This window comes from Nonomuraea sp. NPDC005650, assembly GCF_040605375.1.
Lineage (GTDB): Bacteria > Actinomycetota > Actinomycetes > Streptosporangiales > Streptosporangiaceae > Nonomuraea.
Window position 1 is genome coordinate 1 of record NZ_JBEXCR010000065.1, and the last position, 57,671, is coordinate 57,671.

The following is a 57,671-nucleotide window of genomic DNA, read 5'->3' on the forward strand; positions in this document are numbered from 1 at the left end:
CCGGCCGCCCGTCACCGGAGACGCAGGGGCCGCCCGGGTCCGACCAGGTGTCGGCGGCCACGGGGTCGGTCGGGATCGAGTTGTACTCGATGACGAGGCTCGGGTTGTTCTTGAACTTCTTCCAGGCGTACACGTCGGTCTCGCTGGTGGCCCGCAGGCCGATCGTGACGTTGGGCCACTTCTTGGCGGCGGCGTCCACGACCTGCGAGGTGACGTCGAACTCGACGCCGCCGGGCAGGCAGGACGAGCCCCAGCCCTTGGCCACGTTCACCGTGGACAGCAGCTTGACCCACGCGGGCTGCTTGTTCCAGGTCGTGGCCTTGCTGATGGTGTTGGTGGACCACGCCTCGACCTTGCGGGCGCTGCAGGAGTACGACCACGTCTCGTACGTGCGCAGGGTCGCCTTGATGATCTGCTTGCCGTGGATGGTCGAGCCGGTGTTCATCTGGAAGAACGAGCGGTTCTTCTGCGACTCGACGTGGCCGACCCGGGCGACGTCGCTGGAGTTGAGGTAGTTGGAGTTGGGCCAGTTGCTCCAGACCGCCGTCCAGGCGTTGCGGGCGGCCGAGAAGTACGGGTCGAGATAGACGGGGAAGTGGGTGTTCGGGTCCGTCATCATTTTTCTGTCGGGCTTGAGCCGCAGTTGCCTGCCCGCCAGCTCCACGCCCATCGTCGCCTCGCGCGCCTCCGGGGAACGGCCCTCCTTGAGCGCCTGCGGGCTCGTGATGCCCTTGGAGTCCCACATCTTCGGGGTGGGTGCGGTGAAGATCGTGCCCTCGTTCTTGTCGACGGCCTCGATGTTGCCCGCCTTGTCCGACTCGACCGACAGGCCGGAGGCCGACAGCGGGAACGTCAGCTCCGTCATGCTCTCCGCGGCGGCCCGTGACTTGACCACCAGGATGTGGGAGAAGCCGTCCACGTCCGCGGTGACCTGCAGGTCCACGCCCGGCATGACCTCGGCGTAGGTGGCGGTGTCGCCCTTGAGCGTGGGCTTGGGGAGCGTGCCCTGCCAGCCCAGCTCCAGGGACTTGGCGCCGCGCGACAGCTTGGCCAGCGGGGCGTTGCCGCCGCCGGAGAACCTCAGCCCGATCGCCGTCGCGGCCGGGCTGACCGAGCCGTCGGGGTTGAGGCGGAGCGTGGTGTCGACGGGGACCCAGCCGCCCCCCTGCCGGACGCGCACCGGGCGGACGTTCAGCTCCATCGAGAGCGTTCCGTCCGGTTTGGCGAAGACCTGGCGGGTCTCCGTACGCATCGACTCGATCTCCACCGGCCGGCCGGCGCTCCGAGCGGCCGCGACCGCGGACTCCTCGGCCTTCGCCGGTCCCTGTTCGGCCTTCGGCGGCTCCGGCACCTCGTCGGCCCGGGCGGCGAGCGCCGGAGAGACCGATAAGACCAGCGCCGCCGTAAGCAGCCCACGCACTACCCGCATACGTCCTCACCCACGGTGGGCAGGGGTTACGCGCGGGAAGGAGCACCCGCCCGGCGTCTCCACGATCTTCGGTTGACGATCGGATTCTCACCCGCCCCCGAACGGAGAGTCCAGGGTTTTGTTCATTCTGCGCAGAGATTTCTTCAAGGACCGAATCTGCGTGGAGACTTCGTCGCAGCCCGGCTCAGCGGTGCAGGGCGGTCTCCTGCTTCATGTGCGACAGCTTCTCGGGGTTGCGTACGGCGTAGAGGCCGGTGACGAGGCCGCCGTCGATGCGCAGCGCCACGACGGTGTCGATCTCGCCGTCCATCCGGACGATCAGCGCCGGGTAGCCGTTGACCTGGGCCGGCTCCAGCGACGCCGTGGGGGAGATCCTGCTCATGACGGGCGCCACGTTGCCGATCCCCACGACGGGCGCCAGCGCGGCCTGCCTGATCCCGCCGCCGTCGGTCAGCAGGACGACGTCGGGTGCGAGGATGTCGAGCAGGCGCTGCAGATCGCCCGTCGCGACCGCCCGCTGGAACGCCTCGAACGCGTCTCGGGTCTCGGCCGGGGAAACGACCTCGCGCGGCCGGCGCGCGGCGACGTGCGCCCGCGCCCGGTGGGCGATCTGGCGGACCGCGGCCGGGCTCTTGCCGACGGCGTCGGCGATCTCGTCGTAGTCCAGGTCGAACACCTCGCGCAGCACGAACACCGCCCGCTCGGTCGGCCCGAGCGTCTCCAGCACCAGCAGCATCGCCATCGAGACGCTGTCGGCCAGCTCGACGTCCTCGGCGACGTCGGGCGCGGTGAGCAGGGGTTCGGGCAGCCAGGGGCCGACGTAGGACTCCCTGCGCCGGCCGAGCGTGCGCAGCCGGCCCAGCGCCTGCCGGGTGGTGATCCGGACCAGGTAGGCGCGCTGGTCCCGTACGGCGTCGAAGTCGACGCCCGCCCACCGCAGCCAGGTCTCCTGCAGGACGTCCTCGGCGTCGGCGGCCGAGCCGAGCATCTCGTAGGCGACGGTGAACAGCAGGTTGCGGTGCGTGAGGAACGCCTCGGTGGCCGGGTCCGGGGTCATCTCCCCGTCGCGATCTCCGGGCGCGGGGTGTGACGTACCGGCCATGGATGGCTCCTGTTCCCTCTCGACTGTGTCACCCACCAGACGCCGGGCACCGCCGTTTTGTGACACCGAGGCGGTGGCCGTTCCTCGCCGTCCGCAGCCCACGACCTGCCTGCCTGTGGCGCACGTCACGTACGCCGAGCTGTCACAAGACCCGGGGCACCGGCATCTCTTGTTCGTCCGGTACGCGACCTCACCAGTGTGGACGACGCGATGGAAGCACGCCCGCACCAGGTCGCGGCCCGGCGCGAGTCCACTGTGGAAGGAACGTCATGAGCTCAACGCTTGAAACCCTTCGCCGTGACTTCGGCGGCGACATCATCGAACCGGGCGGGGCCGACTACGAATCGGCCAGCCGCTCGGTGCTGGTCACGGGCAGCCCGGCCTACGTCCTGCGGCCCGAGAACGTCGAGGACGTGCGAGCGGGGGTCGGATTCGCCGCCCGCACCGGGCTGCCGCTGTCCGTGCGAGGCGGCGGCCACGGCTTCGCGGGCTTCGGCACCAACGACGACGGCGTCGTGATCGACCTCGGCAGGCTCGCGGCCGTGGAGATCATCGACAAGGAACGCCACCTCGTACGGATCGGCGGCGGCGCCACCTGGGGCCAGGTCGCGGCCGCCCTGGCCCCGCACGGCCTGGCGATCTCCTCGGGCGACACCAAGAGCGTCGGCGTCGGCGGGCTGACGTTGACCGGCGGCATCGGCTGGAAGGTCAGGAAGTACGGCCTGGCCCTGGACAACGTGGTCGCGGCGGAGCTGGTCACCGCCGGGGGAGAGGTCGTGCGCGCGAGCGCGGAGGAGAACCCGGAGCTGTTCTGGGCGATCCGCGGCGGTGGCGGCAATTTCGGCGTCGTGACCGCCTTCGAGTTCGCGGCGCACCCGACGACGGACGTCTTCCACGGCACGATCGCCTTCCCGGCGGCGGAGGCGGCCACCGTACTCCAGGGCTGGGCGGACCACCTCCGCGCCGCCCCCGAGGAGCTCACCTCCATCGTGGACTTTGCCAATCCCTTCGCCGGCGGGCCGGAAGCGCCGGTCGAGGTGCACGTCACCTTCGACGGCGACGACCCGGAGCTCGCGGCACGGGCGCTCGACCCGATCCGCCGGCTCGGCACGGTGATCCGCGACGACGTCGCGCTGAGACCCTACGCGGACACGCTCGTGGACGGCGCGACGGCGCCGCCCGGCATCCGGCTGTTCACCCGGAGCGCGTTCGTCGACAAGGAGTCGGTGTCCGCGGTCCTTCGGATCCTCGCCGAGGTCGGGGCGTCGGAGCGGTCGCCGTTCATCGCCGTCCGCAGCGTCGGCGGCGCGGTGTCGCGAGTCCCGGACGACGCCACCGCCTACGCGCACCGCCGGGCGGAGCTGATGTTCGTGACGACCGTCGCGGGTCCGGAGCCGGTCGTCGAGGCCGCTCGTCCCGCTCTGGAAGCGATCTGGAGGAGGCTCGCGCCCCACGTCAGCGGCGCGTACGCGAACTTCCTCGCCTCCGCCACCGAGCAGGACGTCGCCGCGGTCTATCCGGCGGCGACCTACGGGCGGCTCGCGGCGGTCAAGCGTCGGTACGACCCCGGCAACCTGTTCGCCCGCAACCACAACGTCCAGCCATAGAAGGTACGGAGAGACATCATGGGCAAGATCTGGTTCGTCACCGGCTCGTCCCGCGGCCTGGGCCGCCACTTCGTCGAGGCCGCGCTGTCCCGCGGCGACAGGGTGGCGGCCACCGCCAGGAACGCCGCACACCTCTCCGAGCTGGTCGTCGCGCACGGCGACGCGGTGATCCCGCTCGAGCTGGACGTGACCGACAAGGCCGCCGTCTTCGAGAGCGTGAAGCGGGCCAAGGAGCACTTCGGCCGCCTCGACGTCATCGTGAACAACGCGGGCTACGGCCTGCTCGGCGCCGTCGAGGAGCTGACCGAGCGGGAACTGCGCGACCAGCTGGAGACCAACCTGTTCGGCGCGTTGTGGGTCGTCCAGGCCGCGCTGCCCCATCTCCGCGAGCAGGGCGGAGGGCACATCGTCCAGATCTCCTCGGTCGGCGGCGTCACCGCGATGCCGCTCGGCGGCGGATACCACGCCTCCAAGTGGGCTCTCGAAGGCCTGAGCGAGTCCCTCGCCCAGGAGGTCGCCGGATTCGGCATCAAGGTGACCCTGGTCGAGCCGGGTTCCTACGCCACCGAGGGGGCCGCCGGTGCCGTCCACGCCGAGGCCCACCCGCTCTACCTGGGCGCCCGCGAGAGCTTCGCCGAGTTCGCGAAGACGCTCGACGCCGGCGACCCGGCCGCCGCGGGTCAGGCCCTTCTCAAGATCGTCGACTCCGGCGACCCGCCGCTGCGGGTGTTCCTGGGCATCCACGGCGGCCCGATGGTCCAGCAGGTCTACGCCGACCGGCTCAAGACCTGGGCCGACTGGCAGGACCTCGCGGTGCAGGCCCACGGCCACACCCCGAAGGGTTGACGGCGGCCCCTGCCTTGCCTGCCGGGTGCCCGGTCCGGCAGCATGATCGCCGGACCGAGGAGGTGCGGGTGACATGGCGCTGTCGCGTGGACGCGTCTTCGTGGCGCTGCCGGCCGCTCTGCTCCTGACCACCGGCCTGGTGCTGACCGCGTTGTACTTCACTTTCGCGCCCGACGTGTGGTACGTCGACCCGGCCGTGCTCCCGGAGCTACGCGCCATCGGCCGGGTCGTCGGCGAGGACGCCGAGACGGCTCATCAGTGGGAGAACTCCTATGTCGAGTTCAAGTACCTCGTCCTCCACCTCGACGGCGGCGTGAAGGACGAGATACTCGCCGAGGCCGAGCAGCGGCTGAGCCGGAGTGGCTGGCACGTGTCTAACAGGGTGCCGCACAAGATCTCGCTGGAGTCGGCCGGCTGGCCGGAGGCCATCCTCACGGTGGAGCGGCTCGAAGAGGCGGGAGCCTTGAGCGACGAGCTGCGGGAGGCGGTGGCGGCCGCCGAGCTGCCGGTGGACGAGATGGTGTACGTGACCGTCCAGGGGTGAGCGCCGACATGAAAGCGCCTGCCCTCTTCCCGGGAAGGGGGCAGGCGCTTCACTTCGCCGGGGTTACCCCCACTGGCCGACCTGGTAGTCCCCGGCGGGCTGCTGGGTGATGACGTTCAGGCGGTTGTAGGAGTTGATGACCGCGATGAGGGCCACCAGGGCGGCGAGCTGGTCCTCGTCGTAGTGCTTGGCGGCGTTCGCCCAGGCCTCGTCGGTGACGCCGCCGGCGGCGTCGGCGATGCGGGTGCCCTGTTCGGTCAGTTCCAGGGCGGCGCGCTCGGCCTCGGTGAACACCGTGGCCTCCCGCCAGGCCGCCACCAGGTTCAGGCGCACCGAGGTCTCGCCGGCGTGCGCGGCCTCCTTGGTGTGCCCGTCGATGCAGACGGCGCAGCCGTTGATCTGGCTGGCGCGGATCTTCACCAGTTCCTGCGTCGCGGCCGGCAGCGTCGAGTCGTGCACGACCTTGCCGGCCGAGCCGAGGTACTTCATGAACTTGGCCGCGACGGAGTTGCCGAAGTAGTTCAGGCGGGCTTCCATGGTGATCTCCTTGCCGGATTCGCTGTTACGTCCCACTGACGGAACAGCTCGGCGAGAAGTGACAGCCGACGACTGTGATGTGCGTCTCTAGTCCCCGGAGTCCGCGCGCGAGCCGTACGCCGGGCCGAACACGACCAGCAGCGTCAGGTCCTCGGTGATGTCCACGAAGCGGTGTTCCTCACCTGCCGGGACGAAGATCACGGCGCCGGGGCCGACCTCCGCCTCGCCGCTCGCCGCCACCATCCGGGCCCGCCCCGAGGTCACCACGTAGATCTCGTCCTCGGTGTGCGGGCTCTGGGTGTCGGCCCCGCCCGCCGGGATGCAGTACGTCCCGACGGACAGGTCCGGCACCTTGAGCTGCTCGACCCAGTCGCCGGCAGCCCCGGCTGCAGGCTGTGCCCACTCGCCCGCGCCCTTGATGATCTGCAAAGACGCGCCTCTTACGGGTGGAGGAACACGGGCATCGAGAAGAAGACGATCATGGCGATCGCCACGCAGATCAGGAACCCGACGACCTCCCAGGCCCAGTCGAAGTGCCGATCCCTACGGCGGCGGGGCTTCTCGGGGCGAGCCTGGTACTCCGGGCGCTTCTTGGACACCGGCCGGGCCCGGACCGGGCGGGGGGCCAGGAGCGAGGGCTCCGGAGCGAGTGAGGCGAAGGTGGTCCGGGTCTCCTCCTCGGGCGGAGCCGGGCCCTTCTTGGCCGGGCCGGCGGGCTTGGGCAGGGTGGGAGGCTTCGGGGGCGCCTTGTCGTACAGGGGCAGGCGGTAGACCGGTTCAGCGGGCCGCATTGGCTCGGCCGGTTCGGGGTTGCGCTTGGCCGGCTTGGTGCGCCTGGAGGACTTGGGGCGCGGGCGGAAGAGGGGCGCCGGCTCGTTCGTCCGCGGGGGTTCCGGGAGCGGGCGGGCGGGGCCCTTGTGCACCAGCACGTCGACGTGCGGGTCTCTGGGGGCCAGGATGTCGCCGTCGTCGTCGTCCCCGAACGGTCTGGGAACGTCTCTCGGCAGGATGATGTCGCCGGTGGCGAAGGGTTCGGCGGTGTCCCTGGGTAAGATCACGTCGCCGGTGGCGAAGGGCTCGAAACCGCTCGACGGTTCGTCGGGCGGGTCCACGAAGAATGGATGGGTGTGAGGCGGCACTGGGGTCCTCCCTGCGAAGGGTGGAGCTGTTTGTGGCGTGCCGGGCGGGTAGGGCCGGGCACCGTCCACCGCCGCCGGGGGGTCTCCTAGGGAAGCCGCCGGGTTCGGGACGTCCCTGCGGGGACGGTTGGAGGCCAGCGGGTCCCTGAGGGACGGGGTGGGTCCCAGAGGGTCGTGCATCCGCTGGGCGGAAGCCAGCGGGTCCCTGAGGGATGAGCGCGGGGTCGAGGCCGGGCCGTCTCCGAAGGGGGAGCGCGGCGTGGCGCGGGTCGGGCCGTCTCCGAAGAAGGAGCCCGGAGTCGAGGCCGGGGCGTCTCCGAAGGGCACGTGCGAGGTCGGGACTCCGCCCCGGCGTGGGGTGGACTCCGGGGACTTGTTGAGCTTGGGCATCGGGGCCGTGGTGGCGCCGTGCGCGGGCACCTGCGACGGCGACGGCGGTGTCAGCAGCTCGGCCGGGAAGATGCCCGTGCTGGTCGCCGGGTCCTCGTCCGCCAGGGGCTGGGGCCACATCGGCGGGCTGGGCCAGCGGGGCTTGACGAAAAGGGGGCCGGGCGTGGCGGAGCGGGAGCCCGCGAACTGGATGCGGAGCGCGCCCGGCGGCTCCGACCAGGGGAGGCGGCTGATGATGTCGGCGAGCGGAGCCACGCTCAGCGCGCCGTACACGTCCGCCACCGGCTTGGGCACGCGGACCCCGGTCGAGGAGAGCGCCGTCACCAGCGCGTGGCGGAAGTGGTTGCCCGCCCCCACCGCGAGTTCCTCGGCGGTGTCCGGGGCGACGTCCAGCACCCACGCCAGCTCCGATTTGCTCAGCCCGCAGACCGCGCACAGCACCAGCACCTCGCGCTGGTGTGGCCGCAGCTCGCGGAAAGTGCGCTCGACGAGGGCGGAGGCCGGGTCGATCAGTGGATCGATGGATGGGGGTGTGAAGACGATGTCCCGCCGGTGGATCTCGCGTCGGGCGAACGCGTAGAGAGCGGCGCGAGGCGCCTCGGCGGCGGAGGGGACGCCGGCGACACTGGAGAACAGGGTCACCAGGACGTCGGACGCAGAGCCTAGATCGCCGAGCTGGTCAGCGCAGTACGCGAACAGCCCAGCGGCATGGCGGTCGTAGAGCTCTGCGATCAACTCGGCGCGACGGCGCTGATCGGTGAGCGGCTGAGACACGGGGCCGGATCCTCTTGCTGTGAGCGGACGCTGAGGGTGAGGGGTGCGGGGCTGGAGTTCCTGAGTTCGGTACGGGGTGCTCGTCAGGACTTTGTGTAGGTATAGGGCAGAAGTTCGTGGAGGTAATCATGCCAACACCCGATGGTCCGGCGCACTAGCACTTCCATATTTGGGGTAAATATCCAGCTCAACTGAAGCGTTTCAGCTGGATCCCAGGACGACATGGTGGTCCGGATCGCCGTAGTCTGTCCTGCGATAGATCATGCGGCGGTCGTGGCACGGGGGCTGCGACCCCTGCCACAGAAGCCTGAAGCGAGAGTTCGCGCGTGATCACATTCGACGCTGTCACAAAACGCTACCCAGACGGAACGGTCGCCGTGGACCGTCTCGACCTCGAGGCGCCCACGGGTGAGATCACCGTGCTCGTCGGTCCCTCGGGCTGCGGGAAAACCACATCCCTCCGGATGATCAACCGGATGATCGACGCCTCCGACGGCCAGATCCTCCTCGACGGCGTGCCGGTGCAGGGCATCGACCCGCCGACGCTGAGGCGCGGCATCGGGTACGTCATCCAGCAGGCCGGTCTGTTCCCGCATCGCAAGATCGTGGACAATATCGCCACCGTCCCGTACCTGCTCGGCTGGGACAAGAAGAAGGCCCGCGCCAGGGCCATGGAGCTGCTCGAACGGGTCGGCCTCGACCCGGCGATGGCCGGTCGCTACCCCTTCCAGCTCTCGGGCGGGCAGCAGCAGCGCGTGGGGGTGGCCAGGGCGCTGGCCGCCGACCCGCCCGTGCTGCTCATGGACGAGCCGTTCAGCGCCGTCGACCCCATCGTGCGAACGAGCCTGCAGGACGAGCTGCTCAGGCTCCAGTCCGAGCTGAACAAGACCATCGTGTTCGTCACCCACGACATCGACGAGGCCATCAAGCTGGGCGACCGCGTGGCGGTGCTGCGCGTGGGCGGCAAGCTGGCGCAGCTCGCCGATCCCAAGACGCTGCTGTCCGCGCCGGTCGACGACTTCGTGAAGGAGTTCCTCGGGCACGACCGGGGGATCAGGCGGCTGCAGTTCATCTCGACGGGCGGGCTGCGGCTGCGTACCGACCTGGCCGACGCCGGGGACGAGCCGTGGCGGCTGGTCGTGGACGAGGACGGCAGGCCCACCGGGTGGGTCTCCCGGGAGCGGCCCGACGAGCTGGAGCCGTACGGGACGTTCGTGCACGGGCGCGACTCCATGCGCACGGCCCTCGACGCGGCGCTGCTGTCGCCGTCCGGCTGCGCGGTGGGGGTGGACGAGCAGGGCAAGGTCGTCGGCGTGGCCACCAGGGAGACGCTCGACCAGGCGCTCGCGGAGGCCGCAGATGGGTGACGGCCCTCCTTCCATATGGGAATGGATCGGGCGTAACTGGGACACCGGCCGGGTCGACAGCATCAAGAACCTGCTCCTCGACCACCTGACCATGTCCCTTGTGCCGATCCTGGTCGCGCTGGTCGTCGCGCTGCCGCTGGGGCTGGCCTGCGTGCGTTGGCGCTGGCTCTACCAGCCGACCAGCGGCTTCATGAACGTCGTCTACGCGCTCCCCTCGCTGCCGGTCTTCATGCTGCTGATCTCGGTGACCGGGCTGTCGCAGACCACGGTGATCATCCCGCTGACCTTCTACGGCATGGCCGTGCTGATCCCGGCCGTCGTGGACGGGCTCGGCTCGGTGCCCGACCACGTGCGGCAGTCGGCGGTCGCGATGGGGTTCACACCGCTGCGCAGGCTGCTCGCGGTCGAGCTGCCGATCGCCGTCCCCGTGGTGCTGGCGGGGCTGCGGGTGGTCGCGGTCTCCAGCATCAGCCTGGTCAGCGTGGGTGCGCTGATCGGGCAGGGCGGGCTCGGCGGGCTGTTCACGCGGGCCTACCAGAACCCGTTCATGCCGCCGGTGATCGTCGGCATCGTGCTGATCGTGGCGCTGGCGCTGGTCGCGGACGGGCTGCTGGTGCTGGCGCAGCGGCTGCTCACTCCATGGGTACGGGCCCGAAGGGGGCAGGCATCGTGAGCTGGCTCACCGCTTTCTTCGGCTGGCTGGTCGAGTTCTTCGGCAGCGGCGCCAACTGGTCGGGCCCCGACGGCATCCCCATGCGCCTGCTGGAACACCTTGAGTTCTCGGCCTTGGCCCTGGTCCTGGCCGTGTTGGTCGCCGTCCCGCTGGGGCTGCTGATCGGCCACACGGGCCGGGGCGGGGTGGTGGTCGTCGTCACCGCGAACCTGTCCAGGGCGCTGCCCACGCTGGGCCTGCTGGTGATGTTCGTGCTGCTGCTGGGCACGGCCTCGATCTGGCCGGTGATCATCCCGCTGGTGCTGCTGTCGGTGCCGCCGATCCTGGTGAACACCTTCGAGGGCATCAAGGGCGTCGACCCCGAGCTGCGCGACGCCGCGTACGGGATGGGGCTGCGCGGCGGGCAGGTGCTCGGGCGGGTGCTCGTCCCGGTAGCGCTGCCGCTGATCCTGCTGGGATGCCGGCTGTCGGCGATCCAGGTCGTGGCCACCACCACCGTCGCCGCGTACACCGGGCTCGGCGGTCTGGGGCGGTTCGTGATCGACGGTTTCGCGACGAAGGATTACGCGAGCGTCGTCGGTGGTTCAGTACTGATTGTGCTGTTTGCCCTGGTGGTCCAGATATTGTTCACGCTCGCCCAGAGAGTGACGGTCTCCCCGGGGGTGAGCCGGCGGCAGAAGGTTCGATAGTCTCCTGTATTACCTCCCGCTTAGAAGGGAAAAGCAAGATGGGACGCAAGTACGGCATCGCCGGGGTGTTCGTTTCGGCGATGCTCGCGCTGGCCGCCTGTGGCGGTGGCGGCGGTGGCAACACTGGAGGCAACCCGCTCGACACCACGAGCGCGGCACCCAGCGGTTCGGCTTCGAGCGGGGGCGGGGGCAAGGCCGTCATCGGATCCTTCGACTTCGACGAGAGCGTGCTGCTCGGGTCGATCTACGCCCAGGCGCTGGAGGCCAAGGGCGTGCAGGTGGAGGAGAAGCCGCGCATCGGCAGCCGTGAGGTCGTGTTCGGCCAGGTCAAGAGTGGTGGCCTGACCGTCGTGCCCGAGTACAACGGAAACCTGCTGGCCTTCGTCGACCTCAAGAACACGGCCGCGACCACCGACGAGGTCAACGCCGCGCTGAAGGAGAAGCTCCCCGCCGAGCTCGAGGTGCTCGACTCCTCCCCGGCCGAGGACAAGGACAGCCTGTCCATCTCCAAGGACACCCAGACCAAGCAGTCGCTGAACAGCATCGAGGACCTGGCCAAGGTCTCCAAGACCTTCATCGTCGGCGGCCCGCCCGAGTTCAAGAAGCGGTGGGAGGCGCGGTTCAAGGAGGTCTACGGGGTCGAGTTCAAGCAGTGGAAGCCCACGGGCCCGACCACCGCTGACGCGATCAAGGACGGCACCATCCAGGTCGGCAACGTGTTCACCACCGACCCCAAGATGACGGCCAACAACCTGGTGCCGCTGCAGGACCCCAAGAACATCTTCCCCGCCCAGAACGTGACGCCGCTCCTCAACAAGGCGGCCGCCACCGACACGATCAAGACCACGCTGAACGAGGTCTCGGCGAAGCTCACCACGGAGTCCCTCCTGGGCATGATGCAGAAGATCTCCGTCAACAAGGACGAACCCGCCACCGTGGCCAAGGAATGGCTGACCGCCAACAGCCTCGGCTGACGCCGCTTTCCGGTGCGGGCCTCCGTCGTCCGGGGGCCCGCACCGCTAGGTTCGTGTCGTGAGCGAGTTCACGGAGGCGATGGCGCAGCTCGCGGCCGGGGTGGCCGTGGTGACCGTCCGCGATGGGCGCGACGACCTGGGCACCACGGTGTCGGCGCTGATGTCCGTCTCGCTGGAGCCCCCACTGGTCCTGGTGAGCCTGGCCGGCAGCGGTTACCTCAACGAGGTCCTGCTCCGGCAGGACCGCTGGGCGGCCTCGCTCCTCTCCTCCGGCCAGGCGGCCATCGCCAGCCGCTTCGCCACCGCCGGCCGGCCCAGCGCCCGGCTGCTGCTGGCGGGCACGCCGCATCACCGGGGAACGCACTCGGACGCGCTGGTGGTGGAGGGCGGGGTGGCCGCCCTGGAGGCCGAGACCACCAAAGTGGTCCCGGCCGGGGATCACACCCTCTTCATCGCCTCGGTCCTCGCGGTCCCCTACGTCGAGGTCTCCCTCCAGCCCCTGGTACGGCTCCGCTCCCGCTACCGCCCGGTCGGAACGTGACGCCGGTGGTCAGCGGATCACGTACCACGTCGGGAGGAGCAGCGGTCCGGCGGCGGGGAGGCCGAGCTCGGCGGACAGCCGGGCGAGGGGGCCCCACGCGTCCAGGCGCATGCGGGCCAGGGCGGCGGACTTGTCCTCGCTCGACTCCGGCCCGCGCAGCCGCTCCAGCGGGTTGAGCCGGGGGTAGGCGCGAACGGGGGCGTCGCCGGAGAGGCCGGCCCGCTTCCTGGCCAGGGCCAGTGCGTCCTCCAGGCCGCCCAGCTCGTCCACGAGGCCGCTGGCGTGCGCGTCGGCGCCGGTCCATACGCGACCGCGGGCCAGCTCGTGCGCGCGCTCGCGGGTCAGGTCGCGGCTCGCGGCTACCTTGCCCACGAAGTCATCGTAAATACGGTCGAGCCAGGCGTTCACCCGCTCCCATTGCTCGGGTGAGAAGCCGCGGGAAGTGGAGAACATTCCGGCGTTGGGCCCGGACGCCACCATCTCCGAATTTATGCCGAATTTTTCGAGCATTTCCGAGATGACCGGCTTGCCGCCGTACACGCCGATCGAGCCCGTCAGCGTGCCGGGCTGGGCCACGATCACGTCGGCGGCCATCGCGACGAAGTAGCCGCCGGACGCGGCCAGGTCGCCCATCGAGACGATCACCGGCTTGACCTTGCGCGTGAGGGTCACCTCGCGCCACACCGTGTCGGAGGCCACGTACGAGCCGCCGGGGCTGTCCACCCGGAACACGACGGCCTTGACGTGCTCGTCCCGCCGGGCCGCGCGGAAGGCGGCGCTGATCGTGTCGGAGCCCATCGCCCCACCCCCGCCGAGCGGGCTGCGCCCGCTGCGGCCGGTCCTGATCATGCCGGTGCCGTGGATGAGCGCGATCCCGTCCGCCGTCGGCTGCGGCAGCTTCTTCACGGCCGCGCTCCTGGCGTACCTGGACACGTACAGGAGGTGCGAGTCGTCGCCCGCCGCCTGCTTGACCTGGTCGTACACCTCGTCCCGGTACGCCAGCCCGTCGACCAGCCCGGCCTCGAGCGCCTCGGAGGCGGTGAACGGGCCGCGGTCGATCAGCTCCCGCACCTTGCCCGGGTCGAGCCGCCGCCCGTCGGCGATGCCCGCGCTGAGGCTCTCGGTGACCGAGTCGACGATGCGGCCCATGGACTCGCGGTGGGGGTCGGTCATGTGGTCCTGGGTGAAGATGTTCACGGCGGTCTTGTACTCGTGCCGCTGCCCGGCCTCGTAGCCGACGCCCAGCTTCGTCAGCGCCCCCTTGACGAAGCGCTGCTCCAGCGCCACCCCGGTCAGCCCGACGTCGCCGCTCGGCTGCAGGTAGACGCGCTCGAACGCGGTGGCCAGGTAGTACGGCACCGTGCCGCCGCCGAACTCCCCGAACGTCTCCGCGAACGCGACGGTCAGCTTGCCCGACGCCCTGAACTGGATCACCGCCTGGCGCAGCTCCTGCACCATGGCCAGGCCCAGCGGGTTACCCCCGATCTTCACGACCAGCGCTTTGACCCTGGCGTCCTGCCTGGCCCGCTTGAGCCCGGACAGGACGTCGGAAAGGCGCGGCTTGCGCATGGACAGCACCGCGGCGAGCGGGTCCGCCGGTGGGCCCTCGGTGAGACCCTCTGTGAGATCGAGCTCCAGCACCAGCGGGGCCGTGCGCCGCTGACGAAGCTTTTCGACGGTTTCGAAGATCGCCTTTCCTGCCTCCATGAAGACACCCTAAGCGACCGAATCCAAAATGCGTTTGGGGATCTGCAGCTTGAGTGTCCACCCCTTGGCCGCATAGTTCTTCTATGAGTTCGGTCACCAAACCCGCCCACGTCTTCGGCCGTGATCGTGAGTGGGCGGGCCTGGTCAGGTTCGCCACATCGCCCAGCCCCGACATACGGCTCGGCATCGTGAGCGGCAGACGGCGCCTGGGTAAGACCTACCTGCTCGACGCCCTGATCCGAGAGCTCGGCGGGTTCTTCTTCGCCGCCGCGGACGAGACCGAGACCGCGGCGCTGGCCCGGTTCGGCCGGGCCCTGGCGGCACACGCCGCTGGCGGGCAGTACGCGTTCGGTAACCGGAACGAGGCGCTGAAACGGCTGTTCTCCGTCATCCCGGAGGGGCTCATCGTGATCGACGAGTTCCCTTATCTCAGCAGGGACTCGCCTTCCCTTCCCGCGCTCATCCAACACGCCCTCGATCCCAGAGGACTCGCGAGACAGGGGAAGACGCGTCTGCTGCTGTGCGGTTCGGCGCTCGGGGTGATGGGTCGCATCCTGGCGGGCAACGCGCCTCTGTACGGCCGGGCGAGCCTTGACCTCGTGCTGCGGCCACTGGACTACCAGGCATCTGCCAGGTTCTGGGGTATCGACGATCCACGCCTCGCGGTCTTGGTCCACTCCATCGTGGGGGGCACCCCGGCGTATCGTCGGGAGTTCGTGGCCGGGGACGTACCCGAGTCGGTGGCGGACTTCGACGCCTGGGTGGCGCGCACTGTGCTCAATCCGGAGATCCCGCTGTACCGCGAGGCCCGCTACCTGCTGACCGAGGAGACGGACATCCGCGACACGGCCATCTACCACGCGGTGCTGGGGGCCATCGCGTCAGGGAACGCCACGCGTGGCGGCATCGCGAACCACATTGGCCGCAAATCCACTGACATCGGGCACCCGCTTTCGGTCTTGGAGGACTCGCAGCTGATCGCCCGTGAAGAGGACGCGTTCAGGAAAGGGAGGTCCCTTTACCGGATCTGCGAGCCGCTGATCGTTTTCTACGAGGCGGTGATGCGTCGCGAGTGGACCCGGCTGGAGCGCGGACGGCCCGAGGCCGCCTGGAGCAATTCGCGTGCCACTTTCCTGTCGCAGGTGGTCGGGCCGCACTTCGAAGCCCTCTGCAGGGAGTGGGCGATGTTCGCCGAAGAGGAGGTGTTCGGCGAACTGCCCGGCAGGGTGGCCGCGGGGGTGGTGGCCGATCCGCGCAACCGGACGCAGATCCAGGTTGACGTGGCGGTTCTCGCTCAGGAGGAGCCCGGGCGTCCACAGCGGATCCTGTCCTTGGGCGAGGCCAAATGGGACAAGGTGCTGACCGCTGGACACGTGGACCGGCTGCGGCGGGCTCGGGACCTGCTGTCGGTGAAGGGGTACGACACCAGGGACACGGTGCTGACCTGCTACAGCGGGGCCGGGTTCCATGAGGACATCCCCGAGGGCGTCCGTCTGGTCGGCCTCAAGGAGCTCTACTCATAGCTGAGTGCGGTGTGCCTACCCGGGGTCCGGTGTGTTCGGGGTGACCAGGCCGGTTTCGTAGGCGAGTACGACCGCCTGGACCCGGTCGCGGAGCTCCAGCTTGGACAGGATGCGCGCGACGTGCGTCTTGACCGTCGTCGGGCTCAGCACCAGGCGGTCGGCGAGCTCGGCGTTGCTCATGCCGGTCGCGAGCAGGCGCAGGACCTCCAGCTCGCGCGGGGTCAGTTGCGACAGGTCGCCGTGGACGCCCTGGACGCCGCCGTGCGCGGTCTCGTCGCGGCGGGCGAAGCGTTCGATCAGCCGGCGGGTGATCGTCGGCGCGAGCAGCGCGTCCCCTGTGCGCACCAGGCGCACCGCGGCCACCAGGTGCTCGGGGGAGACGTCCTTGAGCAGGAAGCCGCTCGCCCCGGCGGAGAGCGCCGCGTAGACGTAGTGGTCGAGATCGTACGTGGTCAGGATGAGGACGCGGGTCACGCCCGTGCCGCCGGACAGGATCTGCCGGGTGGCCTCGATGCCGTCCAGCCGCGGCATCCGTACGTCCATGAGCACGAGATCGGGCCGGGTCCGCCGGACGACCGCGACCGCCTCGACGCCGTCGGCGGCCTCGGCGACCACCTCGATCCCGTCGGCGGCCAGGATCATCCCGAACCCGCTGCGCACCAGCGCCTGATCGTCGGCGATGACCACGCGCGGCGCCTCGTTCACGCCGTCCATCGTAGGCGCGCTCTCGTCAGGAAGCCTCCGCCGCTGCGCGGCCCCGCCTCCAGGGTCCCGTCGTAGAGCGCCAGCCGTTCGCGCAACCCGATCAGCCCCCGGCCCTGGCCGGCCCCCGCACGCGGCGCGGGGGCGCCCCCGCTGTCGGCGACCTGGATGTCCAGCCAGTCGCCGGTGTGGCTGATCGCCACCGACACGGCGGCGCCGCCCGCGTGCTTGATCGTGTTGGTGAGTGCTTCCTGAACGACGCGGTAGACCGCCAGGCCCGCTCCGGGCGGCACCGGACCCTCCGGCGTGCTGATCTCGGCGCTGACCGGGACCCCGGCCGCGCGCACGCGCTCGATGAGCGAGTCGAGCTGGTCGAGCCCCGGCTGCGGTTCGAGAACGTCGGAGCCGGTGCCCGAGGCGGCCAGCAGCCCCATGACGTGGCGGAGCTCGGCCATGGCGGCCCTGCCGCTGGTCTCCACCGCGAGCATGGCCTGCTTGGCCCGGTCCGGCGCCGTGTCCATCACCTTGCGCGCCGCTCCCGCCTGGATCACCATCACGTTCACGTTGTGGGTGACGACGTCGTGCAGCTCGCCGGCGATGCGCGAGCGCTCCACCTGTATGGCCTGGCGGAGCTTTTCGTCGCGTTCGGCGAGCTGTTGCCGCCAGAACCGGACGAAGCTCGCCATGACCCCCGCGCTGAGCAGCACCACGAAAGGCCCGAGCCAGCTCGGCAACCCCGCGACGGCGTCCTTGAAGGCCGCACCTGCCAGAACGCTGGCCAGAACCAGGCCGCCCAGCGCCACCAGCCGGTTGCGGCTGTAGGCGACCGCTCCATAGGCGGCGATGGCGCAGCTCGCCACGGTGACCCAGGTCGCCTCGTCGTCGGTGGCCAGGGCGGCGAGCAGCACGACCCAGAAGGCGGTCAGCGGATACATCCGCCGTACGGCCAGCGGCAGCGTCGTCAGCGCCACCACGAAGAGCAGACCGGGATCGACCGTGCCACCGTCGGCGGGCAGGTTGCGGGGCAGGACGGGCGGCTGCGGGGGAGTGGGCAGGTCGGGCAGAGGTGGGGGAACGGGCAGGTCGGGCAAGGACGGGGGAGCGGGCACGACAGGCCGGGGGGAGGGCGGCAGCCGCAGGAGGTCGACGCTGTGGACGGTGTCCATGGAGGCCGCCGCCACCACCGCCAGCGCGGTCAGGACGGCCGCGAGGAGGAGGTCGGCCAGGAGCGCGTGACGTGAGGGCCTGCGCTCCGCGAGGAGCATGTCCTGCCATCGCCTTTTGATCAGTGACACCTGCATATTGTCCTGTTCGTGGCGTATTGGCGGCATCGGCGGAGCGGAGTACATCTCAAGGATGACGCCGCCGCCGATGTCGTCGTCGCGGCCGACGCGCGCGGAGATCGCCGGACCCTAGCGTCAAAGCCCATGACTCACCGAATAGGGCGCCTTGCCCTCGCCGCACTTCTCGCCCTGCCGGTCGCCGCCGCGTGCGCCGCGTCCGCCTCGGCCGCCGCCCCGGGCCAGGGGAACCCCGCGCGTGGCTCCACTCCCCAGACCGTCGCCGCGCGGGAGGCCGCTCTCCACATCCCCGAGCCGACGGGCAAGCTGCCGGTCGGCGTGACCTCCCTCCACCTCAAGGACACCTCTCGCCCCGATCCCTGGGTGCCCAGCGTGAAGGCGCGGGAGCTCATGGTCTCGCTCTGGTATCCGGCGGCGAAGGCCGGTGGGGCGCGGGCGGCGTACATGACGGTCAAGGAGTCCGAGCTCACGTTGAAGGAGGCGGGCGTCTCCGGCGTACCGGGCGACCTGCTCAGCAAGACGCGGATCGACGCCGTCAAGGACGCCAAGCCGGCGGCCAAGGGCCGGCTGCCCCTGGTGATCCTCTCCCCGGGCTTCACCAAGCCCCGCTACTCGCTCACCGGCCTGGCCGAGGACCTGGTCAGCCGGGGCTACGCGGTGGCCGTCATCGGGCACACGTACGAGAACGTCGCCACGAGCTTCCCCGATGGGAGGGTCGCCGAGTGCGCCGCGTGCGAGGTGCCGCATGACGCGGCGTTCTGGACCAAGGTCGGGCAGGTCCGGGCGGTCGACGTCACCTTCGTCCTCGACTCGCTGCTGGCCAGATATCCCAAGTTGATCGACCGATCCAAGATCGCCATGGGCGGCCACTCCGTGGGCGGCGCGGCCTCCGCACCCGCCCTGCTGAAGGACTCCCGGCTGCGCGCCGGGATGAACATCGACGGCACCATGGACGTCTCGGTCCCCAGCGGCGGGCTGGCCAAGCCGTTCCTGCTGCTCGGCACCGAGGTGAGGCACAGCCCGGGCAAGGACTCCTCCTGGGACCAGACCTGGACGAACCTCACCGGCTGGAAGCGGTGGTTCGTCGTGACGGGCACCGAGCACGCCTCCTTTACCGACATCTCCGTGCTTTCCGAGCAACTCGGCATCGACGACGGCGCAGACCTGCCCGCCACCCGATCCCTGGAGATCACGCGCGCGATCGTCGCGGCCTTCTACGACCAGCACCTGCGGGGGAAGGCGCAGCCTCTCCTGAACGACCCGGGGTCGCGCTTCACGGAGGTCAAGCGGGTGGGCGGCACGAGCTAGAGCTGTCCCTGTCGCGGTCGCATCAGATGGAGGTCCTCGCCCCACGCGTCCAGCACCGCACCGTGCCCGGCGCTGCGGGCCGCCGCCTCGACCTGGGCGAAGAGACGCCGTTGGAGAGGTACGTCGCCCGTTCCCGAGATGCGGTTCACGGCGTCGGCGGCGTCGAGGCGGGCGGCGAGCAAGTGTCCGTCCCGGTCGTTCTTGGCGGAGCGGTAGAGGGAGTTGGCATAGGCGTCGAGCCACTGACCGCAGTCCCGGGACGCCTCATCGGCGTCGAGCCGCGCCTTGGCTGCCAGGATCCGGGCGATGCCTCCGTCGAGCCGGTCGAGCACGACTCTGGCGCGGGCGAGGGCGTAACGCTCGAAGCCGGGCATTCCCGCGGCCCGGAACTCGGCGAGGGTGATGATGGCGAGGTCGAGTTCGGGGGTGCGGTGGCCGGTGAACCGCGTGAGGTCCGTTGCCGTGTCGTCGGCGAGGATGACGTACAGATCGTGGTCGGAATGCTCGGTGAGCATCTCGTCGTGGGCGTGGGAGCCCTTGAGGACGAGCCCGGCGACGGCGGTCGGGGTCGACGCTTCGGCCGGGCAAGGAGCCAGGCGATCACGCTGATCGCCTGGCCCCGATGATGATCGTAGAGCTCGTCCTCAGTGCCTGGCCTGCCGGAGGTCGTTCTGGCCGGCGGCGCTGAGCCGGGTGGCCGGGTGGCTCACAGGCCGTGGCCGCAGGTCCCGTAGAAGCCGCCGTCCCAGCTGAAGCAGTGCTCCCAGACGATCGGGACGCCCTCCTCGGTGTAGGCGACCCACCGCGACGCGGCGTCGGCCGGGGCGGCGGTGACGGTGCTGATCGCGGCGGCACTCAGGACCCCGGCCATGGCGATCGCAACCCGCCTGGCAATTCCGGAAAATCGTGACATATCTATCTCCCCTCGTTCGGTCAGGACAAGATCGAGTCCAGCAGGGGCGTCCTGTGACTGGCTTGGATCGTCTTGCAGGCGAGTTGGAACGCCTCGGGGGCGATTCGCGTGGCGTCGGCCCCGGGGGCTCACTCCGGATCCGGCAGGTCCATCGACGCGAGCCTGGCCGGGTCGGTCACGACCGAGAGGCCGGTGATCCGGCCGTCGACGACGGTGAACGCGATGACCGAGAACGGGCTGCCGTCCGGGCGCCACGACACGAACCCCGGAAGGCCGTTGACGTACACCGCCTGCCCCCGTGTGGCGGCGGAGGCGGACCACCGCGCGCCGGCGGCGATCTTGGTGGCGCCGAGGATGACGATCTCGCCCTGCGGGGTGTCGACGGTCAGCCGCACCTCGGGGTCGAGCACGCGCAGCAACCCCTCGAAGTCGCCGCTGCGGGCCGCCGTCAGGAAGGCCTGGACCACCTCTCGCTGCCCCCGCCCCACGGCCGCCGGCCGGTCGGTCGCCTGCACCTTCCTGCGGGCGCGGCTGGCGAGCATCTTGGTGGCGTCGGCGGACTTGCCGAGGATCCGGCCGATCTCCTCGAACGGCACCGCGAACAGGTCGTGCAGCACGAACGCCAGCCGTTCGCTCGGCCCGAGCGACTCCAGGACGACGAGGAGCGCGAGCCCGACCGAGTCGGCGAGCGCCACGTCGTCCTCCGGCGCGGGGCCGTCGTCGACCGTCACGACGAACTCGGGCAGCTGTGCGTCGTAGGACGCCTCGGGGTGGGTCTGGCGGGATCGCAGGACGTCGAGGCTGATCCGGCCGACCACCGTGGTCAGCCAGCCGGAGAGGTTGTGGATGGTCGCGGTGTCCTGACGGGACAGCCGCAGCCAGGCCTCCTGGACCGCGTCCTCGGCATCGGCATGCGATCCGAGCATGCGGTAGGCGACCGCGCGCAGCCGGTCGCGCTGGGCCTCGAACGCCTCGGCCACCGGGTCCCTCGGGCTGGTCTCGGACATGTTGTTACCTTCCTCGGAGCTGCTCCGTCATGGGGATGACGGGCCCGGACGGGCTCAGGTAACCGATGAAGGAGCAAGACTGATGGAAGCACGTATGCAGAGCCCGGCGAACCCCGACGTGTTCACCGCGATCCAGCACCTCTACAAGGCCATGCAGGCCGGTGGCGTCGACCCGGCCGTGCTGGAGCTCGTCCACCTGCGCGCCAGCCAGATCAACGGCTGCAGCCCGTGCGTCTTCGCCGGGGTCGCGTCGGCCAAGAAGCGCGGAGAGACCGACGAACGGCTGCACAACGTGGTCACGTGGCGCGAGACGCCCTTCTTCAGCGAGCAGGAGCGGGCGGCGCTCGCGCTGGCCGAGGCCGCCACGCGGATCCAGGACGGCGCGCCGGGGGTCACCGACGAGATCTGGGACGCCGCCGCGGCCCAGTTCGACGAGAAGCAACTGTCCTCGATCATCCTGAACATCGCGCTGACGAACTTCTTCAACCGGATCAACCGTACGATCCGGGAGCAGGCCGGCAAGACCTGGTGAGCCCGCCTGGCGTGCAAGTTACGGCCGGTTCGAGATCTGGCCGGTCGTGACCTGGGCCATGAAGCGTCTCAGCGCGCGCGGACTCCGGATCACGTGCAGTTCCGCGTCACCGGCGTAGTGGGCGATCGCCGTGAGGAGCAGCGGCCGGCTCCGGCGGCGGTAGGCCCACACCCACAACCAGAAGTCGGCGCGTTCCCGGGAGCGGCGGATCGCGCGCCAGGCGCAGCGCCAGAACGAGAAGTCCAGCAGGATGACGGTGTCCGCCGCTCGGAGCCGGACGTCCAGGACGTCGTACGGGCCGAGGTCGCCGTCCATGATCCAGGCCTCGGCCCGGACGAGGTCACCCTGGACGGCCGCCCACCGATCGGGAGGCGTCGCTTCGAGGTCTGGCCCCCAGAAGTGCTTGTCCAGCTCGATGACGGGGGATCCGGTGATCGCGCCCAGCCGGGCCGCCAGGGTCGATTTTCCCGAACCGCCACGCCCCAGGATCACGACTCGTCTCATGGCTGTCATGGTTCCAGACCGGTTTTCGGGACGTGGGGGCGTCATGCCACGGGGGCCGTGCCGTCGGGACCGGTCCCGGCGGCACGATGGAAGATTGCGTGAACATGACGCGAGACCACGGGCCCACGCCGTCCGGCCAGGATCACGAACCGCCTCCGCCTGACGCCCCACCGCCAGACCAACAGTCCGGTACGGCAGAACAGGACACCGCCGCGACCTGGACACCTCCATCGGCTCGACCGCGAACCGTGACGATCGCCTCGACGTTGTGGATCTGCTTCGGGTCGGTGCTGGGCATCGTCATGGTCTACTCCGCCCTGGGTCCGCGACAGCCCATGGAGAGCGTGGACCTGTTCCCCGTGGCCGTGTGGATCGGGGTCGCGGTGGCCTTCATCGTCCTCGCGAAGTTCATGCGGGAAGGGAGTGATGGCGCCCGAGTCGCGCTGACCGTACTGGGGTCCATGTTTCTGCTGACCTTGTGGCCCGTCCTGTTCGTCATCCCGGCGATCGTGCTGCAGTTCCGGCCGACCAGCAGCGCGTGGTTCCAGGCCGTCAAGATGACCGCGCCCGGGTTGGACCGTCGGATGCCGTAGGCGTCGACCGCGCCGCTACGGTGCTCCCGTGGCTGACATTCACGAACTCATGGTCGCGATGGACCTGCGTGGCGACCTGTCCGAGACCGAACTCGCCGAGTTGCGCTGGCACGTGGGCCTCGGCTCGCGGCCCGAGCACATCACCGAGAAGACGATCGTCGTCAACGAGGTCCTCGACCTGCTGGACGACGAGCAGCAGCCGGTGCGGAACGAGAACGGCGACTGGGTGATCAAGGAGTTCCCGCAACCGGCGTGGGACGACGGCGCGCCGTACGCGGCCTCGAAGCTGCCCGGCGCCGGCGGCTCGATCCTGGTGCGCGCGGATGACCACCACGACGAACGCTGGGCGCTGACCTGCCGCTGGGAGATCCACCCCGACGGGCATGCCGAGGTGGCCAGGCTGATGGACTGGCTGGCCGCCCGGCTCCACAAGGACGAGTCCTTTTTCGGTTACCAGCGCTGGTACGAGGACGATGGGCCGGAGTTGCTGGGCGTCCGGGACGGGACGGTGGTGGCGCGTCGCGACGGCGGGTTCGTGCCGCCGTTCTGGGCCGAAGCCGACGAGGACTGACCGATCGATCGCCAATGGACGGCCCGAGAGGCGTCCCGGTCAGGGGCGAAGGCGTGGGCAGACGGGGGCGCGTCAATCCATGAAGGTAACGCGAACGATCAGCACAAGGCGCAGATGCTCCGCGACAATGAAGTTGAGGAATCCACGGCCGCCGAACAGATCAAGCGTTCGAAGACCTCCCCATGCAGTGGGCCTCTGCCGGCGCGGGTCGCGTCCCTTCCGAGGACTGCGAGTTGGTCGGCAAGCCGCTCAACCTCAAGGATGACGGTCGGCGGGAGCCCAGCAATGACATGTTCAGTGTCGGGGTTGTACTCCCACGTCCAGGCGTCACTCACCGACGGCCTCTCGGCGCGCGGATGCCGTGATCTCGCTGATTTCGGCCAAGGCCGACTCCAGCTTGGCTCTGTCGGTAGCAGCGGCGACTTCTGCTCCAATGCCTGCAGCCGGGCCGCCCAGGCAGGGTGGCGCTGGATCGCCACGAACTCGCCCCACTGCTGCAGGAAATTCTGCAGAGGTGCCACGGTGCTCTGCCGCGCCGCCTGCTCTGTCGCCTGGTCGAGGTGGTCAACAAACTGGCCGAGGTAGGCCGGAGCAATCTGAGCAACTGCCGCCCGAAGGGCGGCGGTGGTCAATGGCGGGCGGGGGATCAGTGCCTCGCCGTCTTGATGCGGGGTGGACATAGTTGACCTCCAAGCTGTACGCGTCCACGCTACCTATACCTCTGAAGCCATACCACCCTAGAAGCGCAGGTCGAAGGCTCTGGTGTAGGTGGCTGGCGTTCTTCACGTTGTCGGCGGCGAGATGTCGGGATCGCGTAATCGTCAGGGTAGATCTCTGCCGGATGATGAGCCCGGCCTTCCAGTTCGACTCAGGCGTCAAGACGTGCCGCTGGACGATTGGCACACCGAGTCATGAATACCGTTCCTTCAGGCCCAGAGGGCCTTCGCCTCCCACCTAAAAGTGGGAGCACTGGCCCGCATCGCCGTAGATGCGGCTCCTCCCAACCAGTTGTTGCGCCCGAAGCCAATGGACGGCCCGAAAGGCATCCCGGTCCGGGGTGGGCTCCAGCGGGATATCCACCCAGTGGGGCAACGGGTGGGGGAGCCTGGCCCACCTGCCCGTTGCCCGGATGGGTTTCTAGTAGCGGGTGTTCAGGGCCGCGTACACGTTGATGCGGGGCGTCGTGACCTCGGCTTCCGCGCTCGTGTACGTGATCGGCTTGCCCGTGCGCTTCAGGGCGTCCACCATGCTGTCCACCCCGGCCCGCGGCCGCTTCTGGTGGAGGAGGGCCAGGGCGCCGGCCACGTGCGGTGATGCCATGGAGGTGCCGTTCAGCGTCGCGTACGTGTTGCCCGCGATCGCCGCCTTGATGGACACGCCGGGCGCGAACACGTCCACGAGCGTGCCCCGGTTCGAGAAGGCGGCCACCGCGTCCTGCTTGTCCGTGGCGCCGACCGAGACCGTGTTCGAGACGCACGCGGGCCACGACACCGCCGAGTCGAAGCCGTTGTTGCCGGAGGCGACCACCGTGGCGGTGCCTTTGGCGAGGAGCTTGTCGACCTCGGCCTTGAAGTCGGCCCCGTCGCCCGTGTCGCAGGACTCGGTGTACTGGCCGCCGCCCAGGCTCAGGTTGACGGAGGCGATGTTGTACTGGTCCGCCAGCAGGTCCGCGTACGCCATGCCGGTCAGGATCGACGAGTCGTACGCGAGGATGCAGACGGGACGGCCCGCGCAGTACGGGGAGTCGTCGAAGCGGCTGAACACCTGCACCGGCACGATCCTGGCCCTGGGGGCGACGCCGTCGGCCGGGAAGTCGGCGGTGGCCTGGCCGGCGGCGATGCCGGCGACGTGCGTGCCGTGGTAGCACAGGCCGTACTGCGGCTGCGGAGCCCCCGTCATGCAGGCGGCCGTCTCCGCGTCGGCGGCGCCGTCGCCGATCTGGAACGGGCTGCCGTTCGGGCACAGCGGCGTGGAGTTGTCGGCCGGGTCGGCGGCCGAGAAGCAGGCCTGGGCGACGATGCGGTCGCCGAAGGCGGGATGGTCGTCGTCGATGCCGCTGTCGATGATCGCGACGGCCGTGCCCTTGCCCGTGACGCCTCGGCGGTGCGCCCGGTCCGCGCCGATCAGCGGGATGCTCTCGACGAGCGAGGGCTCGTTGAGCCTGTCCTTGCGGATCGAGACGACGTCGGACTGCTCGGCGATCTTCTCCAGCTCCGCCCGGGTGCCCCGGTAGACGAAGAAGTCCAGCTTGCCGGCCACCTCGGAGGGCGGCTCCGCGGCGACGTTCCGTCTGTCCCGCTCGACCTCCTCCGCGTTGGACTGCACGGACCTCATCTGTGCGGGCTGCCGTACGCGGACGATGGTGCGGTACTCGCCGGTCGCGGCGATCGCGGGGTCGATCTTGGACTCGGGGTCGGCCAGGGCGGGTGTGGCGACCAGCGTGGCCGAGGTGGCGGCTAACACGATGGTGCCGGCCAGCAGAGACAGGAGTCTCAACTGTTCCTCCGGGGGGTTGAGGGGTCGAGGGGAGTTGAGGGGTGTTTGTTGTTAAGAGTAACGATTGTTGTAAGAAAGCAGAGAAAAGGGCCGGATCCCGCCGATCCGGCCCTTGTGGCCGGCACCCCGCCGTCCGGCCCTCGCGGCCGGACCCCGCCGGTCCGGCCCTCCCCACGCCGATCAGGCGCGGGCGCCCGCGGTTGCGCGCTCGGCGTCGATCCGCATCGTGGTCACAGAGGTTCCCGCCGCGTCGTACCGGATGGCCTTGCCCGTCTCCTGCAGCCGCTGCAGGCTCTGCGCGACCGTGAAGGCCGGGTACGCCTGCTTCATCAGCGCGAACATCCCCGCCACGTGCGGCGCGGCCATCGAGGTCCCGCTCTTCTCCCCGTACGTGTTGTCCGGCACGGAGGACTTGATGTTCACCCCCGGCGCGAACAGGTCGAGCAACGCCCCCCGGTTGGTGAAGGCGGCCACCGCGTCGGAGTCGTCGGTGGCGCCCACCGCGACGGCGGTGGAGATGCAGGCGGGGGAGGCTACGCCGTTCGCGAAGCCGTTGTTGCCCGCCGCCACCACGGGGGCCACGCCCAGGCCCACCAGCGTGTCGAACTCGGGCTTGACCGCGGCGACGGACGCGTCCGTGTCGCAGGCCTGGGCGTACGGGCCGCCCCCGCCGAGGCTCATGTTCACCGACGCGATGTTGTGCGTCTTCGCCACCCGCGCGACGTATTCGAGCGCCAGCTTCTGGTCGGAGGTGTAGCTGAGGAAGCACGGCGGGGAGGTGCCGCCGACCAGGCAGGTCATCGGGCTGTCCACGCGGCTGAAGACCTGGATCGGCAGGATGCCGGCCTCGGGGGCGACGCCGTTGGACGGCGCCCCCGTGGCCAGCCGGCCGGCTGCGATGCCGGCCACGTGCGTGCCGTGGGTGCAGACGTTCGCACCCCTGATGACGCACTGGGCGGTCTCGGCGTCGGCGGCGCCGGGACCGGTCTGGCTGGGCTGGTTGTTCGGGCAGAGCGAGACGGTGCCGTCGCCGGCGTCGGAGGAGGAGAAGCACGCCTCGTCCACGATCCGGCCGGCGAAGAACGGGTGGTCCCGGTCGATGCCGGTGTCCAGGACGGCGACCGTGGTGCCCCTGCCGGTCCAGCCTGCCTGGTTCGCCCGGTTCGAGCGGATGAGGGCAGTGCTGACGTCAAGGGCGGGCATGCGCAGCTCGTCCTTGTAAACGGACTGGACGCGGTTGTCCTTCTTGAGCTTGGCCAGCGTGGGGCGGTCCACCTCGGCCACGAAGAAGTGCGGCGACTGCGCGGACTCCAGGACCCGGCTGCCCTCGGACGCCTGCTCGAGATCGCGTGCGACGGCCTCGACGCTCTGCCCGGGTTTGAGCTGGATGATGGAGCGGACCCTGGACTTCGCCTCGACCTCCGCGGCCAACGACGGGCTGATGACCGGATCGCCCGAGTCGGCGCGGAGTGCCGGGGCCGTACAGAGCCCGGCGACGGTTGCGGCCAGCGCCGTGGCGCCGGCCAGCAAAGTTCGTAGCCTCACTTGTTCCTCCGAAGGCTCCCGGCTGGCTTACAGCCGCATACATCCCCACCTGCGACAACTGTGATGTCGGTGGCATATGGAGCCCAGAGCAACGTTGGAGGCTTTTTTGCCTTCCTGTGGACGTTGCAGCCTAACGCTGGCTATTTCACGGTCTTCGCCGCCTTCCGTAGTGCCGCCGCGGTCGACTTGGCGTTCAGCCGCACCTTCTCGCCGGTGGTCAGCTTCTTGGTGCCGTTCGTGCCGTGCGCCCAGTTCAGCCAGGACGTGAGCAGCGCGCTGTCCAGCTTGGCCTTGCTGGCCTTGGTGTTCTTCAGCACCCGGTACGCCTTGCCGAGCGACGAAGCCTTCGTGACCTCGGGGAAGACCTTGCTCGACTTGCCGATCAGCTTGAGGTAGCAGGTGAGCGTGGCGTCCGGGATCGTGCCGCTGCTGCGGTGGATCTCCACAGCCCACTGCTTGGCCGACAGCTTGGTGGCGTTCGTGCCCCGCGTGCAGACCTGCGCGGTGGTCTTCGGGGTCGGCGTGATCGTCACCGTGACGGTGACCGTCGGCAGCGGGACCGGCGTGGTCGAGGGCGTGGGATCGGCCGGGTCGTCGGGCTCGGGGCTGGGGCCGCTGCTGTCCGACGGGTCGGGATCGGGGGCGGGGTCCTCGGTCGGCACGACCGGGGTCTGCGTGATGGGCGGCTGCGGCGAGGCGCCGGCCAGGGCCGCCGCCAGGTCCAGGCGCGGCGTGCTGACCTGCTGCCCGTTGGCCTGGTACGAGTACGGCCGGCCGGTCGTCTTCAGCGTGTTGATCAGATCGGCCATCGGCGTCTGAGGCGAGGACTGCTTCATCAGCGCCAGCGCGCCGGCCACGTGCGGGGTCGCCATCGAGGTGCCGCTGTGGACGGCCGTCTGGTTGTCCGGCACGGACGACTCGATGTCCACGCCCGGCGCGAACAGGTCCACGATGGCCCCGCGGTTGGAGAAGTCCGCGATGAGGTCGCTGTTGTCGTTCGCCCCGACGGCCACCGCCGAGGAGATGCAGGCCGGGTACGACGCCCCCTCGAACGACTCGTTGCCCGCGGCCACCACGGTCGCGATGCCCTTGGCCAGCAGGGCGTCGATCTTCGGCTTGAAGATCGCACCTTCCTCGCCGGCGTCGCAGTCGGTCTCGGACAGCTCGCCGCCCAGGCTGAGGTTCACGGCGGCGACCGGCTCGCTCAGACCGGCCACGTAGTCCATGGCCTGCCGCAGCGACGACTCGAACGCCAGCAGGCACGAGGGCTCGCCGCAGACGTCCTCGTCGTTGACCCGGCTGAAGACCTGCACGGCCACGATGTTCGCGCCCGGCGCGACGCCGCCGGTGCCGGCCGCGATGCCCGCGACGTGGGTGCCGTGCTCGCACAGGTTCGTGCCGTCGGCCAGGCACTTGGCCGTCATGGCGTCCGCCGCGCCCGCTCCGGTCTGCGAGGTGTCCCCGTTGGGGCAGAGCGACTCGACGCCGGCCTCCACGGCGGAGAAGCAGGCCTCGGCCACGATCCGGTTCCCGAACCACGGGTGGTCGCGGTCGATGCCGGTGTCCAGCACGGCCACCGCCTGCCCGGCCCCGGTGAAGTTCTTGGCGTGCGCCTGGTCGGCCCCGATCAGCTTGAGATTGGGGCTCACGTCCACCGGCGCGTACGTCCTGTCCCGGTGGATGGACGTGACCCGCGGATCCTCGGCCAGCTTGGCCAGCTCCTCCGCGGTGCCCTCCACGACCATGAACGGCTGGCTCTGCGGCTGCAGCACCACGTCCACGCTTTCGGCCACCGCCAGGCTCGCGACGGGCGCGTGCTGCGCCGGGTCGGCGAGCTCGACGATGGCCCGCACGGAGTCGCCGTCGACGCCTAACCCCTCCTCCACCTTGGCAGGGGGCTCACTGGCGTCGGGCGTCGGCTCTTCCGCGGTCTGGGAGACGCTCGGGCTTGGGGTCGGATCCTCCGCGTACGCCGGCGCCGACAAAGGCAGCAGGGCTAACGCGATCGAACTCACGATCAGGGGGCGAAGTCGCACGCGTCCTCCGAGAGGGGGATGATCTCGGAGTTTAGGGTGATTTTTCGGATAGAGACAGGCCCCGGGGCCGGTTTCTCACCGAACTCTCAGCCAGCGCACCTCAGACGTTCAGCGTGTCCCCCTCGTGCGTGAGCCACACCGTGCCGAGCGGCGGCACCCGCAACGTGGTCGAGTGCGGCAGCCCGTGCCACGGCTCGTCGTCGGCCTCGACCACGCCCATGTTGCCCACGCCGCTGCCCCAGTAGTCGTAGGCGTCGGTGTTGACGATCTCCGACCACTGGCCCGCGTAGGGGAGGCCGAGCCGGTAGCTCTCGTGCGGCCCGCCGCTGAAGTTGACCACGCACGCCAGCGCCGACCCGTCGCCGGCATAGCGGACGAACGAGAACGTGTTACCGGAGGCGTCGTCGGCGTCGATCCACCGGAACCCCTCGGGTTTGGAGTCCTGATCCCACAGCGCGGGGGTCTCCTTGTAGATCCGGTTGAGGTCGCGGACCAGCCGCTGCACGCCCTGGTGCCCGTCGAACTCCAGCACCCACCAGTCGAGCCCGCGCTCCTCCGACCACTCCGAGCCCTGGCCGAACTCGCCGCCCATGAACAGCAGCTGCTTGCCCGGATGCGCCCACATGAACGCCAGCAGCGCCCGCAGCTGCGCGAACCGCTGCCACTCGTCCCCGGGCATCTTGCCGAGCAGCGACCCCTTGCCGTGCACGACCTCGTCGTGGGACAGCGGCAGCACGTAGTGCTCGGAGTACGCGTACAGCAGCGAGAACGTCAGCTGATGGTGGTGGTACTGGCGGAAGATCGGCTCGTGGCGCAGGTATTCGAGCGTGTCGTGCATCCACCCCATGTTCCACTTGAATCCGAACCCGAGCCCGCCCAGGTGCACCGGACGCGAGACCCCCGGCCAGGCCGTCGACTCCTCGGCGACGGTCGAGATGCCCGGAGCCTCCCGGTAGGCGACGGAGTTCAGCTCCTTGAGGAACTCGACCGCGTCGAGGTTCTCCCGGCCGCCGTAGACGTTCGGCGTCCACTCGCCCTCGCGCCGCGAGTAGTCGAGGTAGAGCATCGACGCCACCGCGTCCACCCGCAGCCCGTCGATGTGGAACTCCTTGAGCCAGAAGAGCGCGTTGGCCACCAGGAAGTTGCGCACCTCCCTGCGGCCGAAGTCGAACACGTACGTGCCCCAGTCGGGGTGCTCGCCCCTGGCCGGGTCGGCGTGCTCGTAGAGGGGGGTGCCGTCGAAGCGCGCCAGCGCCCACTCGTCCATGGGGAAGTGCGCCGGCACCCAGTCGAGCAGCACGCCGATGCCGCGCCGGTGCATCAGGTCCACGAAGTGGCGGAACTCGTCGGGCGTGCCGAACCTGGCCGTCGGCGCGTAGTAGGACGTCACCTGGTAGCCCCACGACCCGCCGAACGGGTGCTCGGCCACCGGCAGCAGCTCCACGTGGGTGAACCCCATGTCGACCACGTACGCCGACAGTTGCTCGGCCAGCTCCACGTACGACAGGCCCGGCCGCCACGACCCCAGGTGCACCTCGTAGACGCTCATCGGGCCGTCCTGCGGATGGTCCTCGTCCCGGTCCGCCATCCACTGGTCGTCGGCCCAGGCGTAGGCGGACCGGTCGACCACGGAGGCGGTCAGCGGCGGCACCTCGGTGCGCCGGGCCATCGGGTCGGCCTTGTCGCGCCACACGCCGTCGGCGCCCAGGATCTGGAACTTGTACCGCTCGCCCGCGTCGATGCCGGGGACGAACAGCTCCCACACGCCGGAGCGGCCCAGCGACCGCATCGGGTAGGCGGTGCCGTCCCAGTGGTTGAAGTCGCCGACGACCCGGATGCCGCGCGCGTTGGGCGCCCAGACGGCGAACGCCGTGCCCTCGACGTCCTCGTGCTTCATCACGCGGGCGCCGAGCGCCTCCCACAATCGTTCGTGCCGCCCCTCGCCGATGAGGTGCAGGTCCACTTCGCCGAGCGTGGGCCAGTGCCGGTACGGGTCGCGGATCTCGTACGCCTCGTGGTCGGCGTACTTGACGCTCAGCGTGTAACCGGGCACCTTGTCCAGGCCGGGCACCGTGACCTCGAACACCCCGTGGGCCTGGTGTTTCATGTCGTGGGCCGTACCGTCCTCCAGCACCACCCGCACCCGCTCGGCCAGCGGGCGCAGGGTGCGGAAGACCACCCCGCCGGACGCGGGGTGCGCTCCCAGCACGGAGTGCGGATCGTGGTGTGCTCCACCCGCGAGGCGGTCGAGCTCTGTCCTCATCGGCATGCTCCCAACCTTGCCCTATGATGACCGTCCATCCCAGGCACTGCCCGCTTTCACCGAGACAATCACCGAAAGTGGGAAATCGTGGGTTTAACCTGCCTCACACCAGGCTTGGATCCAGCCTCTCCGGCTCCGACGCCGCGCCGCGCGTCAGAGCGGCCTCAAGCGCCTCCCGCCCCAGCGCCGCCCGTACCACGGCCGTGATCCGGTCGACGTCGCCCCGCTCTCCGGCGGGGAGCGGCGCGCCCGCGCCCGCCCGCAGCGCCGTCGCCCGGCCCAGCAGCAGCGCCGCCTCCTCGTGCCGCCCGGCCAGGGCGCGAGCGCCCGCCAGCCCTTCCAGCGCGAGCGCCGTGGCCCGCGGATCGCCGACCTTGCGGGCCGCCCTGAGCCCTTCGAGCTGCAGCTCCAGGGCGGCGGCCGCGTCGCCCCGCTGCTCGGCCGCGAACCCCAGCTCGGCCAGGATCAGCGCCGCCCCCGGCTCGCCGGCCACGTCCCTGACCCATTCCAGCCAGGCCCGCAGCCGCCGCTCGGCGTCGTCGAGGCGCCCCTGCCGCCGCGCCGCGAGCGCCAGGCCCAGCTCTGCGAACTCCTCGGCCGGACGGTTCGACTGCTCCACGGCCAGCCGCCTGGCCCGCTCGTGATAGTCGTCGGCCCGCTCGTGGTCGCCCGTCAGCAGGGCGATCCGCCCCAACCGGGACAGCGCGTCGGACACCGAGCTCCACAGCCCGAGCTGCTCCGCCATCCGCAGGCCCTCGGCGCGCAGCGCGGCGGCCCCTTCGTAGTCGCCGGTGATCTCGGCGAGCGTGCCGAGGTTCTCGGCGGCCCGCAGCTCGCCCCACCGGTCGCCGAGCTCCCTGAACAGCGCCAGCCCCTGTTCGCCGTCCCGCCGCAGCGCCGCCAGGTCGCCGCGCATGGCGGCGTAGCGGGCCAGCACGTTCAGCGCCGCGCCGGTGCCCCACGTGTCGCCCAGCTCCTGGAACGTCTCCAGCGCCTGCTCGATCAGGGTCCGGCTGGCCGACAGATCGTCGTACCCGAACATCGCGTACCCGACGAACCACCGCGCCCTGGCCCGCGCCGACCGCTCCTCGATGGCCTCGAACACCTCGTCGTCCGGCGCCTGCGGCCACCCCGACAACATCCGGAGCCCGGCCAGCCACGCCGTCGCCTGCGCGGCGCCGGACCCTCCCGCGCCCGGGACGGACAGCGCGGCCTCCAGCGCCCGCCTCCCCTCGCCGAGCCTGCCGCGCAGCACCCAGTACCAGGCCATGGCGTTCACCAGCCGCAGCGCCTCGCCGGGCCGGCCCAGCCGCGCCGCCGTCTCCAGCGCCGCCCGCAGGTTGGCGCTCTCGGCGTCGAGGAGTGCGAGCGCGTCCCGCTGCCCGTGCCCCCGCAGGTACGGCTCCGCCCGCTCGGCGAGCGCCGTGTAGTACGCGGCATGCCTGAGCCGCACCTCGTCCAGCTCGCCGGCCTCGTCCAGCCGCTCCAGGCAGTACGCCGAGACCGACTCCAGCAGCCGGTAGCGCGGCTCGTCCCCATGCCCCCGCACCCGTACGACCAGCGAGCGGTCCACCAGCCTGGCCAGCACGTCGAGGACGTCCACACCGGGGTCGGCGGACACCTCCTCGGCGGCCTCCAGCGTGCTGCCGTCGGCGTGCGCGGCCAGCCGCCGCAGCACCACGCGCTCGGGGCCGGTCAGCAGCTCCCAGCTCCAGTCGATCATCGCCCGCAGCGTCCGCTGCCTGGCCGGAACGCCGCGCAGCCCCGACGCGAGCAGCCTGAACCGGTCGTCCAGCCGCTCGGCGAGCTGGCGCGGGGTCAGCGCCCGCATCCTGGACGCCGCCAGCTCCAGCGCCAGCGGCAGGCCGTCCAGGCGGGTGCAGATCTCCTCCACGTCCGCGTCGGGCTCCACGCCGGCCCGCGCCGTGAACAGCTCCACGGCCGCCTCGCGCGCCAACGGCGGCACGCTCCACAGGGCCTCGCCCTGGATCCGCAGCGGCTCCTGGCCGGTGGCGAGGATCCGCAGCCCGGGCGCGGCCTGGAGCAACCGCCCGGCCAGCGCGGCGACCTCCTCGACGACGTGCTCGCAGTTGTCCAGCACGAGCAGCGTCTCCTTGCCCGCCAGCGCGCCCGCGATCCGCTCGACCGCGCTCTCCCCGATGCTCTCCCCGACGCCGCCTTGAACCCCCGGCCGGCGGCGGGCGGCCGTGTCGTCGCGCAGGCCGAGCACGGCCGCGATCGCCTCGGCCACCTCGACGGCCGCCGCCCCCGGCCGGAGCGCGGCCAGCTCGACCAGCCACACGTGCCCGCCGCCCGTGTCCGAGGCGGCGGCCAGGGCCAGGCGGGTCTTGCCGACGCCGCCGGGGCCGGTGAGCGTCACCAGGCGGCCGTTCCGCAGGAGCGAGCGGATCTCGGCCACCGCCCCGTCCCGGCCCACCAGGCTCGTCAGGGGCGTGGGCAGGTTCGTGCGGGGGCGCCCGGCCGGGCCCAGGGACGGGTCCTGCCGCAGGATCGCCTGGTGCAGGGCGGCCAGCTCCGGTCCTGGGTCCAGGCCCAGCTCCTCGGAAAGGCGCCGCCGCAGCTCCCCGTAGCCGGCCAGCGCCTCGCCCTGCCGCCCGGCCAGGTAGAGAGCCCGTACGTGCGCGGCGCGCAGCCGTTCGCGCAGCGGGTGCTCGGCCACCAGGGACGCCAGCTCGGCTGCGAGCAGGACGTGCTCGCCGAGCCCGAGCCGGGCCTCGGCCAGCTCCTCCAGGGCCACCAGCCGCTGCTCGCCCAGCCGGGCCACGGCGGCCAGCGCGAACGGCTCGTCGGCGAACTCGGCGTAGGCGTCCCCGCGCCACAGCCCGAGCGCCTCGCGCAGCAGCGCGGCCCGCTCCTGCGGGCCGGAGGCCCGCTGCGCGCGCCCGATCAGCGTCTCGAACAGGCCCGCGTCCACGGAGGCCGGCTCGACCTGCAGCACATACCCGGGCGCCCGGTACGCGACGAGCCCGCCGACCGCCCGGCGTAGCTGCGACACCTTCACCCGCAGGGCGCCGGGCGCGTTCGCGGGGGGACGGTCGCCCCAGAGGTCCTCGATCAGCCGGTCCGCGGAGACAGGGCGGCCCGCGTGGATCAGCAGGTCGGCGAGGAGCGCCCGGACCTTGACCTCCGGCACCTTGATCGGCTCCCCGTCCGCGGTCCACACCGCGAGCGGGCCCAGCACCCCGAACCGCATCCGCCCCCCATAACCGAGCCCGAATCAGACCATAACCGCCCCCGTGCAGGCTGACGGCATAACGCTCGTACTTGGAGGAACAACGAAATGTCGGAAAATATCTCCGTGTTGGGCCTCGGCCTCATGGGCTCCGCGCTCGCGGAAAGCCTGATCCGGGCCGGCCACCACGTCACGGTGTGGAACCGTACGCCGGCCAAGGCCGACCCCCTCGTCGCCGCGGGCGCGACCCGCGCGGCCACCCCGGCGCAGGCCGTCGAGGCGAGCCCGCTGGTGATCGTCTGCCTGCTCGACTACCCCTCCGTCCTGGAGACGCTCAAGGACGTCCCGCTGGAGGGCCACGTCATCGCCAACCTGACCACCGGCCGCCCCGCGGAGGCCCGCGAGACGGCGGCCTGGGTGGCCGAGCGCGGCGGCGAGTACCTGGACGGCGGCATCATGGCCGTGCCCCAGATGATCGCCGGGCCGGGCGCGCTCATCCTCTACAGCGGCTCCCGGCCGGCGTTCGAACGCCACGAGCAGGCGTTCGGGGCCATGGCCGCGCCCCGCTACACCGGCGACGACCCCGGCCTGGCGCCGCTGCTCGACCTGGCCATGCTGACCGGCATGTACGGCCAGATCATGGGCTTCCTGGAGGCCGCCGCCCTCGTCCGGTCGGCGAAATACCCGTTGACGGAGTTCACCACGGAACTGCTCGTCCCGTGGCTCAACGCGATGGCCGCGCAACAGCCCCGCTGGGCGGAGAAGATCGAGTCGGGCGACCACCGGACCGAAGTGTCCAACCTGGAGGTCAACCGGGCGGGCATGGAGAACCTGGTGCGCGCCTTCCACGAGCAGGGCGTCAATCCGGACCTCCTGCTGCCGATCAAGACCGTCCTCGACCGTCGCGTGGCGCGCGGTCTCGGTCACGAGGGGCTTTCCGGGCTGGTGGAGGAGCTCTAACGGGGGCGGAACGCGGCCAGGGGGATCGAGATCCACGACGGCCGGTTGCGGGCCTCGTACACGACCTCGTACACGGCCTTGGACAGCTCGAACGCCCGCAGCAGCGCCGCGTCGCCCCGCGTGATCACGCCGCCGCCCTCGGCGTACCCCTCAAGGAACGCCTCCCGGTTCCGGTCCGCCCATTCCTGGGCCCGCGGCTCCAGCTGCCCGGCCTGGGAGTGGCCGGCCAGCAGGTGCCTGGCCGCGTAGTCGAACGAGCGCAGCATCCCCGCCACGTCCCGCAGCGGCGAGTACAGCGCCCTGCGCTCGGCCAGCGGCTGCCCTGGCTCGCCCTCGAAGTCCAGCACCACCCAGTCCGTGGGCGTGCGCATGACCTGCCCCAGGTGGTAGTCGCCGTGAACCCGCTGCACGGGCACCTCGTGGGTGAGCAGCTCCACCTGGTGGTAGGCGTGCTCGACGGCGGGCACGTGCTGGCGCAGCTCGGGCACCTCCGCGGCGGCCCGGCCCAGTTTCCGCCTGAACGCCTCGGCCATGCGCTTGACCTCGTGCGACTCGACGACCTCCGTGGGGAAGGCCGCGGCCAGCTCGTGGTGCACCCGCGCGGTGGCGCCGCCGAGCCGCAGCGACTCGGCCGCGAAGTCCCCGCCCGCCTCGGCCGCCGGCACCTCGGGCAGCGACGCGTACAGGTCGCGGACGCTGGTCAGGGCCAGGTCCCAGCCGTCGTTCGCGGTGGACAGGAACTCCTGCATGAACCCGAGCGTGGTGTCGGTCCCGTCGAGGTCCGACTCGATCCACCCGTACGGCTGCGCGATGTGCGGCGCGCCCCTGGCCGCCAGCGCGGTGACGATCTCCATCTCGGGGTTGACACCGGGGATGAGGCGGCGGAAGAGCTTGCAGATGTAGGCGTCCCCGTACACGAGCGAGGTGTTGGACTGCTCCGCCCCCAGCACCAGGCTGCGCTGGGAGGTGTCGAGGGCGGCGCCCGGCACGTGGCGCAGGCGCAGGCCGTTGCTGGTCGCGTCGTGGGCCATGCCTTCGAGGAGCCAGCTCGTCCGCTCGGGGTCGTGGACGGCGTCGTACAGGTAGGTGTCGCCCACCGTGCCGATGAGGGCGTGCGTCAGGCGGTCGGGGAGCTCCGCCCGCTCGCCGAGCAGGATCTGGTAGCGGTCCCGCGAGCCCTCCTGCCACACGGCGACGATCAGATGTCTGAGCCCGGACGTCAGCTCGACGTCCGATTCGATCGACAACTCGTCGATCACTCGCCCCTTGCCGCCGAACCAACGCTGACGACCGATCCATGCGGCAAGGGGCTCGCTCAGCACGTCCTACTCCTCCTGGATGATGGCCGGCGGGAGTGTGAACCAGTAGAACCCATGCCCAGGAAGCGTCAAAAGATACGGAAGTTCGCCAATTGCCGGGAATGGGACCCCACCCATGGTCTCCACGGGAGAAACCCCGACGAACCTCCGCAGGTCCAGCTCGACCGGCTGCGGGAAGCGTGACAGGTTGTTCACGCAGAGCATCCGGTCGTCTCCCAGTTCGCGGACGAACGCGAGCACGCTGGGGTTGGAGGAGTTGAGCTCCGCGTAACCGCCCAGCCCGAAGACCGGGTGCCGCTTGCGGATCTCGATCATGCGCTTGGTCCAGTGCAGCAGCGAGCCGGCGTTCTTCTGCTGGGCCTCGACGTTGAGCCCCTGGTAGCCGTAGATCGGGTCCATGATGACCGGCAGGTAGAGCCGGCCGGGGTCGCAGTCGGAGAAGCCGGCGTTGCGGTCGGGGTCCCACTGCATGGGCGTGCGCACGCCGTCGCGGTCGCCGAGCCAGATGTTGTCGCCCATGCCGATCTCGTCGCCGTAGTAGAGCACGGGGGAGCCGGGCAGTGACAGGAGCAGGGCGGTGAACAGCTCGATCTGGTTGCGGTCGTTCTCCAGCAGGGGCGCCAGGCGGCGGCGGATGCCGACGTTCGCCCGCATGCGCGGGTCCTTGGCGTACTCGGCGTACATGTAGTCGCGCTCCTCGTCCGTGACCATCTCGAGCGTCAGCTCGTCGTGGTTACGGAGGAAGATCCCCCACTGGCAGTGCTCCGGAATTTTCGGCGTTTGCGCCAAGATTTCGGAAATGGGGTAGCGGGACTCCCGGCGTACGGCCATGAAGATGCGCGGCATCAGCGGGAAGTGGAAGGCCATGTGGCACTCGTCGCCGCCGCCCACCGGGTCGCCGAAGTACTCCACCACGTCCGACGGCCACTGGTTGGCCTCGGCGAGCAGCACCCGGTCGGGGTAGAGCCGGTCGATCTCGGCCCTGATCCGCTTGAGGTACTCGTGGGTCCGCGGCAGGTTCTCGCAGTTGGTGCCCTCCTCCTCGAAGAGGTACGGCACCGCGTCCAGCCGGAACCCGTCGATGCCCAGGTCCAGCCAGAAGCGCAGGACCTCCAGCATGGCCTCCTGGACGTCCGGGTTCTCGTAGTTGAGGTCCGGCTGGTGGTGGAAGAAGCGGTGCCAGTAGTACTGGCCGCGCACCGGGTCGTAGGTCCAGTTGGACGTCTCGGTGTCGATGAAGATGATCCGGGCGTCCTGGTACTTCTCGTCGCTGTCGGACCACACGTAGAAGTCGCCGAACGGCCCCTCGGGGTCGTGGCGCGACGCCTGGAACCATGGGTGGGCGTCGCTGGTGTGGTTCATGACGAGGTCGGCGATGACGCGCATGCCACGTTTGTGTGCCTCGTCCACGAGCTTGACGAAGTCTCCCAGGTCCCCGAACTCGGGCAGGATCTTCATGAAGTCCGCGATGTCGTAGCCGCCGTCACGCAGCGGCGACTCGAAGAGGGGCAGCAGCCAGAGGCAGTCGACGCCGAGCCATTGGAGGTAGTCGAGCTTGTCGATGAGCCCTCTGATGTCGCCGGTCCCGTCGCCGTTGGAGTCGGCGAAACCTCGGATCAGGACCTCGTAGAAAACTGCGCGTTTGTACCAGTACGGATCGCGCGGCTTTTCCTCGTCAAAGGTGTTCGGAATGGGTGTGGTTGAGCTCATGAGCCGCTCCAGGAGTGGCTCATGACGGAGGCGCTTTCACACACGTTGAAGACTCCCCGCTGAATTCAGTTCTTACCGTGGCGCGGCTCGTACGGCGAGAATGTGGGCAGGCTGGATGTGGGGATCGAGGCGAACGTAGTTGCTCTGCCGCCAGCGGTACGACTCGCCCGAGAGCTCGTCGTCCACGACGAACTCGGCGTTCCAGTCGAGTCCGATGGCAGGAAGGTCAAGGTCAACGGTCGCCTCGTGGGTATGGTGCGGATCCAGGTTGACGACCGCCAGCACCACGTCGCCCGGACCGTGCCTGCGAGTGGCCGGGTCATAGGCGCCGGGAAGCCGCTTCGAGAAGCAGACGATGTCCGGCTGGTCGACTCTGTGGATCCGTAGATTACGCAATTCCTGCAGTGCCGGATGCGCTCTTCGGAACAAATTCAGGTGAGTGATGAAAGGCGCCAGGCTCCACCCCTCACGTTCGGCGGTAACCCAATCGCGAGGTTTGTACTGATATTTCTCGCTATCTAGGTATTCCTCGCTGCCGGGGCGCACCGGAATGTTCTCTATAAGCTCATATCCGGAGTAAACCCCCCAACTCGGCGAGCCGAGCGCGGCCAGCACCGCCCTGATCTTGAAGGCCGGCACGCCGCCCTGCTGCAGGTATTCGTGCAGGATGTCCGGCGTGTTCACGAAGAGGTTCGGGCGCAGGTAGACGGAGGTCTCGTGGGAGAGCTCCATGAGGTACGACTCCACCTCGGGCTTGGTGTTGCGCCAGGTGAAGTACGTGTACGACTGGTGGAATCCGACCTTGGCCAGCGCGCGCATCATCGGGGGCCTGGTGAACGCCTCCGACAGGAAGATCACGTCGGGGTCGGTGGTGTGCACGTCGGCCAGCAGCCGCTCCCAGAACCCGACCGGCTTCGTGTGCGGGTTGTCCACCCGGAAGATCCGCACGCCGTGGTCCATCCAGTGCAGCATCACCCGCTTGACCTCGGTGTAGATGCCCTCGGGATCCTTGTCGAAGTTGACCGGGTAGATGTCCTGGTACTTCTTGGGCGGGTTCTCGGCGTACGCGATGGAGCCGTCGGCCCTGATCGTGAACCACTCGGGGTGCTCCTTGACCCACGGGTGGTCGGGCGCGCACTGGAGCGCGAAGTCGAGCGCGATCTCCATGCCCAGCTCCCTGGCGCGGCCCACGAAGACGTCGAAGTCCGCGAGCGTGCCCAGGTCGGGGTGGATGGCGTCGTGGCCGCCGTCCTCGGAGCCGATGGCCCAGGGGGAGCCGGGCTCGTCGGGCTCGGGGCTGAGCGTGTTGTTGCGGCCCTTGCGGAACGTCGTGCCGATGGGGTGGATCGGCGGCAGGTAGACGACGTCGAAGCCCATCTTGGCGATGGCGGGCAGGCGCTTGGCAGCAGTCTGGAAATTTCCGGACTTGGAGATGCCGAGCTCGTTGACCACCGCGCCTTCCGACCTGGGGAAGAACTCGTACCACGAGCCGTAGAGCGCCCGGCGCCGGTCCACCCTGACCTTCTGGGACTTGGACCTGGTCACCAGCTCCCGGAACGGATGCGCTTCCAGCAGCGCGGCCGTGTCCGGCAGCTGCGCGATCGACAGCCGGGCCCTGGGGTCCAGCTCCTCGTCGCGGAGCGTGGCGGAGACCGACAGCAGGGCGGCCCGGTGGCCGCAGGCGCTGTCGCCGTTGCCGTTCGCCTTGGAGCCGCTGGAACCGTTGGCGCCGTTGCCGGGCCGTCCGTTGGGCTTGCCGTTGGGGCAGTCGGCCGTGCGCACGGCCTTCGCCGCCCGCTCGAACAGCCGCGCGCCCTCCTCGCACATCAGGTCGACGTCCATGCCGCGAGGGATCTTGATCTCGGCGTCGTGCAGCCACGTGGCGATCGGGTCGCTCCACGCCTCGACCCGGAACAGCCAGTCGCCCTCGTCCGGCAGGGAGACGTCGACGCCCCAGCGGTCGGTGCCGGGGGAGAGCTCGCGCATCCGTCTCAGGCGGCCACGCCGCCCATCGGGCGAGGTGAGCACCACGCCCGCGGCCACGGCGTCGTGGCCCTCTCTGAACACGGTCGCCGAGACCTCGAAGGTCTCGCCGGCGACCGCCTTGGCGGGCCACTGCCCGCAGTCGACGACGGGGGAGATGTCCGTGATGGGAATTCGTCCGATCATCGCATTCAAGGGTTTGCGGCGGCGCGCTCGGTGCCGCCGGAGGCTTTCCGTGGGTGCAGACTCCGCGTCCCGGCGGTGGGCCGCTGGTCGCGAACCACCGTGGTCGGAACGATCCTTGCATGTAAATTGTGGACAGCAGCGGATAGACCTCCCGAGTGTGTCCGCGGGAGTGCCAACAATCAGGAAAGTTGCCCCAATCGTCCGTCTTCATGCTTGTTCCCGGAAGGGGTTTGAACGGTCTTCGTGGGGGTGAAGGACTGAGAGGTCCCTCCTAGCCCGTAGGGTGCAGAAACGTGAGAGCAATCCGCCGGTTTACCGTCCGCACCGTCCTGCCTGCGGAGCTGGCCGCCCTCGGCGAGCTCGTGCACAATCTCCGCTGGTCCTGGCACCCGGAGACGATGGACCTCTTCGCGGAGGTCGACGCCGACCTCTGGGAGCAGGTCGGGCACGACCCCGTGGCCCTGCTCGGCGCGGTCTCCCCCGCCCGCCTCACCGAGCTGGCCGCAGATCGCCGCTTCCTGCGCCGTCTCGCCGACGCGGCCGACGACCTGCGCGAATACATGACCTCCCCGCGCTGGTACCAGACGCTGCCCGACGGGGCGCGGGCCATCGCGTACTTCTCCCCGGAATACGGCATCGCCACCGCCCTTCCCCAATACTCGGGCGGCCTCGGCATCCTGGCCGGAGACCACCTCAAGACCGCCAGCGACCTGGGCGTGCCGATCCTCGCGGTCGGCCTGCTCTACCGCCACGGCTACTTCACGCAGTCGCTGTCGCCGGAGGGCTGGCAGCTGGAGCACTACCCGTCGCTCGACGCCGGCGGCCTGCCGCTCAGCCTGCTGAAGGACGCCGGCGGCGAGAGCGTCAAGATCCGCCTCGCCCTGCCCGGCGAGCGCGAGCTGCACGCGCAGATCTGGGTGGCGCAGGTCGGGCGGGTGCCGCTGCTGCTGCTCGACTCCGACGTGGCCGAGAACGACACGGCCGCCCGCGACGTCACCGACCGCCTCTACGGCGGCGGCACCGACCACCGGCTCATGCAGGAGCTGCTGCTGGGCGTGGGCGGCGTACGGGCCATCAGGGCGTACTGCCGGATCACCGGGCACCCCGATCCCGAGGTGTTCCACACGAACGAGGGGCACGCCGGCTTCCTCGGCCTGGAGCGCATCCGCGAGCTCACCGAAGCGCGGCTCTCGTTCGACGAGGCGCTGGAGGCCGTGCGGGCGGGCACGGTGTTCACCACGCACACGCCCGTCCCCGCGGGCATCGACAGGTTCCCCGTGGACATGATCGAGCGCCATTTCGGCGGCTCGAACGCCTGGCCGACCGTGCCCGTCGAGCGGATCCTGGCGCTGGGCGCCGAGTCCGATCCCACCCGGTTCAACATGGCCGTCATGGGCATGCGGCTGGCCCAGCGGGTCAACGGCGTCTCCAAGCTGCACGGCGAGGTCAGCCGGGAGATGTTCAAGGATCTGTGGCCCGGGTTCGACGTGGACGAGGTGCCGATCGGGTCGATCACGAACGGCGTGCACGCGCCCACCTGGGTCGGCAGGGAGCTCATGGAGCTGGCCGGGCGGGAGCTGCCCTCGCTGCTGGAGCGGGCCCGCGGCTGGGAGGGCATCCAGAAGATCTCCGACGCCGACATCTGGCAGATCAGGGGCACGCTGCGGCAGCGCCTGGTCGAGGGCGCCCGGGTGCGCCTGCGCAGGTCGTGGCGGGAGCGGGGCGCCTCGGACGCCGAGCTCGGCTGGATCGACGACGCGCTCGACCCCGACGTGCTGACCATCGGCTTCGCCCGGCGGGTGCCGTCGTACAAGCGGCTCACGCTGATGCTGCGCGACGCCCGGCGGCTCACCGAGCTGCTGCTCGACCCGGACAAGCCGGTCCAGATCGTGATCGCCGGCAAGGCGCACCCCGCCGACGAGGGCGGGAAGAAGCTGATCCAGCAGATCGTCAAGTTCGCCGACCGGGCGGACGTCCGCCACCGCATCGTGTTCCTGCCCGACTACGACATGGCGCTCGGCCGGCTCATGGTCCAGGGCTGCGACGTCTGGCTGAACAACCCGCTGCGCCCGCTGGAGGCGTCCGGCACCTCGGGGATGAAGTCCGCGCTCAACGGCGGGCTCAACCTGTCGATCCGCGACGGCTGGTGGGACGAGTGGTACGACGGCACCAACGGCTGGGCGATCCCGACCGCCGACGGCGTGACGGACCCCGACCGCCGTGACGAGCTGGAGGCCGCCGCCCTCTACGACCTGATCGAGCACGAGGTGTCCGACCGGTTCTACGACCGGCCCGTGGACGGGCTGCCGCGGCGCTGGCTGGAGATGGTCAAGCACACGCTCACCTCGCTGGGCCCGAAGGTGCTGGCCGGGCGCATGCTGCGGGACTACGTGGTCGACCTGTACAACCCGGCCGCCGCCGCGGCCAACGCGCTGTCGGCCGACGCGTACGCGCCCGCCAAGGCGTTCGCGGCCTGGCGGGTCCGGGTCACCAGGGCCTGGCCCGGGGTTCGCGTCGAGCACGTCGAGGCCTCGGGCGTGGGGGACACGCCGGAGGTGGGCGCCACCATCGAGCTGCACGCCACGATCGCGCTCGGCGACCTGGAGCCCGACGACGTGCTGGTCGAGGCCGCCTACGGCAAGGTCGGGCCGCACGACGAGCTGGCACATCCGGTGTACGCGAAGCTCGCCGTCGCCTCGACGGGCGACGACGGGCGGGCCCACTACACCGGCACGGTGCCGCTCGACCGCACGGGAGCGTTCGGTTACACCGTGCGAGTCGTCCCTCACCACCCGCTCGCCGCCACTCCGGCCGAACTGGGCCTGATAGCCGTGCCGGAGGAGCCCGTCGGGATGACAAATGGCACATTGCGTTAAACGGGGGCACCCGCGACCGGCATATCGCGTTTAAACGGACGGCATAATCAGGACGTGGACGACAGCGGCAACGGCTTGCGGGCCGACACTCTGGTGGCCACGGTTCGCGGGGTGCTGCCGTCCTTGACGCCGGCCGCGCAGACCGTCGCCCGGCTCATCCTGGAGGACCCCGCGACGGTGGCCAGGAGCACCATCACGGAGCTCTCCGCCGCCTCGGGCACCAGCGAGGCCACGATCGTGCGCACGGCGCGGCTGCTCGGGTTCGCGGGATACCCGCAGCTCCGGCTGGCCTTAGCGGCGGCCGCCGCGCAGCCCGACCGGCTCGTGCCCGGCGACCTGGCGCCCGACGACCCGTTGTCCGAGGTGATCCAGAAGGTCGCGCGGGCCGAGTCGGAGGCGATCAACGACACCGTGGCCCAGCTGACCTCCGAGCGGCTGGGCCTGGTCGTGGACGCCATCGTGGGGGCGCGGCGGATCGACGCGTACGGCGTGGGCGCCTCCGGGCTGGTGGCCGAGGACGTGGCGCAGAAGCTGCTGCGCATCGGGCTGTCCAGCCACGCCTTCCAGGACGCGCACCTGGCGCTGACCAGCGCGGTGCTGCTCAGGGAGGGCGACGTGGCGATCGGCATCAGCACGTCGGGGGAGACGCCCGACGTGATCGAGCCGCTGACCCGGGCCAAGGAGGCCGGGGCCACCACGGTCGCCATCACGAACAACCCGCGCTCGTCCATCGCGGAGCTGGCCGAACACGTGCTGATCTCCGCCGGGCGCGAGACGGAGTTCCGTCCCGGCGCCCTGGCCAGCCGGATCAGCCAGCTCCTCGTCGTCGACTGCGTCTTCGTCGGCGTCGCCCAGCGCACGTACGACTCCTCTCAGGAGGCGCTCGCGAGCACCAGGCGCGCCGTCAAGGAGTTCACCCGGAGAACGTCACCTGCACGTCGTCAGCCTTGACGAACATCACGCGGTGGCCGAACTGGATCTGCAGGTACTTCGTCTTGCCCCGCACCACCTTGTGGTCCTGGTCCATGGTGAACGTGACCGCCCGGTAGTACTCGGCGGGCGCCGGCCCGGCGAGCGTGTACTTCTCGCCTGCCGAGAACGTGTACTGCAGCGGGGTCACCGCCTGGTACGGGATGTCCGCCGGGTAGGCCTCCTGCTCGGGGTAGGCCCTGCCGTACACGGGGACGGTGGCCTTGCCCGGCTTCGGGGTGACCACGAGGCCGGCTGACGGGACGGCGGTCGGGGCGCCGGCCGGGTTGAGGAACCACGCCTTCTGGCCGAGGTACCAGATGGCCGTCCAGTCGCCCTGGCGGTCGGCCACGGCGAAGCGCTGGCCGGTGGTGGCGCGGGCGCTGTGGTCGTACACGCTGTAGAGGGACTCGCCCGTGGGGTGCTTGCCGATGTCCTTGACCAGCGGCGCGTCCGCCCTCGGCTCGGTACGGAGCCAGACCGTGCTCGCGGGGAGCGGCGGGCAGGCGTTCTCCGGGTTCTTGCGGTCGCACCCGTAGAAGTACGGCTTGTTCGTCGCGAAGTCCGGCTTGATCATGATCGACCCGGACCTGGGCCCGCCGAACCGGTGCAACGGGGCGCCCATCAGCTGGAAGTAGTGCGCCCAGTCCCAGAACGGCCCCGGGTCCTCGTGCATCTGCTTCACGGTCGTGGGCAGGGTGCCGGGCACGTTGTCGTGGCCCAGGATGTGGGCGCGGTCGAGCGGGATGCCGTACCTGAAGGCCAGGTAGCGGACCAGTCGGGCGCTCGACCGGTACATCGCCTCGGTGTACCAGGTGCTGCCCTCGGCCAGGAAGCCCTCGTGCTCGATGCCGATGGACTTGGCGTTGATGTACCAGTTGCCGGCCTGCCAGGCGACGTCCTTGCCCTTGATGTGCTGGGCGATGTGGCCGTCGCTGGAGCGCACGGAGTACTGCCAGCTCGCGCCGTACTTCGGGTCCTGGTTCAGGCGGATGGAGGAGTCGAAGTATCCCTCCATGTCATGAATGATGATGTACTCGATCTTCTGGCTGACCGGCCGGTTCGCCAGGTCGTAGTGCCCGTAGTTGTTCGGGGGCAGCTCCTGGTACCCGGACGGGATCCACTCGCACGAGACCGAGGCCGGGCACTCCACGCCGTCCGTCCTGGACGGGCGGAGACCGAGCTTCTCCAGCCACTTCTCGATCTTCTCCAGGCCCGGGACCGCCGGGAGGGCGACCTGCTGGCCGTCGTCCGTGGTGCGCGCGGCGCCGTCCTTGATCGTCGTGAACACCTCGTCGGCGAAGAACTTCGCCGCCCCGGCCTCCTGGGCGCCTGAGTACTTGGCGACGGCGCCGTACCACTCGGCGGGGTTGGCGCTCAGCGGCGCGCCGAGCGCCTTCTGGTAGTCGGCGAGCAGCGCGGCGCCGCCCCGGATGTTGGCGACGTCGTCCGTACGCAGCCGCTCGTGGGTCTCGCCGGTGAGCTGCGCGGCCTTCTCCATGGTGCGGAGGGAGGCGGGGATCTCGGCGGGGGACGCCTGGGGTTCGGGGGCGGGCAGGGGCCGGGTCTCGTCGCCCCGGGCATCCTCCTCGCCCTCGCTGTGGTGGTTGGAGGCGGTGTACGCGGCGGCGTCGGTGAGATGCATGGGCCCGAACCCGGCGTCGTTGGACGGCTGCCCGGCATGGGCATCCCACCGCGACTCCAGGAAGGACACGCCGAGCAGGATGCTCTCGGGCACCTCGAACTCCTGCGCGGCGGCCGCGAAGGCCTGCTGCCGGTCGCCGGGATCCTGGGCTTGAGCTGGGGTGACGCCGGATGTTAAGGGCAGCGCGGCGACCGCGGAGATCGCCAGTAGGCGGCGCATGAACCACTCCTCGGGACTGGGGGGCACCTGGTGCAGATCAGCGTCTCAACATTTTCCTTCGTAAGCGAGATCTTTGCGAAGAGATTCTTCATCGCTTAACACGGATTACCTCACGGCGGCCTGCACGGTCAGGGTGCCCGCGGCCGTGTCGATCGTGGCCTCCGTGCCGATGGGGATGGTGGGCGGGTTGTGGCCGTGTCCGGCGGGCAGGCCGCCGAGGATCGGCACGCCGAGCCGGTCGAGGTGGTCGCGCAGCACGTCCACGACGCCCCAGCCGCCCAGCGCCGGGTCCCCGTCGTCCTTCTCGAACCCCAGGAACTGCCCCAGCGCGATGCCCCGTACGCCGTCGAGCGCTCCCGAGCGGGACAGCTGCGTCAGCGTGCGGTCGACCTCGCCCAGGCCGGTGCCGCGGTTGTCCTCAAGGAAGAGGATCGCTCCCTCCAGGCTGGGCAGGCCCGCGCCGACCTGCGTGCGGACCGCGCTCATGTTGCCGCCGATCAGGGTGCCCGTGGCGGTGCCCGCCACGCCGACCTGCGCGGTGACCTCGGCCGGGTCGCGGCGGACGGTGACGGGGCCGGTGGTCGTCAGGGCGCGGCGCAGCGCCTCGGCCGATCCCGGTCCCACGACGGACGCGTTCCAGTTGACAAAGGGGCCGTGCAGTCCGGCCAGGCGGCAGTGCCGCCACACGGCCAGGTGGAGGTGGGTGATGTCACTGAAGCCGATCACGGGTTTGGGGTCCCGTACGAGCGCGTCGAAGTCGAGATCGTCCACGACCCGGTACGCGCCCTTGCCGCCCCTCGTCGCGAACACGGCCCGGACACCCGGATCCCGGAAGGCGTCGTTCAGGTCGGAGACGCGGTCCTCGTCGCGGCCGGCCATGTAGCCCCACTGGTCGAAGACGTGCTCGCCCAGCTCGACCCGAAGACCCCATGAAGTGAGGAGCTCGACCCCCACGGCGACCAGCTCAGGGGCGGGCGGGGAGGCGGGGGAGAGGACCCGGACGCGATCGCCGGGCTTCAGGCGGGGAGATCGTAAGGTGTCCATCGCCCGTCACCCTATTCGCTGGACCGGGTCTGATGATCGTGCGAGGCTCGTCGTGTGTCGGACTACTACCGCGACCTGGCCGTCGACTACCACTGGATCTTCGCGGACGAGATCGTGAATCCTCCGGGCGTGATCGGCGGCACGTCCGTCTCCAGCCTGGAGTTCATCCAATCCGTGGTCGGCGCCCTTCCGCCCGGCGCCCCGGTGCTCGACTGCGCCTGCGGCATCGGGGCGGACGCCATGGCGCTGGCGCACGCCGGGTTCCAGGTGACCGCCACCGACGGCAGCCCCGCGATGGTGGCGGAGGCGCGGCGGCGACTGCCCGCCGACGTGGAGGTGCTCACCTCCCGGTGGGAGGACCTGCCCGCCGCCGTGAGCGGGCCGTACGAGCTGGTGCTGTGCCTGGGCAACTCCCTCGTCCACACGGGGTCGCGCGAGGCCATGGTGGCGGCGCTGTCGGGGATGCGGCAGGTGCTGTCCCCGACCGGCACGCTGATCGTCGACTCCCGCAACTGGGAGCTGCTCTATCGCGAGCGCCGGCGGATCGTGGTCGGCGACCGGGTGCGCGAGCGGGACGGCGTACGGTCCACCTGCGTGTACGTCTGGACCTTCCCCGACAGCTTCGACGAGCCCTGCCTGGCCGAGATCCTCTTCGTCCAGGAGCACCCGGACGGCACGCTCAGCCACCAGCGGCACACCATCGACTTCCAGCCGTTCACCCCCGCCGACCTCGAAGCGCGGCTGGCCGAGGCCGGGTTCACCGTCGTCGGCTCGTCCTACCGCCCGGAAAACCCGCAGTACGCCGTCGCGGCTAAGGGATGAGCACGACCTTGCCCGACGTCCGCCTGCTTTCGAGCGCGGCGTGCGCGGCCGCCGCCTCCGAGAGCGGGAACGTCTGCACGGCAGGGGTCAGCGTGCCGTCGGCCGCCGCCGCCAGGGCCCTGACCTCGTACGCCGGGCGCGTGCTCGGGTCGCCGAGCAGCAGCAGCAGGGCGTTGGTCACCGTGAGGCCGCGCTCCTTCACCGTCTGAGGGTCCGGCTGGAAGTCCTGCCGGGAGGCGTTGCCGATGGTGACGTACCGGCCGCCGTCGGCCAGCAGCCCGAACGCGGCCCGCGCCCTGTCGCCGCCGACCCCGTCGAGCAGGGCCGTGACCGGGTGGTCGCCCAGCTCCTTGGCGACGCTCTCCTCCCAGCCGGGCTGCTCGTAGTCGACCGCGAGGTCCGCCCCGAGGTCGCGTACGGCCGCCACCTTCGCGGGCCCGCCCGCCGCGCCGACGACCGTGGCGCCGAGGCCGCGCGCGTACTGGACGATCAGGCGGCCGATGCCGCCGGCCGCCGAGGTCACCAGCACCACGTCGTCCGGGGTCAGCCCGGCCACGTCCAGGAACTGCAGCGCGGTCACCCCGGTGACGATCATGGCCACGGCCGTCTCGTAACCGGAGGCGATCGGGTGCACGGACGTCACGTCCGCGACCGCCAGCTCCGCGTAGCCGCCGGGCCGGCCCTGCGCGGTCACCACATCGCGCCCGATCCAGGACGGATCCACCCCGGGGCCCACCTGGTCCACGCGTCCGGCCACCTCGCCACCGAAGATCGCCGGTAGCTCGGGCAGCGGCGGCGTCATGCCGCCGGTCAGCCCCGAACGCATGGTCGTCTCGATCAGGTGCACCCCGGCCGCCCTGACCGCGATGCGCACCTGGCCGGGCCCCGGTTCGGGGTCGGGGACGCTCTCGTAGCGGAGGTTCTCGGCGGGGCCGAAGGTGTGCAGGACGACGGCATGCATGGCGAACTCCCCGGAGGCGGCGGTCACTTCGTCCTCCGAGCCTGCAACCTCAACCTTGCTTGATGTCAATGTCTCACAGGAAGCCGCGGCCGGCGGCGGCGCGGGCGTACCCCTCGACCCCCATGATGCGCTGCACCCGCGCCCCGGCCGCGGGCCACACGCTCGCCAGCCCGGCCGCGACGCGGACGGGCAGCGGCGCGACGTCGATCTCCGCGGCGTCGGTCAGGATGGCCCGGCACACCGCCCGCGCCACGTGCAACGGGCTGCGCGTCATCCACGGGGGCACGGTCAGCGAGGTACGCGTGAGCATCCCGGCGTCGCGCACCAGCCCCGGGCAGATGACGGACACGCCGACGCCATAGGGCGCCAGGTCCATCCTGGCCGCGTGCCCGAACCCCCGCAGGCCGTGCTTGGTCGCGTTGTAGACGGCGAGGTGCGGATGCGCCATCTTCCCGCCGATCGAGCTCATGAACACCAGGTGGCCGCGGCCGTTCGCCACCATCCGCTCGGCGGCCAGGCGGGCCATCACGAGGGGCACGCGCAGGTTGAGCTGCAGGTAGTGGTCGATGTCGTCGAGATCGTGATCGGTCAACCGGGCGGGCGCGATGACCCCGGCGTTGGCCACCAGGATGTCGACCGGTCCGGCCTGTTTCATCATCTTCGCGACGGCGTTGCGGCCGGTCAGGTCGGCGGGGACGGCACGTCCGCCCACCTCCGCGGCCAGCGCCCGCAACACGCGGGCGTCGCGGCCGGTCAGGACCAGGCGCACGCCCTGCCGGGCGAGCGCGCGGGCCGTGGCCTGGCCGATGCCGCCGCTGGCGCCCGTGACCAGGGCGGTCGTGCCGGCGAGCTTCATCGGTCCTCCAGGAGCGGGGTGAAGACGAGGGTCGCGTTGTGCCCGCCGAAGGCGAACGAGTTCGACAGCACCGGCCCGGGAGCGATGGGGCGCGGCGCGGTCACGACGTCGACGGGACAGGCCGGGTCCTGGCGGTCGAGGTTCGCGGTGGGGTGGACGGTGAGCTCGCGCAGCGTCAGCACGCTGACCACGGCCTCGATGGCGCCCGAGGCCCCCAGGGCGTGGCCGACCACGCCCTTGCTCCCCGTGACGGGCACCGCGTACGCGCCGAACAGCCGTGCGATCGCCCGCGCCTCGGTCTTGTCGTTGAGGCGGGTGGAGGTGGCGTGCGCGTTCACGTGTACGACGTCGGCCGCCGCGACCCCGGCGTCGGCCAGCGCGGCCCGCATGCACCGGTACGCGCCGCCGCCCTCGGGGTCCGGTGCCGTGAGGTGATGTCCGTCGGACGTCCGGCCGTACCCGCTCAGCTCGGCGTACACGTGGGCGCCCCGGCGCAGCGCGTCCTCCAGCCGTTCCAGCACCAGGAACGCGGCGCCCTCACCCAGCACGAACCCGTCGCGGTCGGCGTCGAAGGGCCGGCTGGCGCGTTCGGGCTCCGACGCGCGGCGCGACAGCGCCCCCGCCTGCCCGAACCCCACCAGCGCGCCGGCCAGCACGCACGCCTCCATGCCGCCCGCCAGCACCACGTCGGCCGTCCCGTCGCGCACCAGCCGCGCGCCCTCGCCGATGGCGTGGGCGCCGGAAGCGCACGCGGTGGCCACCGACATGCTCGGGCCGAGGAACGCGTGCCGGATGCTGATCTCCGCGGCGGCGGCGTTGTGCATGCTCATGGGGATGTGCAGGGGGCCCGGCCAGGCACGCCCGCGCTCGTCCAGGGTGCCGAAGGCGACCTCCTGGGTGGCGGTGCCGCCGTACCCGGTCCCAGTCACGACCGCCCGGCGCTCAGGCGCGGCCGGCGGAGGCCCGGCATCGGCCAGGGCGTCGGTGGCCGCGCAGAACGCCAGTCGTGTGACCCGGTCCATCCGGCGGGCGTCCCTGGGCTTCACGTAGCCGTCCAGGTCGAGGTCGGGCACCTGGCAGGCGAAGTCCACCGGCAGGCCCTCGGCGTCGAACGAGGTGATCGTACGCGCCGTCGACCGGCCGGCGAGCAGGGCGCCCCACAGCTCCTTGGGCTGCGCGCCGGCCGAGGTACGGACACCCATACCGGTCACGGCCACGCGGGAGCGCGGTGGAGCTCCGTTGGATCGCATGTCCCACATGAAAACCGATCATCGCACGCGTTATCACGGAAAGTAGTGCGACAACCCCGTAGTGTCGCGGACGTTTAACCCACCCTCAAACCGACCACCCCTCCACCCCCTCCCCAACCCCACCCTCAGCACCGACCCCCGCCCCAACCCGACCCTCAGCACCGACCCCCGCCCCAACCCTTCGGCACCAACGCCCAGCCCCGCCGCCTCTGGCCCGGGTCACCGTCTCCGCACTCCAGCGCCGTCCCCCTCAGGGCCGGCCACCGTCCCCGCGCCCCCAGCACTGGCAACCGGTCCCGCACCCCAGCACTGGCCACTCTCCCTGCACTCCCAGCGTCATCCACCCTCAGAGTCGGTCGCCGCCCCTGCACCCCCAGCGACGGCTGCCATCGGGGTCGGTCACCATCCCCAAAGCGCCTTCCGGTCGCCGTGACGCAGAAAAGCCGGCCTTGGCGACCGTCACCAGCGCAGGAGCACAGTCCCAGCGCTGACCCCGCTGGCCACCCCCACCAACGCGACCAGATCCCCCCGCTGGACCCGGCCCGACCGGACCGCCTGGTGCAACTGCACCGGGATCGTCGAGGCGACGAGATTGCCGTGCTCGGCGATGGTCACCACCACCTTGCCCAGCGGAATCCCGACCGCCTCGCAGAAGGTGTGCAAGGACGACAGCGACGCCTGGTGTATGCAGATCGCCGCCATGTCGTCCCAGTCGAGCCCGCGCTCGTCCAGCGGTGCCCGCAGCACGGACCGGTCGAGCTTGTGCACTCCGACGGCCAGCCCCACGGGATCCACGGTGAACGCGCCGAACTGATAACCGGCCGAGGCGGACCGCGTGACCGGCAGGATGGCCGCCTCCCAGTACGCCGAGCTGGCGCAGAACCGGTGCCCCAGCACGCCGGGCACCGCACTGGCCTCCAGCAACATGGCCGTCCCCGAGTCGGAGACGGTGTACGAGGGGCCGGCGGCGGTGAAATCCGCGGCCGACTCGACCCGCCAGCGGATGGCCGGAGTGGCGACCTCCCCGCACACGATGAGGACCGTGCGGTAGCGGCCGGCCGCTATGAGCGTGTCGGCCAGCTCGACCGCGTTCAGAACACTGTTGCATGCATTGCGTACATCGAATACCGGGCAGCTCGCCCCCAGCTCGGCGGCCACCATGTGCGCGGTGGCGGGCTCGACGGCGTCGACGCTCACCCCCGCGTAGATGATCAGGTCGATGACGGGCGGGACGTGCCCGGTCTGTTCGAGCAAGGTACGGGCGGCGGCCGCGGCCAGCCCGGCGGCCGTCTGGCCGGGAGCGGCGACGTGGCGCCGCTGCACGCCGCTGGCCTGCTCGATGACGCCGCGGGGAATGTGCGTGCCGGGATTGCGCGCGGCCAGCAGGTCTTCCAGCTCGGGAGTGGTCAGGCTCTCCTCGGGCAGGTGCACCGCCACTCCGGCGACGTGGGCGTACCGCCTCGGGTTCGTCTCGGAGTGCGCGGCCACGCCCATCCCCCCTCAAGATCAGGTGCTGCTCAGGATAGGTACGCGCTACCGCAGGGGCCCGTCGCGACCCTCGAAACTTGATCAACTCCTTAACGGCGGGTTCCGCGTCACCAGTGACCAGTTATCGGGCGATCGGCAACGCTAGGTGACAAGACCGCTACAAGGAAGGGGCCCGGTGTGAGCGACGAGGAGATCCTGGCGGCGGTACGCGATCGCTGCGTCAGCATTCTGAAGGTCGACCCGAACCAGGTCACGCTGGACGCACGACTCCGCGAGGACCTGGAGGCCGACAGCCTGGACCTCGCCGAACTCCACATCGCCATGGAGGACACGTGGGGCCCGATGCCACGCGAGACCCTGGCCGGGGTGCACACGATCGCCGACGTGCTCACACGGGCCCGCCTCCTGGTCGGGACGAGTATCTGAACAACACGCACGCCGCCCCGCCCTCTGACCGGGGCATGCACGTGGCCACACCACACCAATGTCGCCCACCGACACCAGCCAGTCCCTCTTTCGACCGCGACCGCGACCGCAACGGCGACAACGCAACTCGGATCTTCTCGCCAGCCACGAAGGAGGCAGCATGTACAAGCACGCCCTGACCGCGACCGCCATCAGCGCCACCCTGCTCTCAGGCCCGGCCGCCACCGCCGACACCCCACCGAACGCCGGCCAGGAGGGGAAAGTCTGCATGAAAGTCCCGATAACGGCAATAACCAAGTCTTTTATGGACTTCGCCACGATGGGTGATCTAAGCATTCCCGTGAATAAGATCGTCAAGGGAGATCAGTTTTCCCTTTCTGACTTCTTCGGCGGCGGGGCGCCAAAGGACGTGACCATCCTGGAAAGCACGCCATGTTAGCGCCACCACCACCGTATTGCTTATTTCTGGCCGCCTACCGAGCCATCCACCCGGTAGCCGCTGGGCCGCCTACCGGGGGAACTGCACAAGCGGCCGCCGTACGGGGCGAGCGCCGCACCGGGCGAGCGCCGCGCTGGGTAAACGCTGTTGCGTTGGCCGCTGCCCTCTACGCGACGAACCCGCCACCGGCCGTGCAATCCAGGCCCGTCCTCACGGCAGCTCGTGAGGAGGGCGTTCGCGCCGCCTGCAGGGCCGTCCGCCGGGGGAGTTGCACGAGCGAGTGCTGCATCGGGTGCACGTCGTTGCGCTGGCCGCCGCCCCGAGCCCTAGCCGCCGAGCCCAAGTACTCCAGTGACACTTCGGGATCTTGAGGGGTCGGGGTCACATGGCTCGGGGTCATGGCCCTCCCGCCCGCGATGGACCCGGCGGCTCACCTGCTCAATGCCCTGAACGGCGTCATGCTCCGCCAGCAGCCGCCGCCACGGCCCCGGGTCGTCCAGCAGGAGGGAGTGCGCCGGAGTCACCGGGGCGCCGGGCGGCGACTCGTACGGGACGCCGTCCGCCGTCCTGACGCTCACCCGCCCGTCCTCGGACACCTCCTCCAGCCCCGGCCCGCCCCTCCACGCGGAACCACCAGGTGCCGCAGGCAGGCCCGCCACCAGGGGTCGGGCCACACCCCGGCGAGGAGCCCCGGCGAGGAGCCCCGGCAGGCACCGGCAGCCCGTTCAGCATCCATGACTCCACGGTGGCGCGGCACTCCTTCTCGTGCCCGTCCAGGTGCTCAAGCAGCGCCGCGAACTGCTCACCGACCCGGCTGGACCGCACGGCCCTGGGCACGGACGCCAGCAGCTGGCCGCCGGTCTTCCTGCAGCGCAGGGTCATCCCGTCCAGCGCCGGCTCGTGGCCGCGGACGGCGCGGACCCACGTGAGGGGAATCGTCATGGCGACGACTATGTCGGCGAGCACCGACAATCGTCCCGGTCTCGAACCCCGGAGGGTGCTTGATCACGGTTAGGTGTCGCGCGACCGAATGATCTTGACGTGGGAGCACCCATGAGACGTTATTAGAACACATGTTCCCGTCCTGGCAGGAGGCTCTCGTGTCCCCATCCCTGGTTCGCCGATTAGCCGCTTACTGCGGCGCCGCCGCCCTGATCACCGGCCTGCTCGCCGTCACGGCCCCCGCCGCCTCGGCGGCCGGCACCACCACCGACCTCGGGGTCACCGACTCCTACACCGCTGACCTGGCCGTCGGTGGCGGCCGAGTGTTCGTTCCCGCCGGCGACCGCATCATCGTGGCCGGCACTGACGGAAACCTCACCGGCGGCGTCGTCACCGGCCTGCCCGGCGTCCAAGAGCTGGCCGTGAACGCGGACGGCACCCGCCTGTACGCGGCTCTCACCGGCTCGAACGAGGTCGCCGAGATCGACACCGCGAGCCTCGCCGTCACCCGCCGGATCGACCTGTCGGCCCACCCCTGCCCGTCCACCCTGGCGTTGCTGGGCGAGCGGTTGTGGGTGGGGCACGGATGCGACAACGGCCCCGGCGGCGTCGTCGGCCTGGATCTCAGCGCGAGCGCCCCGGCGCCCGTGGCGGTCGGGGGCGAGCACCTGCGGCCTCCCGTGCTCGCGGCCGCCGGCGACACGCTCGTGGTCGGCCAGACCGCCCTGCACCACGCCGACATACTGGTCTACGACCTCGGCGACGGCGCCCCCGCGCTGCGCGGCACGATCGACGGCGAGGAGTGGCGCATCGACTCCCTGCGCGACCTCACCCTGAGCTCCGACGGCGGCACCCTGTTCAGCGCGGCCGACACCCCCGGTCACTTCACCAGGTACGACACCAGAACCCTGGCGGCGACCGGCACCTACGGCGACGGCTGGGACGGGTACCCGTCCGCCGTGGCGCTCGGCTCGGACGGCGCGTACGTCGCGGCCGGACGCCAGTGGGGCAGCACCGACCTCACCCTCTACGACGCCGCGACGGGCGCGGAGCTGTTCGCGGCCGACCAGCCGGACGCCGAACTGCTCCCGGACGGCGTCGCGTTCTCCGGCACGGACGTCTTCGCACTGCTGCGCAGCTCCACGGACCGGCTGCTGCTGTGGAGGGTGACGGGCGTCGCGCTACCGGCCACCAAGCTCACGGTGACGGCCCCCGCGGACGCGTACGCCGGCTCGCCGATCACCGTCGAGGGGCGGCTCACCCGCGCCGACGGCGAGGCGCTCGGGCTCAAGCCGCTCACGGTGATCCAGTACCTGCCCGGCTGGACGAAACTGCCGATCACCGGCGTGACGACGCGGCAGGACGGCACGTTCACCTTCCAGGACACGCCCGTCTTCGAGCTGCCGCCGTACATCGGCGAGGTGATCTACTGGGTGTTCTGGGACGGCGACGACGGCCACCGCCGCAGCAGCGCCTCCGTCACCGTGACGGTCAAGCGCGAAGCCACGCTCACCCTGACAGGGCCGCAGTCCGGCGTCGCCGGCACGGCCGTGGAGCTGAGCGGCGTCCTGACGGCGGGCGACAGGCCGCCCTCTCCGGGGTCCACGCTCACCGTGCAGCGCACCCTGTACGTCAAGGGCACCAGCGGTAAGACCGTCAAGCTCCCGCCGGTGAGGGTGAACGCCGACGGCACGTACACGTTCACCGACACGCCCGCCAACGCCGGCAGGTACAGCTACCTCGCGAGCTATGCGGGGGACGGCGGGACCGGACCGGCCCAGGCCACCCATCAGATCATCGTCAAGTGACCCGACGACCGGTGCCCGGCCGCCGAGCCGGGCACCTCGGCCGGGATCCGGTGGTGACTCACCAGGCCCTGACGGTTCCGGTAGCCCATGACTAGTACTCCAGTGACAGTTTCGCGATCTTGTGGGATCGGGTCACATGGCAACGGCCACCGCGTGATCATTCGGAGTTTGTGAAGACAACCAAAGATCATGCAATGGCCGCGCGCCACAGCGTAGACCCTGACGGCTGGATGGTCATCTTCAACGAACTGATGACCCGAATCGCCGGCCACTTCGGCCGCGTCGAACCACGCCGCACCGCCACCGCCTACGTACGCGCCCTGCTGGCCGACATCGACCGCAAGAACTGCTGGAACCTGGCCGAACACGCCGGACTGACCGGCCCGCAGACCCTGCAACGGCTGCTACGCACCGCCCGCTGGGACGCCGACGCGGTCCGCGATGACATCCGGGACTTCGTCGTCGACCGTCTCGGCCCCGACGGCGTGCTGATCGCCCGAGCACACCTGGCTGGCCGTCCCCGACCGCTGCCAGGCCACCGGCATCCCGGACCAGACCGCCTTTGCCACCAAGCCCGCCCTGGCCACCGCCATGATGCTGGCCGCGCTCAAGGCCGGCGTACCCGCCCGCTGGATGACCGGCGATGAGGTCTACGGCCAAGACCCGCGCCTGCGCGCCGCCCTGGAGGAGCACCAGATGCGCTACGTGCTGGCCATCGCGGGCAACCGCCGGGTCACTCTCGACGGCGTCCCGGTCAGCGCGGCCGAGGTCGCCACGCGGGTGGCCGACCGGCACTGGCACCGCTACCGCGCCGGGGCGGGCGCCAAGGGACCGCGCTGGTATGCCTGGGCCTGGGCGCGAATTGACGACAGCCAGGCACAAGGCCATCGGTGGCTGCTGATCAGGCGTAACCTGACCACCGGCGAGGTGGCGTTCTACCGCTGCTACGCCCCCACCCCACA

At 70.6% G+C, this 57,671-nt stretch carries 48 protein-coding genes and 1 pseudogene (1 of these 49 running past the window's edge); 21 read left to right on the forward strand and 28 right to left on the reverse strand.

Annotation, left to right across the window (positions count from 1 at the left end; genetic code table 11):
- On the reverse strand, positions 1 to 1,429 hold a 1,429-nt coding region (locus ABZS69_RS60265; protein WP_355391847.1), incomplete at its 3' end, for a DNRLRE domain-containing protein.
- 184 nt (positions 1,430 to 1,613) lie between these two features.
- Positions 1,614 to 2,531, reverse strand: a complete 918-nt coding sequence (locus ABZS69_RS60270) for an RNA polymerase sigma-70 factor (RefSeq protein ID WP_355391850.1) — start codon at positions 2,529 to 2,531, stop codon at positions 1,614 to 1,616.
- Between the two features lie 269 nt (positions 2,532 to 2,800).
- Here ABZS69_RS60270 and ABZS69_RS60275 point away from each other — a divergent pair, with 269 nt between their 5' ends.
- The 3 genes from ABZS69_RS60275 (at position 2,801) to ABZS69_RS60285 (ending at position 5,528) form a co-directional block, all read left to right on the forward strand.
- Positions 2,801 to 4,138 carry an FAD-binding oxidoreductase gene (locus ABZS69_RS60275; RefSeq protein ID WP_355391853.1) on the forward strand — a complete coding sequence of 446 codons (1,338 nt, stop codon included), beginning with the start codon at positions 2,801 to 2,803 and terminating at the stop codon, positions 4,136 to 4,138.
- 18 nt (positions 4,139 to 4,156) lie between these two features.
- Positions 4,157 to 4,984: an SDR family NAD(P)-dependent oxidoreductase gene (locus ABZS69_RS60280; RefSeq protein WP_355391856.1), complete on the forward strand. Its 828-nt coding sequence runs from the start codon at positions 4,157 to 4,159 to the stop codon at positions 4,982 to 4,984.
- 73 nt (positions 4,985 to 5,057) lie between these two features.
- Complete coding sequence (locus ABZS69_RS60285) at positions 5,058 to 5,528, forward strand: hypothetical protein (RefSeq protein ID WP_355391859.1); 471 nt, start codon at positions 5,058 to 5,060, stop codon at positions 5,526 to 5,528.
- A gap of 63 nt (positions 5,529 to 5,591) precedes the next feature.
- Here ABZS69_RS60285 and ABZS69_RS60290 read toward each other — a convergent pair whose 3' ends face one another.
- From ABZS69_RS60290 to ABZS69_RS60300, 3 genes are all read right to left on the reverse strand, one after another.
- A complete protein-coding gene (locus tag ABZS69_RS60290) occupies positions 5,592 to 6,065 on the reverse strand; it encodes a carboxymuconolactone decarboxylase family protein (RefSeq protein WP_355391862.1) in 474 nt (157 codons plus the stop codon).
- 87 nt (positions 6,066 to 6,152) lie between these two features.
- Positions 6,153 to 6,494 carry a cupin domain-containing protein gene (locus ABZS69_RS60295; RefSeq protein WP_355391865.1) on the reverse strand — a complete coding sequence of 114 codons (342 nt, stop codon included), beginning with the start codon at positions 6,492 to 6,494 and terminating at the stop codon, positions 6,153 to 6,155.
- Positions 6,495 to 6,505: 11 nt separating this feature from the next.
- Positions 6,506 to 8,368: a hypothetical protein gene (locus ABZS69_RS60300; protein ID WP_355391868.1), complete on the reverse strand. Its 1,863-nt coding sequence runs from the start codon at positions 8,366 to 8,368 to the stop codon at positions 6,506 to 6,508.
- A gap of 326 nt (positions 8,369 to 8,694) precedes the next feature.
- On the opposite strand from ABZS69_RS60300, the gene ABZS69_RS60305 reads away from it, so the two are divergent.
- The 5 genes from ABZS69_RS60305 to ABZS69_RS60325 are packed head-to-tail and all read left to right on the forward strand — an operon-like array spanning position 8,695 to position 12,612.
- A complete protein-coding gene (locus ABZS69_RS60305; RefSeq protein WP_355391871.1) occupies positions 8,695 to 9,735 on the forward strand; it encodes an ABC transporter ATP-binding protein in 1,041 nt (346 codons plus the stop codon).
- A complete protein-coding gene (locus tag ABZS69_RS60310) occupies positions 9,728 to 10,408 on the forward strand; it encodes an ABC transporter permease (RefSeq protein ID WP_355391874.1) in 681 nt (226 codons plus the stop codon). The genes ABZS69_RS60305 and ABZS69_RS60310 overlap by 8 nt, the downstream gene beginning before the upstream one ends.
- A complete protein-coding gene (locus ABZS69_RS60315; protein WP_355391878.1) occupies positions 10,405 to 11,097 on the forward strand; it encodes an ABC transporter permease in 693 nt (230 codons plus the stop codon). The genes ABZS69_RS60310 and ABZS69_RS60315 overlap by 4 nt, the downstream gene beginning before the upstream one ends.
- A gap of 38 nt (positions 11,098 to 11,135) precedes the next feature.
- Complete coding sequence (locus ABZS69_RS60320; RefSeq protein WP_355391881.1) at positions 11,136 to 12,071, forward strand: ABC transporter substrate-binding protein; 936 nt, start codon at positions 11,136 to 11,138, stop codon at positions 12,069 to 12,071.
- A 58-nt stretch (positions 12,072 to 12,129) separates the two neighbouring features.
- Complete coding sequence (locus ABZS69_RS60325; protein ID WP_355391884.1) at positions 12,130 to 12,612, forward strand: flavin reductase family protein; 483 nt, start codon at positions 12,130 to 12,132, stop codon at positions 12,610 to 12,612.
- 9 nt (positions 12,613 to 12,621) lie between these two features.
- On the opposite strand, the gene sppA is transcribed toward ABZS69_RS60325, so the two are convergent.
- Positions 12,622 to 14,319 carry a signal peptide peptidase SppA gene (gene sppA / locus ABZS69_RS60330; protein ID WP_355391887.1) on the reverse strand — a complete coding sequence of 566 codons (1,698 nt, stop codon included), beginning with the start codon at positions 14,317 to 14,319 and terminating at the stop codon, positions 12,622 to 12,624.
- Between the two features lie 83 nt (positions 14,320 to 14,402).
- On the opposite strand from sppA, the gene ABZS69_RS60335 reads away from it, so the two are divergent.
- Positions 14,403 to 15,842, forward strand: a complete 1,440-nt coding sequence (locus tag ABZS69_RS60335; protein ID WP_355391889.1) for an ATP-binding protein — start codon at positions 14,403 to 14,405, stop codon at positions 15,840 to 15,842.
- A 15-nt stretch (positions 15,843 to 15,857) separates the two neighbouring features.
- Here ABZS69_RS60335 and ABZS69_RS60340 read toward each other — a convergent pair whose 3' ends face one another.
- The gene (locus tag ABZS69_RS60340) at positions 15,858 to 16,547 is read right to left on the reverse strand and encodes a response regulator transcription factor (RefSeq protein ID WP_355391892.1); all 690 of its coding nucleotides are present in this window, start codon (positions 16,545 to 16,547) and stop codon (positions 15,858 to 15,860) included.
- Positions 16,544 to 17,839 carry a histidine kinase gene (locus ABZS69_RS60345; protein ID WP_355391895.1) on the reverse strand — a complete coding sequence of 432 codons (1,296 nt, stop codon included), beginning with the start codon at positions 17,837 to 17,839 and terminating at the stop codon, positions 16,544 to 16,546. The genes ABZS69_RS60340 and ABZS69_RS60345 overlap by 4 nt, the downstream gene beginning before the upstream one ends.
- Positions 17,840 to 17,971: 132 nt before the next feature.
- Here ABZS69_RS60345 and ABZS69_RS60350 point away from each other — a divergent pair, with 132 nt between their 5' ends.
- Entirely contained in the window at positions 17,972 to 19,153 is a 1,182-nt protein-coding gene (locus ABZS69_RS60350) for an alpha/beta hydrolase (protein WP_355391898.1), read from the forward strand.
- Here ABZS69_RS60350 and ABZS69_RS60355 read toward each other — a convergent pair.
- The 3 genes from ABZS69_RS60355 to ABZS69_RS60365 form a co-directional block, all read right to left on the reverse strand.
- The gene (locus ABZS69_RS60355; protein WP_355391901.1) at positions 19,150 to 19,668 is read right to left on the reverse strand and encodes a hypothetical protein; all 519 of its coding nucleotides are present in this window, start codon (positions 19,666 to 19,668) and stop codon (positions 19,150 to 19,152) included. The two genes, ABZS69_RS60350 and ABZS69_RS60355, sit on opposite strands and share 4 nt — an antisense overlap.
- Positions 19,669 to 19,859: 191 nt before the next feature.
- Positions 19,860 to 20,066 (reverse strand): hypothetical protein, encoded by a 207-nt coding sequence (locus ABZS69_RS60360; RefSeq protein ID WP_355391904.1) that lies wholly within the window; start codon positions 20,064 to 20,066, stop codon positions 19,860 to 19,862.
- A gap of 128 nt (positions 20,067 to 20,194) precedes the next feature.
- Positions 20,195 to 21,073 (reverse strand): sigma-70 family RNA polymerase sigma factor, encoded by an 879-nt coding sequence (locus ABZS69_RS60365; RefSeq protein ID WP_355391907.1) that lies wholly within the window; start codon positions 21,071 to 21,073, stop codon positions 20,195 to 20,197.
- Between the two features lie 82 nt (positions 21,074 to 21,155).
- Between ABZS69_RS60365 and ABZS69_RS60370 the strand changes: the two genes are divergently transcribed.
- On the forward strand, positions 21,156 to 21,605 hold the full coding sequence (locus ABZS69_RS60370; RefSeq protein ID WP_355391910.1) for a carboxymuconolactone decarboxylase family protein: 450 nt from the start codon (positions 21,156 to 21,158) through the stop codon (positions 21,603 to 21,605).
- An 18-nt stretch (positions 21,606 to 21,623) separates the two neighbouring features.
- Here the strand turns inward: ABZS69_RS60370 and ABZS69_RS60375 are convergent, their stop codons facing one another.
- Complete coding sequence (locus ABZS69_RS60375) at positions 21,624 to 22,109, reverse strand: hypothetical protein (RefSeq protein WP_355391913.1); 486 nt, start codon at positions 22,107 to 22,109, stop codon at positions 21,624 to 21,626.
- A gap of 248 nt (positions 22,110 to 22,357) precedes the next feature.
- On the opposite strand from ABZS69_RS60375, the gene ABZS69_RS60380 reads away from it, so the two are divergent.
- Both ABZS69_RS60380 and ABZS69_RS60385 read left to right on the forward strand, forming a co-directional pair.
- Complete coding sequence (locus tag ABZS69_RS60380; protein ID WP_355391915.1) at positions 22,358 to 22,702, forward strand: hypothetical protein; 345 nt, start codon at positions 22,358 to 22,360, stop codon at positions 22,700 to 22,702.
- A 28-nt stretch (positions 22,703 to 22,730) separates the two neighbouring features.
- Positions 22,731 to 23,273, forward strand: a complete 543-nt coding sequence (locus ABZS69_RS60385; protein ID WP_355391918.1) for a hypothetical protein — start codon at positions 22,731 to 22,733, stop codon at positions 23,271 to 23,273.
- Positions 23,274 to 23,371: 98 nt separating this feature from the next.
- On the opposite strand, the gene ABZS69_RS60390 is transcribed toward ABZS69_RS60385, so the two are convergent.
- The 6 genes from ABZS69_RS60390 to ABZS69_RS60415 all read right to left on the reverse strand — a co-directional run bounded on the left by ABZS69_RS60390 (position 23,372) and on the right by ABZS69_RS60415 (position 34,827).
- Complete coding sequence (locus ABZS69_RS60390; RefSeq protein ID WP_355391921.1) at positions 23,372 to 23,953, reverse strand: hypothetical protein; 582 nt, start codon at positions 23,951 to 23,953, stop codon at positions 23,372 to 23,374.
- 457 nt (positions 23,954 to 24,410) lie between these two features.
- Complete coding sequence (locus ABZS69_RS60395) at positions 24,411 to 25,769, reverse strand: S8 family serine peptidase (protein WP_355391924.1); 1,359 nt, start codon at positions 25,767 to 25,769, stop codon at positions 24,411 to 24,413.
- Positions 25,770 to 25,949: 180 nt separating this feature from the next.
- Complete coding sequence (locus tag ABZS69_RS60400) at positions 25,950 to 27,314, reverse strand: S8 family serine peptidase (RefSeq protein WP_355391927.1); 1,365 nt, start codon at positions 27,312 to 27,314, stop codon at positions 25,950 to 25,952.
- Between the two features lie 140 nt (positions 27,315 to 27,454).
- Positions 27,455 to 29,350 (reverse strand): S8 family serine peptidase, encoded by a 1,896-nt coding sequence (locus tag ABZS69_RS60405; RefSeq protein WP_355391930.1) that lies wholly within the window; start codon positions 29,348 to 29,350, stop codon positions 27,455 to 27,457.
- Positions 29,351 to 29,450: 100 nt separating this feature from the next.
- A complete protein-coding gene (gene glgB / locus ABZS69_RS60410) occupies positions 29,451 to 31,613 on the reverse strand; it encodes a 1,4-alpha-glucan branching protein GlgB (protein WP_355391992.1) in 2,163 nt (720 codons plus the stop codon).
- Between the two features lie 103 nt (positions 31,614 to 31,716).
- Positions 31,717 to 34,827 carry a BTAD domain-containing putative transcriptional regulator gene (locus tag ABZS69_RS60415; protein ID WP_355391933.1) on the reverse strand — a complete coding sequence of 1,037 codons (3,111 nt, stop codon included), beginning with the start codon at positions 34,825 to 34,827 and terminating at the stop codon, positions 31,717 to 31,719.
- A 105-nt stretch (positions 34,828 to 34,932) separates the two neighbouring features.
- Between ABZS69_RS60415 and ABZS69_RS60420 the strand changes: the two genes are divergently transcribed.
- Positions 34,933 to 35,766, forward strand: a complete 834-nt coding sequence (locus ABZS69_RS60420; protein WP_355391936.1) for an NAD(P)-binding domain-containing protein — start codon at positions 34,933 to 34,935, stop codon at positions 35,764 to 35,766.
- On the opposite strand, the gene ABZS69_RS60425 is transcribed toward ABZS69_RS60420, so the two are convergent.
- The 3 genes from ABZS69_RS60425 to ABZS69_RS60435 form a co-directional block, all read right to left on the reverse strand.
- Positions 35,763 to 37,088, reverse strand: a complete 1,326-nt coding sequence (locus ABZS69_RS60425) for an aminoglycoside phosphotransferase (RefSeq protein ID WP_355391939.1) — start codon at positions 37,086 to 37,088, stop codon at positions 35,763 to 35,765. The two genes, ABZS69_RS60420 and ABZS69_RS60425, sit on opposite strands and share 4 nt — an antisense overlap.
- A 3-nt stretch (positions 37,089 to 37,091) precedes the next feature.
- Positions 37,092 to 38,795, reverse strand: a complete 1,704-nt coding sequence (treS, locus tag ABZS69_RS60430; protein WP_355391942.1) for a maltose alpha-D-glucosyltransferase — start codon at positions 38,793 to 38,795, stop codon at positions 37,092 to 37,094.
- 72 nt (positions 38,796 to 38,867) lie between these two features.
- Entirely contained in the window at positions 38,868 to 40,964 is a 2,097-nt protein-coding gene (locus ABZS69_RS60435; protein WP_355391945.1) for an alpha-1,4-glucan--maltose-1-phosphate maltosyltransferase, read from the reverse strand.
- Between the two features lie 293 nt (positions 40,965 to 41,257).
- Here ABZS69_RS60435 and glgP point away from each other — a divergent pair, with 293 nt between their 5' ends.
- Positions 41,258 to 43,840: an alpha-glucan family phosphorylase gene (gene glgP / locus ABZS69_RS60440; protein WP_355391948.1), complete on the forward strand. Its 2,583-nt coding sequence runs from the start codon at positions 41,258 to 41,260 to the stop codon at positions 43,838 to 43,840.
- A 54-nt stretch (positions 43,841 to 43,894) separates the two neighbouring features.
- The gene (locus ABZS69_RS60445; protein ID WP_344991857.1) at positions 43,895 to 44,791 is read left to right on the forward strand and encodes a MurR/RpiR family transcriptional regulator; all 897 of its coding nucleotides are present in this window, start codon (positions 43,895 to 43,897) and stop codon (positions 44,789 to 44,791) included.
- Here ABZS69_RS60445 and ABZS69_RS60450 read toward each other — a convergent pair.
- Positions 44,754 to 46,547, reverse strand: coding sequence for an N-acetylmuramoyl-L-alanine amidase (locus tag ABZS69_RS60450; RefSeq protein ID WP_355391951.1), 1,794 nt, complete (start codon positions 46,545 to 46,547; stop codon positions 44,754 to 44,756). The genes ABZS69_RS60445 and ABZS69_RS60450 overlap by 38 nt on opposite strands.
- 231 nt (positions 46,548 to 46,778) lie before the next feature.
- Positions 46,779 to 47,717 carry an LD-carboxypeptidase gene (locus ABZS69_RS60455; protein ID WP_355391953.1) on the reverse strand — a complete coding sequence of 313 codons (939 nt, stop codon included), beginning with the start codon at positions 47,715 to 47,717 and terminating at the stop codon, positions 46,779 to 46,781.
- 54 nt (positions 47,718 to 47,771) lie between these two features.
- Between ABZS69_RS60455 and ABZS69_RS60460 the strand changes: the two genes are divergently transcribed.
- Positions 47,772 to 48,539: a methyltransferase domain-containing protein gene (locus ABZS69_RS60460; RefSeq protein ID WP_355391956.1), complete on the forward strand. Its 768-nt coding sequence runs from the start codon at positions 47,772 to 47,774 to the stop codon at positions 48,537 to 48,539.
- On the opposite strand, the gene ABZS69_RS60465 is transcribed toward ABZS69_RS60460, so the two are convergent.
- The 4 genes from ABZS69_RS60465 to ABZS69_RS60480 form a co-directional block, all read right to left on the reverse strand.
- A complete protein-coding gene (locus ABZS69_RS60465) occupies positions 48,529 to 49,527 on the reverse strand; it encodes a zinc-binding dehydrogenase (RefSeq protein WP_355391959.1) in 999 nt (332 codons plus the stop codon). The genes ABZS69_RS60460 and ABZS69_RS60465 overlap by 11 nt on opposite strands.
- A 46-nt stretch (positions 49,528 to 49,573) precedes the next feature.
- Entirely contained in the window at positions 49,574 to 50,356 is a 783-nt protein-coding gene (locus ABZS69_RS60470) for an SDR family NAD(P)-dependent oxidoreductase (RefSeq protein ID WP_355391962.1), read from the reverse strand.
- Positions 50,353 to 51,606: a beta-ketoacyl-[acyl-carrier-protein] synthase family protein gene (locus ABZS69_RS60475; protein WP_355391964.1), complete on the reverse strand. Its 1,254-nt coding sequence runs from the start codon at positions 51,604 to 51,606 to the stop codon at positions 50,353 to 50,355. The genes ABZS69_RS60470 and ABZS69_RS60475 overlap by 4 nt, the downstream gene beginning before the upstream one ends.
- Before the next feature lie 459 nt (positions 51,607 to 52,065).
- The gene (locus ABZS69_RS60480; protein WP_355391966.1) at positions 52,066 to 53,094 is read right to left on the reverse strand and encodes a ketoacyl-ACP synthase III; all 1,029 of its coding nucleotides are present in this window, start codon (positions 53,092 to 53,094) and stop codon (positions 52,066 to 52,068) included.
- 177 nt (positions 53,095 to 53,271) lie between these two features.
- Between ABZS69_RS60480 and ABZS69_RS60485 the strand changes: the two genes are divergently transcribed.
- Both ABZS69_RS60485 and ABZS69_RS60490 read left to right on the forward strand, forming a co-directional pair.
- Positions 53,272 to 53,520, forward strand: a complete 249-nt coding sequence (locus ABZS69_RS60485; RefSeq protein ID WP_355391968.1) for a phosphopantetheine-binding protein — start codon at positions 53,272 to 53,274, stop codon at positions 53,518 to 53,520.
- Between the two features lie 160 nt (positions 53,521 to 53,680).
- Positions 53,681 to 53,959: a hypothetical protein gene (locus ABZS69_RS60490; protein ID WP_355391971.1), complete on the forward strand. Its 279-nt coding sequence runs from the start codon at positions 53,681 to 53,683 to the stop codon at positions 53,957 to 53,959.
- 456 nt (positions 53,960 to 54,415) lie between these two features.
- Here ABZS69_RS60490 and ABZS69_RS60495 read toward each other — a convergent pair whose 3' ends face one another.
- Complete coding sequence (locus tag ABZS69_RS60495) at positions 54,416 to 54,901, reverse strand: hypothetical protein (RefSeq protein ID WP_355391974.1); 486 nt, start codon at positions 54,899 to 54,901, stop codon at positions 54,416 to 54,418.
- Positions 54,902 to 55,059: 158 nt separating this feature from the next.
- On the opposite strand from ABZS69_RS60495, the gene ABZS69_RS60500 reads away from it, so the two are divergent.
- Together ABZS69_RS60500 and ABZS69_RS60505 are read left to right on the forward strand one after the other, a co-directional pair.
- A complete protein-coding gene (locus ABZS69_RS60500; protein ID WP_355391977.1) occupies positions 55,060 to 56,709 on the forward strand; it encodes a hypothetical protein in 1,650 nt (549 codons plus the stop codon).
- 251 nt (positions 56,710 to 56,960) lie between these two features.
- A pseudogene (locus ABZS69_RS60505) lies at positions 56,961 to 57,671 on the forward strand (IS701 family transposase); its annotated part runs 160 nt beyond the window's last position; the annotation flags it as partial.

Bases quoted from the DNA above. Each gene is read 5' to 3' on its own strand.
- ABZS69_RS60310 (WP_355391874.1), top strand. From the start codon at position 9,728: ATGGGTGACGGCCCTCCTTCCATATGGGAATGGATCGGGCGTAACTGG.
- ABZS69_RS60290 (WP_355391862.1), bottom strand. From the start codon at position 6,065: ATGGAAGCCCGCCTGAACTACTTCGGCAACTCCGTCGCGGCCAAGTTC.
- ABZS69_RS60455 (WP_355391953.1), bottom strand. From the start codon at position 47,717: ATGGACACCTTACGATCTCCCCGCCTGAAGCCCGGCGATCGCGTCCGG.
- ABZS69_RS60390 (WP_355391921.1), bottom strand. From the start codon at position 23,953: ATGTCCACCCCGCATCAAGACGGCGAGGCACTGATCCCCCGCCCGCCA.
- ABZS69_RS60365 (WP_355391907.1), bottom strand. From the start codon at position 21,073: ATGTCCGAGACCAGCCCGAGGGACCCGGTGGCCGAGGCGTTCGAGGCC.
- glgB (WP_355391992.1), bottom strand. From the start codon at position 31,613: ATGAGGACAGAGCTCGACCGCCTCGCGGGTGGAGCACACCACGATCCG.
- ABZS69_RS60350 (WP_355391898.1), top strand. From the start codon at position 17,972: ATGACTCACCGAATAGGGCGCCTTGCCCTCGCCGCACTTCTCGCCCTG.
- ABZS69_RS60415 (WP_355391933.1), bottom strand. From the start codon at position 34,827: ATGCGGTTCGGGGTGCTGGGCCCGCTCGCGGTGTGGACCGCGGACGGG.
- ABZS69_RS60360 (WP_355391904.1), bottom strand. From the start codon at position 20,066: ATGTCACGATTTTCCGGAATTGCCAGGCGGGTTGCGATCGCCATGGCC.
- sppA (WP_355391887.1), bottom strand. From the start codon at position 14,319: ATGGAGGCAGGAAAGGCGATCTTCGAAACCGTCGAAAAGCTTCGTCAG.
- ABZS69_RS60270 (WP_355391850.1), bottom strand. From the start codon at position 2,531: ATGGCCGGTACGTCACACCCCGCGCCCGGAGATCGCGACGGGGAGATG.
- ABZS69_RS60320 (WP_355391881.1), top strand. From the start codon at position 11,136: ATGGGACGCAAGTACGGCATCGCCGGGGTGTTCGTTTCGGCGATGCTC.
- ABZS69_RS60280 (WP_355391856.1), top strand. From the start codon at position 4,157: ATGGGCAAGATCTGGTTCGTCACCGGCTCGTCCCGCGGCCTGGGCCGC.
- ABZS69_RS60275 (WP_355391853.1), top strand. From the start codon at position 2,801: ATGAGCTCAACGCTTGAAACCCTTCGCCGTGACTTCGGCGGCGACATC.
- ABZS69_RS60375 (WP_355391913.1), bottom strand. From the start codon at position 22,109: ATGAGACGAGTCGTGATCCTGGGGCGTGGCGGTTCGGGAAAATCGACC.
- ABZS69_RS60490 (WP_355391971.1), top strand. From the start codon at position 53,681: ATGTACAAGCACGCCCTGACCGCGACCGCCATCAGCGCCACCCTGCTC.
- ABZS69_RS60285 (WP_355391859.1), top strand. From the start codon at position 5,058: ATGGCGCTGTCGCGTGGACGCGTCTTCGTGGCGCTGCCGGCCGCTCTG.
- ABZS69_RS60335 (WP_355391889.1), top strand. From the start codon at position 14,403: ATGAGTTCGGTCACCAAACCCGCCCACGTCTTCGGCCGTGATCGTGAG.
- ABZS69_RS60495 (WP_355391974.1), bottom strand. From the start codon at position 54,901: ATGACGATTCCCCTCACGTGGGTCCGCGCCGTCCGCGGCCACGAGCCG.
- ABZS69_RS60475 (WP_355391964.1), bottom strand. From the start codon at position 51,606: ATGCGATCCAACGGAGCTCCACCGCGCTCCCGCGTGGCCGTGACCGGT.
- ABZS69_RS60370 (WP_355391910.1), top strand. From the start codon at position 21,156: ATGGAAGCACGTATGCAGAGCCCGGCGAACCCCGACGTGTTCACCGCG.
- treS (WP_355391942.1), bottom strand. From the start codon at position 38,795: ATGAGCTCAACCACACCCATTCCGAACACCTTTGACGAGGAAAAGCCG.
- ABZS69_RS60435 (WP_355391945.1), bottom strand. From the start codon at position 40,964: ATGATCGGACGAATTCCCATCACGGACATCTCCCCCGTCGTCGACTGC.
- ABZS69_RS60470 (WP_355391962.1), bottom strand. From the start codon at position 50,356: ATGAAGCTCGCCGGCACGACCGCCCTGGTCACGGGCGCCAGCGGCGGC.
- ABZS69_RS60355 (WP_355391901.1), bottom strand. From the start codon at position 19,668: ATGCTCACCGAGCATTCCGACCACGATCTGTACGTCATCCTCGCCGAC.